The sequence below is a fragment of the Spartinivicinus poritis genome, assembly GCF_028858535.1.
GTDB lineage: Bacteria > Pseudomonadota > Gammaproteobacteria > Pseudomonadales > Zooshikellaceae > Spartinivicinus > Spartinivicinus poritis.
Genome location: NZ_JAPMOU010000002.1, coordinates 288,358 through 346,028, shown reverse-complemented (window position 1 = coordinate 346,028; position 57,671 = coordinate 288,358). Strand labels below are relative to the sequence as shown.

Annotated in this window: 43 protein-coding genes (1 of these 43 running past the window's edge); 28 read left to right on the top strand and 15 right to left on the bottom strand. The window is 41.8% G+C overall.

Annotated elements, in window-relative coordinates; all coding sequences use genetic code 11:
* The first annotated feature begins 227 nt into the window (after positions 1–227).
* The 7 genes from ORQ98_RS02965 (at position 228) to ORQ98_RS02935 (ending at position 6,223) form a co-directional block, all read left to right on the top strand.
* Entirely contained in the window at positions 228–563 is a 336-nt protein-coding gene (locus tag ORQ98_RS02965) for a hypothetical protein (RefSeq protein WP_274687290.1), read from the top strand.
* 100 nt (positions 564–663) lie between these two features.
* On the top strand, positions 664–1,191 hold the full coding sequence (locus ORQ98_RS02960) for a hypothetical protein (protein WP_274687289.1): 528 nt from the start codon (positions 664–666) through the stop codon (positions 1,189–1,191).
* 37 nt (positions 1,192–1,228) lie between these two features.
* Positions 1,229–2,059, top strand: coding sequence for a Sec-independent protein translocase family protein (locus ORQ98_RS02955; protein WP_274687288.1), 831 nt, complete (start codon positions 1,229–1,231; stop codon positions 2,057–2,059).
* Positions 2,060–2,412: 353 nt separating this feature from the next.
* A complete protein-coding gene (locus ORQ98_RS02950; RefSeq protein WP_274687287.1) occupies positions 2,413–2,805 on the top strand; it encodes an XkdQ/YqbQ family protein in 393 nt (130 codons plus the stop codon).
* 96 nt (positions 2,806–2,901) lie between these two features.
* Complete coding sequence (locus ORQ98_RS02945; protein WP_274687286.1) at positions 2,902–4,242, top strand: AAA family ATPase; 1,341 nt, start codon at positions 2,902–2,904, stop codon at positions 4,240–4,242.
* Between the two features lies 1 nt (position 4,243).
* Entirely contained in the window at positions 4,244–5,092 is an 849-nt protein-coding gene (locus tag ORQ98_RS02940) for a DUF4435 domain-containing protein (RefSeq protein WP_274687285.1), read from the top strand.
* A gap of 3 nt (positions 5,093–5,095) precedes the next feature.
* The gene (locus ORQ98_RS02935; protein WP_274687284.1) at positions 5,096–6,223 is read left to right on the top strand and encodes a hypothetical protein; all 1,128 of its coding nucleotides are present in this window, start codon (positions 5,096–5,098) and stop codon (positions 6,221–6,223) included.
* Positions 6,224–6,411: 188 nt separating this feature from the next.
* Here ORQ98_RS02935 and ORQ98_RS02930 read toward each other — a convergent pair whose 3' ends face one another.
* The 3 genes from ORQ98_RS02930 to ORQ98_RS02920 all read right to left on the bottom strand — a co-directional run bounded on the left by ORQ98_RS02930 (position 6,412) and on the right by ORQ98_RS02920 (position 8,517).
* Complete coding sequence (locus tag ORQ98_RS02930) at positions 6,412–6,768, bottom strand: hypothetical protein (protein ID WP_274687283.1); 357 nt, start codon at positions 6,766–6,768, stop codon at positions 6,412–6,414.
* 18 nt (positions 6,769–6,786) lie between these two features.
* Positions 6,787–7,104 (bottom strand): hypothetical protein, encoded by a 318-nt coding sequence (locus tag ORQ98_RS02925; RefSeq protein WP_274687282.1) that lies wholly within the window; start codon positions 7,102–7,104, stop codon positions 6,787–6,789.
* 492 nt (positions 7,105–7,596) lie between these two features.
* Positions 7,597–8,517 (bottom strand): alpha/beta fold hydrolase, encoded by a 921-nt coding sequence (locus tag ORQ98_RS02920; RefSeq protein ID WP_274687281.1) that lies wholly within the window; start codon positions 8,515–8,517, stop codon positions 7,597–7,599.
* 133 nt (positions 8,518–8,650) lie between these two features.
* On the opposite strand from ORQ98_RS02920, the gene ORQ98_RS02915 reads away from it, so the two are divergent.
* From ORQ98_RS02915 to ORQ98_RS02905, 3 genes are all read left to right on the top strand, one after another.
* On the top strand, positions 8,651–9,037 hold the full coding sequence (locus tag ORQ98_RS02915; protein WP_274687280.1) for a winged helix-turn-helix transcriptional regulator: 387 nt from the start codon (positions 8,651–8,653) through the stop codon (positions 9,035–9,037).
* Between the two features lie 797 nt (positions 9,038–9,834).
* The gene (locus ORQ98_RS02910; RefSeq protein WP_274687279.1) at positions 9,835–10,083 is read left to right on the top strand and encodes a hypothetical protein; all 249 of its coding nucleotides are present in this window, start codon (positions 9,835–9,837) and stop codon (positions 10,081–10,083) included.
* A gap of 23 nt (positions 10,084–10,106) precedes the next feature.
* Complete coding sequence (locus tag ORQ98_RS02905) at positions 10,107–10,460, top strand: hypothetical protein (protein ID WP_274687278.1); 354 nt, start codon at positions 10,107–10,109, stop codon at positions 10,458–10,460.
* A 62-nt stretch (positions 10,461–10,522) separates the two neighbouring features.
* On the opposite strand, the gene ORQ98_RS02900 is transcribed toward ORQ98_RS02905, so the two are convergent.
* Both ORQ98_RS02900 and ORQ98_RS02895 read right to left on the bottom strand, forming a co-directional pair.
* The gene (locus ORQ98_RS02900) at positions 10,523–11,302 is read right to left on the bottom strand and encodes a substrate-binding periplasmic protein (RefSeq protein ID WP_274687277.1); all 780 of its coding nucleotides are present in this window, start codon (positions 11,300–11,302) and stop codon (positions 10,523–10,525) included.
* 616 nt (positions 11,303–11,918) lie between these two features.
* Positions 11,919–13,658 (bottom strand): bifunctional alpha/beta hydrolase/class I SAM-dependent methyltransferase, encoded by a 1,740-nt coding sequence (locus ORQ98_RS02895; RefSeq protein WP_274687276.1) that lies wholly within the window; start codon positions 13,656–13,658, stop codon positions 11,919–11,921.
* Between the two features lie 177 nt (positions 13,659–13,835).
* Between ORQ98_RS02895 and ORQ98_RS02890 the strand changes: the two genes are divergently transcribed.
* Complete coding sequence (locus tag ORQ98_RS02890; protein ID WP_274687275.1) at positions 13,836–14,018, top strand: hypothetical protein; 183 nt, start codon at positions 13,836–13,838, stop codon at positions 14,016–14,018.
* Between the two features lie 45 nt (positions 14,019–14,063).
* Positions 14,064–14,402, top strand: a complete 339-nt coding sequence (locus ORQ98_RS02885) for a hypothetical protein (protein ID WP_274687274.1) — start codon at positions 14,064–14,066, stop codon at positions 14,400–14,402.
* Between the two features lie 403 nt (positions 14,403–14,805).
* On the opposite strand, the gene ORQ98_RS02880 is transcribed toward ORQ98_RS02885, so the two are convergent.
* The 4 genes from ORQ98_RS02880 to ORQ98_RS02865 form a co-directional block, all read right to left on the bottom strand.
* Positions 14,806–15,045, bottom strand: coding sequence for a helix-turn-helix domain-containing protein (locus tag ORQ98_RS02880; RefSeq protein ID WP_274687273.1), 240 nt, complete (start codon positions 15,043–15,045; stop codon positions 14,806–14,808).
* Positions 15,046–15,619: 574 nt separating this feature from the next.
* A complete protein-coding gene (locus ORQ98_RS02875) occupies positions 15,620–16,963 on the bottom strand; it encodes a sensor histidine kinase (RefSeq protein WP_274687272.1) in 1,344 nt (447 codons plus the stop codon).
* A complete protein-coding gene (locus ORQ98_RS02870; protein WP_274687271.1) occupies positions 16,960–17,625 on the bottom strand; it encodes a response regulator transcription factor in 666 nt (221 codons plus the stop codon). Before ORQ98_RS02870 ends, ORQ98_RS02875 begins: the two co-directional genes overlap by 4 nt.
* A gap of 73 nt (positions 17,626–17,698) precedes the next feature.
* A complete protein-coding gene (locus tag ORQ98_RS02865; protein ID WP_274687270.1) occupies positions 17,699–18,001 on the bottom strand; it encodes a PepSY domain-containing protein in 303 nt (100 codons plus the stop codon).
* A 289-nt stretch (positions 18,002–18,290) separates the two neighbouring features.
* Here ORQ98_RS02865 and ORQ98_RS02860 point away from each other — a divergent pair, with 289 nt between their 5' ends.
* On the top strand, positions 18,291–18,884 hold the full coding sequence (locus ORQ98_RS02860) for a YceI family protein (RefSeq protein WP_274687269.1): 594 nt from the start codon (positions 18,291–18,293) through the stop codon (positions 18,882–18,884).
* A gap of 97 nt (positions 18,885–18,981) precedes the next feature.
* Positions 18,982–19,893, top strand: coding sequence for an EamA family transporter (locus tag ORQ98_RS02855; protein WP_274687268.1), 912 nt, complete (start codon positions 18,982–18,984; stop codon positions 19,891–19,893).
* Positions 19,894–19,980: 87 nt separating this feature from the next.
* Here ORQ98_RS02855 and ORQ98_RS02850 read toward each other — a convergent pair whose 3' ends face one another.
* Positions 19,981–21,957, bottom strand: a complete 1,977-nt coding sequence (locus ORQ98_RS02850) for a transglycosylase SLT domain-containing protein (RefSeq protein ID WP_274687267.1) — start codon at positions 21,955–21,957, stop codon at positions 19,981–19,983.
* A 346-nt stretch (positions 21,958–22,303) separates the two neighbouring features.
* On the opposite strand from ORQ98_RS02850, the gene uup reads away from it, so the two are divergent.
* Positions 22,304–24,220: an ATP-binding cassette ATPase Uup gene (gene uup, locus ORQ98_RS02845; protein ID WP_274687266.1), complete on the top strand. Its 1,917-nt coding sequence runs from the start codon at positions 22,304–22,306 to the stop codon at positions 24,218–24,220.
* A gap of 2 nt (positions 24,221–24,222) precedes the next feature.
* Here uup and ORQ98_RS02840 read toward each other — a convergent pair whose 3' ends face one another.
* Positions 24,223–24,660, bottom strand: a complete 438-nt coding sequence (locus tag ORQ98_RS02840; protein WP_274687265.1) for a universal stress protein — start codon at positions 24,658–24,660, stop codon at positions 24,223–24,225.
* A gap of 155 nt (positions 24,661–24,815) precedes the next feature.
* On the opposite strand from ORQ98_RS02840, the gene ORQ98_RS02835 reads away from it, so the two are divergent.
* From ORQ98_RS02835 to ORQ98_RS02805, 7 genes are all read left to right on the top strand, one after another.
* Positions 24,816–25,301, top strand: coding sequence for a hypothetical protein (locus ORQ98_RS02835; RefSeq protein WP_274687264.1), 486 nt, complete (start codon positions 24,816–24,818; stop codon positions 25,299–25,301).
* A 420-nt stretch (positions 25,302–25,721) separates the two neighbouring features.
* Positions 25,722–27,872 carry a fatty acid oxidation complex subunit alpha FadB gene (fadB, locus tag ORQ98_RS02830; RefSeq protein ID WP_274687263.1) on the top strand — a complete coding sequence of 717 codons (2,151 nt, stop codon included), beginning with the start codon at positions 25,722–25,724 and terminating at the stop codon, positions 27,870–27,872.
* A gap of 105 nt (positions 27,873–27,977) precedes the next feature.
* Positions 27,978–29,153 carry an acetyl-CoA C-acyltransferase FadA gene (fadA, locus tag ORQ98_RS02825; RefSeq protein ID WP_274687262.1) on the top strand — a complete coding sequence of 392 codons (1,176 nt, stop codon included), beginning with the start codon at positions 27,978–27,980 and terminating at the stop codon, positions 29,151–29,153.
* Between the two features lie 158 nt (positions 29,154–29,311).
* Positions 29,312–29,533 carry a DUF1653 domain-containing protein gene (locus ORQ98_RS02820; RefSeq protein WP_274687261.1) on the top strand — a complete coding sequence of 74 codons (222 nt, stop codon included), beginning with the start codon at positions 29,312–29,314 and terminating at the stop codon, positions 29,531–29,533.
* Positions 29,534–29,698: 165 nt separating this feature from the next.
* Positions 29,699–32,362, top strand: a complete 2,664-nt coding sequence (gene topA / locus ORQ98_RS02815) for a type I DNA topoisomerase (protein ID WP_274687260.1) — start codon at positions 29,699–29,701, stop codon at positions 32,360–32,362.
* The gene (locus ORQ98_RS02810) at positions 32,359–32,883 is read left to right on the top strand and encodes a DUF6586 family protein (RefSeq protein ID WP_274687259.1); all 525 of its coding nucleotides are present in this window, start codon (positions 32,359–32,361) and stop codon (positions 32,881–32,883) included. Before topA ends, ORQ98_RS02810 begins: the two co-directional genes overlap by 4 nt.
* Before the next feature lie 85 nt (positions 32,884–32,968).
* Positions 32,969–33,478 carry a thioredoxin family protein gene (locus ORQ98_RS02805; RefSeq protein ID WP_274687258.1) on the top strand — a complete coding sequence of 170 codons (510 nt, stop codon included), beginning with the start codon at positions 32,969–32,971 and terminating at the stop codon, positions 33,476–33,478.
* A gap of 46 nt (positions 33,479–33,524) precedes the next feature.
* Here ORQ98_RS02805 and ORQ98_RS02800 read toward each other — a convergent pair whose 3' ends face one another.
* Positions 33,525–34,151: an SMI1/KNR4 family protein gene (locus ORQ98_RS02800; RefSeq protein WP_274687257.1), complete on the bottom strand. Its 627-nt coding sequence runs from the start codon at positions 34,149–34,151 to the stop codon at positions 33,525–33,527.
* A gap of 709 nt (positions 34,152–34,860) precedes the next feature.
* On the opposite strand from ORQ98_RS02800, the gene ORQ98_RS02795 reads away from it, so the two are divergent.
* From ORQ98_RS02795 to ORQ98_RS02775, 5 genes are all read left to right on the top strand, one after another.
* Positions 34,861–36,276, top strand: a complete 1,416-nt coding sequence (locus ORQ98_RS02795; protein ID WP_274687256.1) for a mannose-1-phosphate guanylyltransferase/mannose-6-phosphate isomerase — start codon at positions 34,861–34,863, stop codon at positions 36,274–36,276.
* A gap of 51 nt (positions 36,277–36,327) precedes the next feature.
* The gene (galU, locus tag ORQ98_RS02790; protein WP_274687255.1) at positions 36,328–37,164 is read left to right on the top strand and encodes a UTP--glucose-1-phosphate uridylyltransferase GalU; all 837 of its coding nucleotides are present in this window, start codon (positions 36,328–36,330) and stop codon (positions 37,162–37,164) included.
* Between the two features lie 188 nt (positions 37,165–37,352).
* On the top strand, positions 37,353–37,586 hold the full coding sequence (locus ORQ98_RS02785; protein ID WP_180570083.1) for a hypothetical protein: 234 nt from the start codon (positions 37,353–37,355) through the stop codon (positions 37,584–37,586).
* 652 nt (positions 37,587–38,238) lie between these two features.
* On the top strand, positions 38,239–49,020 hold the full coding sequence (locus ORQ98_RS02780) for a hypothetical protein (RefSeq protein ID WP_274687254.1): 10,782 nt from the start codon (positions 38,239–38,241) through the stop codon (positions 49,018–49,020).
* Between the two features lie 376 nt (positions 49,021–49,396).
* Positions 49,397–52,981, top strand: coding sequence for a pilus assembly protein (locus ORQ98_RS02775; RefSeq protein WP_274687297.1), 3,585 nt, complete (start codon positions 49,397–49,399; stop codon positions 52,979–52,981).
* 48 nt (positions 52,982–53,029) lie between these two features.
* On the opposite strand, the gene ORQ98_RS02770 is transcribed toward ORQ98_RS02775, so the two are convergent.
* The 3 genes from ORQ98_RS02770 to ORQ98_RS02760 all read right to left on the bottom strand — a co-directional run bounded on the left by ORQ98_RS02770 (position 53,030) and on the right by ORQ98_RS02760 (position 57,193).
* Positions 53,030–54,592: a TerD family protein gene (locus ORQ98_RS02770; RefSeq protein ID WP_274687253.1), complete on the bottom strand. Its 1,563-nt coding sequence runs from the start codon at positions 54,590–54,592 to the stop codon at positions 53,030–53,032.
* Between the two features lie 67 nt (positions 54,593–54,659).
* Positions 54,660–55,367, bottom strand: a complete 708-nt coding sequence (locus ORQ98_RS02765) for a copper resistance protein B (protein ID WP_274687252.1) — start codon at positions 55,365–55,367, stop codon at positions 54,660–54,662.
* A gap of 8 nt (positions 55,368–55,375) precedes the next feature.
* A complete protein-coding gene (locus tag ORQ98_RS02760) occupies positions 55,376–57,193 on the bottom strand; it encodes a copper resistance system multicopper oxidase (RefSeq protein ID WP_274687251.1) in 1,818 nt (605 codons plus the stop codon).
* 319 nt (positions 57,194–57,512) lie between these two features.
* On the opposite strand from ORQ98_RS02760, the gene ORQ98_RS02755 reads away from it, so the two are divergent.
* Positions 57,513–57,671 carry the start of a hypothetical protein gene (locus tag ORQ98_RS02755; protein WP_274687250.1) on the top strand. The gene runs 264 nt beyond the window's last position, so only the first 159 of its 423 coding nucleotides appear in the window; the start codon lies at positions 57,513–57,515; its stop codon lies off the right edge, out of view.

The following is a 57,671-nucleotide window of genomic DNA, read 5'->3' as shown; positions in this document are numbered from 1 at the left end:
GTACGTCAGGTTATAAAACAAGTGTTAGTTTAATTAGGTGAAGTATAAAGGAATTATACGTCAGCATGACGCGATATTTTACGTCACTCTGACGTATAACAGAAAGCTAAAAACAATTCAAACTATTAAAAAACCAGCTATTTGTGAAGAATAGTTAAAAATTAATCTTGGTATAAAAATATGGATTTGATCAATTAGTTTGAGTGTTATAGGCAAAAGGAGGTTGAGTGATATTCCCAGATGACATTGCTACCTGGCTCAAAATAATCGGGGCACTGAGCACTGCTACCGGATCAATCCTTCTGGCGTGGCGAGTTAAGGATATTCTTAAGTGGGTGGTGTTCAGTCTTGTAGCCCACGAAGAATCACTTACTCAAGTTCGCCGCATTTTGAACAACGAGCAACAAACGAAACCAATGGTTGAGGGCGTGACAAAACATCTATTGGCTATTGAAAGCAAACTGGGTTTCATATTGCTAATCTCAGGCTTTCTTTTTCTCGCTGCCGGAATGTTTGCAACAGCAGCGTCGTTTTTCTTTGGTGGTAGCGGTGCAAGTGTATAACAAGCACATCAAATTCGTTACCTTCAGTTGCTGGACGCTCGCATGCTCGCGCCGTTTATGTGAGCGTTAGCTTTATAAGCAAGTAATGGAGAATTTTCTCATGTTTAGAATGGTATCGTTGATTTTTATCGCATTTTCTGTTTCAGGATGTGCAGGGTTGGACATCGAGACATTGCCGACAAAGGTTGCGGGCAACGCTCATAAATTGAAAAACGTTCTAAAAGGTTACATCGTATACCACCCAATGGTTGTGGTTGAGATTGGAGAAAAGGAATTATGCATAGCAAAAAATGAGAAAGGCCAATGCATAAAGGTTAAGACAGTATGTGGGATTGGTGAACCGAAAACTCTGCCGGATTATTCCAAGCCTTATTTGATTACGCCAAAATCCGGATTCGGGAAAGCGGGTGTCGACATAAAGATTGAGGATGGTTGGAGATTAGGTGGGATAAAGGATGAATCAGATAATACAGCGTTACTGAGTGTTCTTGCTGCGGCAGGAGGAATTGAAACTGCGGTTGAGGGATCTGTATCGGATACCCCAGTCTCCGGTTGCAGCCAATCTGGACTATACCAAGTTATTCCTCAAGAAGGAGAGATTAAATTTGCCCCGATCTTTAAGTATTAAACAAAACACAGAGCTGGCAAACCTGGGGAGCACGAAAATGGTATGGCAAATTATTTTAGAAGAAATTGGCAAAGGCATTTTAAGTGGAGTTGGATCAAATATACTTGACAATGTATTAGGCGGTGGTCGTCGTCAACCAGATCTTGCCACAATACTAGCGGAGGCGTTACGAGAGTTTGCTGATGACATAAAGCAGTCAATTCAGGATGCTCTCGATAAGGCTGAATACAAGGAAGCAGTAAATTCTATGCGAATAGCCCAACGGGCTATTCGGCAATACAATCAATCTCCAGGTTCACGAAAGGATCTGTTGGATGAGATCACCTTCCAACTTACCACTTCGCTCACGAACATGGAGGCACTTGGTGTACGTGGTTTAAGTGGATACATGATTTGTGCAGGGATGGAGGTTGTTATGTTGCAAGAACGACAGAGTGCATTAGGTGGTAATGAACTTCATATTGCAGTATGCGATACCGTTCGATCAGCCGAGATCCATTGGTTGAATATGCATGATGCACTGTTGAGTTGGAACGAATCCCGATTCAGTCGAGTTTACTACAACCCGTTATTTGGTAGAGATGGCGAAACGGTTCTACATTATTGGGTGTGGTATACATTTGAGGGTCGACGATTCTCAAGTGTGGCGAGTCCAAACGATTTTGGTAATGCTCCGCTCGAATCTAAGAGAGTGGAACACATTAAAAGAGAGTGGAATTCCATCTATGCGGGAACAGAGCCTATACGCAATAGTCTTGAAAATCTCAAGGTTTGGGCAGAAAAAACCAAAATCGATTGTTCGCAAAAGCTACCTCAGTTGCAACCAATAGAAGCTGAAGAAGAGGAGACTTCTTCAGAGGCTCATTGAATTGCCGCTATACCACTACAATTGGAGTCGTCTCAGCATCAGCAAATGCTTATATGATTTGGAATACAAATTCTAAATTAGCTCAGTCGACATAGCCAAAAACTGAGTCTAACAAATCAAACGAGCAGGAGACTAGCAAAGCTGACGCCTCTGCTTGAAACGTTAGTTAGAAGGAAATTTTCAATGGAAAGAAAACAGAATGAGACAAAATTTCAGCTAATGGTCACGTTGTTATAAAAAGGGCATATGGCGATTGGTCTAGCGAGTATCTCAAGAATTGGAAGCCGTCTTTGAATGACTGGTAATCGAGCCGATACAGCAGTTTGCTTATACAACAGGGAAGAGCTCATCTATTGTCACCAATAACAATGTTTAAAATTAATAAATGGGATTTAAAAGCCCCTGACCGACAATATTATAAAAGTGTTGTGGCTAAGTATCACAGCTCTGAAGGTGGTAAAACAGAGCATGTAAAGGTTAGAAATGGTGAACCGATCTATACTATTAAAATGGTATATCAAACCAGCGAAGCGACCAAAGCTAGTGCTAAAGCCAAGCTAAGTGGGTTAAATGATATAGAAGCCAGTTTAAGCATAACGGTAGTGGGTAATGCTGAATTAATAGCTGAACAGCCTATAATTATTCAAGGTGTAAGGACAGGCGTAGATTGTTGGTGGGTGGTGAAACAGGCAAAACATTCTGTGAGTGCTTCAGTTTATAAGATGAGTGTTGATTTTATTAAGTGAAGTATAACAGAAAGCTAAAAACCAGCCATTTGCAGAGAATGGTTAAATATTAATCTAGGTATAACTATACCCCTCACTTAAGGATGAATAAATTTAGTGATTGTCAAAAAATTAGTTGCGAAGAAAGTGTTTGGGTACTTGGACTTTAATATAGCTTTCAATACAGATATTAGCTTTTTGGTTGGCGGAAATGGTTCTGGTAAAACCACTGCCCTAAAGCTTATGAATGCTTTAGTTAATCCGAACTTTAAGGATTTGCTTCAAATTCCGTTTGAAAGTGTATCTCTCGATCTATCGGAAAAAGATAGAATCATTCAAATCTTAGCATCCTCAAATGAAGATGGAATATCTGTAAGAGTCAGCACTATTGATGATGTACTGATATTGCCTTCGTTCTCCAATGAAGAGATGGACTACTATTCTCATAGCTTAGATAAAATTGATGAGATATCAGAAAAAATAAATAGGAAGTTTGCAGATCATCCAATAGTTAAAGAAATTTCTAAAGTGGATTCACCAATTTTTTTAGGGTTAGATCGCCGTAGAGATGATGCGTTGTCAGTTAGTGATGATTATTATTTCGAGCGTGACTTATGGTTAAGAGAAAAGAATAAGAGGTCTCTACGGGCAAGGAGGCTAATTAAAGGATCGATTGGTATTAGCCTAATGGAAACTGAAATGTTGGTTCAACACTCATATAAAAGAATGAGGGAGCTTGAAGATAAATATTCATCAAAACTAAGAGATAGTATTTTGTTATCTGCATTTCAGTATACCAGCTTTAATTCAGTGGATTTTAGCCTAGAAAAAGTAGATTGGAAGGAACGAACAGGAGTACTGGAGCGAAAAAAGGAAATTCGAGAGGCTCTGTCAAATATTGGTTTGAATGATTCCACTGTAAGCAAGGAAGTCGATACTTTCTTTCAAAAGCTAACCGACCTTTTTGAATCTGTTCAAAAGACAAAAGAAGGTGTTTCAGTTGAGTGGCTTTTAAACAAAGCACAAGTAGAACGTATGTCAAAGATTGTCGAAATTATCGATGAGCACAAGTCAAAAGTTGATAACTTTTTTAAGCCTATAAATGATTTTTTATCCGTTGTTAATTCATTTTATAAAGATTCGAACAAGAGCTTGGAGGTTGACATGGTAGGGCAACTAGTTGTCGCTAGGCCTGATAAAAGCAAGTGTACTATAGAAGGTCTATCATCAGGCGAAAGGCAATTGTTGGTCATATTCGCACACTCATTCTTTAATCGACGCTCCAAAAAAAAGAACGTATTTATTATTGATGAGCCAGAGCTTTCTCTCCATCTTGGATGGCAGGAAAAGTTTTCTGAAACGATTTTTTCTATAAATCCTAATTCTCAGTACATATTGGCAACACATTCACCCGAGATTGTTGGGTCTCTTAAGAATAAAGCAGTGAAGTGTAGATAATATGATTCCAGAAAGAAGTGACGTTGCGAAGTCGGCCAAAAGTGTTTTCTTTGAAGATGTTAACGACATCGATATTTATATAGAAGATACCGCAACGGGATATGCAAAATTATATTCAATTATTTTCACTAGAGTGTTTGAAGGGGTTTATAGAGTAGAAGAGGTTTTCCCAATTGGTGATAGGAAGTCCGTCATCAAACGACATGAGTGTCATTGCAGCACTGAGAGACCATCAATTTATATCGTTGATGGCGACTTATTTATTTTGGCTGGTGATGAAGTGGAAAACAAGCCAGGACTGTTTAGATTGCCACTATATTGTATCGAAAATCTACTGTGCGATCATGAAGCAATTCTTGATGTTCTTGATGAAGAGGAGCCTGTGATCACGCGTGAAAAGATAGCTGATCAGTTTGATTATGATGGATGGGTCGTTAATAATTGTGATCTGTTATTTCAGATATTTATCGAGTACTCAATTTCGTTTAAAATTGATCCCACTGTTCAGACTGTATCATATCCAGTGAAAGACTTTGTAGAGGCAAACACAGGGGATTTGTCAGGAGTCAAAATCTCAGAGAGAATAAATGCTCTCCGATTAAATTCAGTTTCCAAAGTTGGTGAAGAGCAATACTTATTTATTAAAAACGAAATGCTTTCTCAATTTGGAGGGGATCCACAAGAAAAATTATCTATCGTATCTGGGAAGGACTATTTGTTTCCTCTACTAAAAATGAGAGCTAAGTCTACAGTGAAGACACAAATTCCAGATATAAACTTTAAACAACGTATTGCAAAACGATGTGATATTGAGCCTTTATCTCAAGTGGGTGATTATGTCTTGTGTTAAAAATTGCAAGCACTCGGACAACACTACGCTACGCTCTATTCTGCCGATGTTGCAGGCGTTAGCTTTAATATAGAAGAAGGATACTTCATTGTGAATTGCACTAATATGAAACTTGCATTCTTTGGGTCAGTTTTGTATTTGATTGGTTGCGCGAGTATGCCCGACGCAAAAGTACAATATTACCTACCTAAAAGTAGTGCTGATATTACCGTAAATCAAACAGTTAGCTGCATTGATACATCTAATCCTGTAGTAGAGACAACTGTTGGATTTGAAGAAAAGTACTTCGCAAATTTAAATCAGACAAAAAGTATAAACTTTTCTGATCTTGATACATTTTACTCAACTGGATCGGCAGAAATAAGCTTTTCAAAAGATGGTAGACTAGAATCTTTCAACAGTACTTCTACCAGCGCTGTGAGCGATATTGTGACTACAACCATCTCTTTCTTGGATGCATTTGGTGTATTAGGAAACATTCAACCAGCTGATCAAGTACAGAGTGCCTGTGAGAAAATCAATCAAGTAGCTGGTCAAAATAATGGTAAGCAACTTCCTTTATCGATTACTCTTAAGTCTAATATCCAGTTTTTAGAGGAAAGAAAGTTTAAAAGCTCGCCCTTCAGGATAACCGGATATCCTCAGTCATTTTATGATAAAATTGTTCCGGCCGTTGGTACATTATCGTATGTGATAGATGTTTCAGTACCAACGCCCGCAAAGCCAGTTAATGCGCCAAATAAAGGCGATAGGGCTATCATCCTAGTTGAACCTTTAGTAATTCCAGTAAAAGTAATTTTAACCTCTTCCGTTAACCGAGAATCGACTGAATATTATGCCAAAATTTCAGTTCCTCAGTGGGGTACAGAATATAGTATTCCAGTGCCTAAACCTCCTATATTTGGAAGCAACACTCTAAATCTGAATCTACATCCATCTGGAAAAATTAAGACACTAAAATACGGAACAACAAATGGAGCAAAAGATTTGGGGACAACTATAAATTCAATAAGTGAAGTATTGGCCGAAACTGATGCCGAAAAAGCGGCGGCCTTAAAAGCTGAAGCGGATGTGCTTGCTCAACAGCAAAGATTGTTGAAGTGTAAAACTATTCCAGAAGAGTGCAAATAGGAAATTTACTGTAGAAAAAAATAAACTTTTATCTTATTAATTTTCTAATTCATTGATCTACCTCTACTTGCAGTTTTCCTTGCAAGTAGTTTTTCCCTTGTAGAAGGAGACTCCATGCCTAAACCCATCTTTGCTTGGATGGGCGGCAAGAGCCGTTTAGCCTTAGCACCTTGCAGAGGTAGTAGCAGCTATTTGTATGTACGTAACTCACTAAAACTACTATATTTAGTGTCATATTCTCCGATATCAAACATCATAGTCATGCCATAACGTACAATATATCCATTAGGCTCCCAATGAATGCCAGTCGCTTCGGGAGCTTCTATAATTGGACTTTCTGCAATAAATTCTCCTGTTTCATTGTCATATAATTTTGCAAATGCTGTATATTCTGCTACATCATAAATTACAGCTTTAAACTTACCATTTGGACTTACTTCTTCATGATAAGGTTCTGCTAACCCCTTCTCAGCCCACTTAGTAAAGATAGCTCCGCTGACTATCAATACAAAAAGCAAAGATAGCACTGTTATAACTTTCTTCATTTTTTCACAATAAAACTCTTATTCTAATACACACCATGTTGTATAGTCAGTAGGTATCAAGCCATTACACTTTCTAGACTTTAAGGTGTAAATATAAGGCTTATTTTGCTCATAGGTGAAGTAATAATACCTTTCGGAGTCTTCTCCATATACCCACCAATCTCCTGAGCCTGGATTAAATACTGTGGGGTTGAAATCTAAAATTGATGATTCTTTAGGTATCACATTGACTGGCTCTGTCAGTAAAAACCATGTATTGACGATCAATTTAGGTTGCAAGCATATCATCAAACCAATAAGTGTGATAACAATTAAAATCAATTTGATTGCTTTCATTCTGGTAATGGTAGCATAGACCTACTTTTAAGTTTTATTTTTATTAACCTATTGGAATGAAAGACCCTGAAGATGCTCAACTAACTAACGAAGAACAATTGGAAATGAAATAGTATGAAGAGTTTATATATGACAACTTAATAAAGATAAAATAAGGACTGCCTAAACTTCTTCATTAGTGTAACTGTCAACAAATCATTGATATGTAGTATCTATAACACTTGAAATGATAATAATATTTTGATTGTTAGCCCACAATAATAATTTTCTAATAAAATCATTTAATTGCTCCTCATTAACTTTTCCAGGCTTAAAGAGAAAAAAAGGTTCATCTATCATTAGTGTTTAGCTCCATGAATTATTAGCTTTGCCAAAACTGTAAAGGCTTCTTACCCTGTTGAGCAACCGAACGTTTACTGAATGAGTACAGCGCATAACAAAGCAAGGCACGAGACACTGCGTACCTGTTCTCGTAACAAAGGCGACCAGTTTTCACTCGGTTTTATGCATACAGCTACCTTCAATCCAATCAATTAGCAGGTCCACGTAGTCTTGCCCTGCATCTTCCGAAGGAAAGTGCGATGCATTTTCAAATATAACTAACTTGTTATTAGGAATGTATTTGGCTAAAAACTCTGCGTTTTCAACTAATACAAACGGATCTTGTTTGCCCCATGTAATCAAGGTGGGAACTTTAATTTCTTTCAGTCTCTGCTCAATCCACGGCAGTTCTTTTGAATAGGTGCCAAAGAAACTAATCGCACACTTGTGGGCCTGGTCATCGTAGGCAATGTCATAATATTCTTTTACCGCGCGTTTAGTCGGTTTGTAGTGATGATACCCTTCGTTGACTGCGGTTAAAAAGTTAGTTTTCATCACAGGCTTTCTATTCAGGCCTTTCGCTAACCACCGAACAAAACGTGATTTGATCACTGCCATCAAAATAGGCGACAGTTTTGGTGGATAGCTGCCTGGTCCATCAAAGATATTTAAACTCAGGAATCGTTGGGGATGATTAATCACGGCTGTCAGGGCAATGGGTACTCCAACGTCTGGTCCTACCAAGTGGGCTTGTTCGATATTGAAGTGGTCCATTACCTGAATAATCACTTCACTCAGGTTGCTTGGTGACATATCTGCTTCGTTTGCTCGCGATAAACCAAACCCTGGGATATCGAAGGCTAGTACGTCAAAGTTATCGCTAAAGGCTTCAATGGAGGATTCCCACATGCGAATGCTCTGAGGTAGGCCGTTCAACAGTAGCAGGGTAGGTGCGAGCGGCTTTTCTTTGTGGGTGTAGCGAATTTTATATTTCCCTACTGATATAAATTGTGGAGCAAACGGGTCTTCAGTGGTTTCGGGTTTATCAGAGGCATACTGAGTTAGTGCTTTTTTCAAAAGAGATTGTGTCATATGGTTGCCTATACAGTAATTGATTGTAGTGCTAGTTACTAATATATACTATGTTGTCATATGGAGTGTTAGGTTACAATAAGGCAGGATTCTGTAGCTAAGTTACCTTTTGATAACCTATGGGGAGTACACGATGGGTTTACAAAAAGACAATGAAAGACGCGTTTTTCTGAATAATGAGGAATGTCCCATCCGTAATGTGGTGGCTCAAATCGGTGATAAATGGTCCATTCTGATTCTGTTTGCGTTGGTTGACGGCCCAGATCGCTTCAACTCTCTAAAGTCACGTATTGAAGGGATCTCACAACGTATGCTGACACAAACACTCCGCGATTTAGAGCGCGATGGTTTTGTACTCCGTACAGTTTATCCCCAGGTTCCGGTGAAAGTGGAGTATGAGCTAACAGAGCTGGGAAAAGGCCTATCTGCTTCCGTATGGAAGTTAGTATCTTGGGCAGGTGATCATCATGCCGATATCCGCAAAGCACGACAACAATACGATGAAGAAAGTGAAAGATAGCAATGTATAACTTTTAATCGTTAAAATCTTAATGGCACAGCTTTTTGCTCTAAACCAGCCGCAAATATGGGCAATATGCATAATGATCTCCAGGCATACGGCAAGTGTGTTTGATGGGCTGGAAATTAACAATGTGAAATCAATTACACGATAGGATTTAAAAATAGGAATCAATCAAAAGAGTCAATTATTTGTAATCCTGCTTACTGCTTCTATGATAACCCCGGTCTTGCAAGTGTATTCCCTGGCTCAATGCTGAAACAGTTTACCAAACTCATAGTTGGCAAAACCGCAAAATTTAAATAAGCGTTCTGAGTGTCAATATATAAAACACTATCATTGCAATTGAGAGAGTTCGAAAAGTCAGGTGAACCCTTGACATAAATATGATGTTAATCAGTATGAAAAAATGTATTGTACCAAGCGTAATCAAAGTAAAAGTGAAAAACTCTGCTGATCTCCCAAGTGTAACACCGGAAGATAGAGCTATAACAGCAAAAATGGAGCAGATGATGGTAATAAAGAAAGCAAACTTATTGTCGTCTATCCTTGCTTTAGCTTCAGTTTTTTCTATTTCTCGGAAAAGCATATTAATACTCAACTTATATAAATGAAGAAAGATGACGCAATTAACGTTCCAAAAACAGGAGACTTTAATCAGTCTGGCTAACAACATGAGGGTTCTGGTTATGGTGAAGCTATATCAATGGAAAATAAGCATTAAATTAACCATCGACACAAGTGTGAGTTGTAGCTATACCTGATAGAACAATACCTAAAGCTGGGGAGTTGAATAAATGTCAAAAGATGTAAAAAATTTGATCAGTCAAATACTTGAAGTGATGAGTAATAGAACGTTACTTGATGCTGCTCTCGGTGCTGGGCTTGGATTGCTGGGAAGTTTCTTCTGTTCTGGCGTAGGTTTAAGTGGATTAGGGCTAATCGGACGATTTTTTTTAATGGTAATAGGTGGAGGCTTAGTTGGTATTACTGTTGGCTTAATTGCGGATTTTTATGAAAAAAATAATTCTAATTTTGGTGAGTAAGATGAAAAAGTGAGCTTGAGTATATGAGTACAAGCACAAAAGAGCTACCCCTTATAATTAAGGCACCTATTTACCTGGCAGGTATAGTATTTGGTATTTTTATTACCAAATCTATTTTAAATAATGACCCTAAGCCAGATGACCAGGTAAAATTAACTACCAATAGTGATGTGGTGACTAATATTCGTGTGAGTAAAGGGGAGTTAAAAAGCATGCTAGAAAAGTATTATATGAATTACGGTGAGTACCCAGTAAGTCTTGCACATATGGTTCCCAGTATTTACAGGCATTTGCCGATATCCATGTGTGGCAAAGCCTACTCTTATTTGAGGGCATCCACTGGCAACAGTTACTCTTTGGTTGCAGAAGGTTGTTGATGACATTGCTAATAGCTTGTTTCTATAGCCAAAGTGAATGGTATAGATGAATTAGGTTTAATTTATGGTAGCTCATAGTAACCTTCCAATAACAAGTCATAATACTTTTCATAAAAACCATTGTTTTTCAAAGCTTTTAACCCCTTATTGAAAACCTTAAGTAAATCTTGAGCATCTGGTCGTACCTTGGGGAATAATAAATGTCCTTCACTACTAAATAGTGGTTTAGGATTATAAGTCAATGTTTGCATGTGGGTCATCGATAACTCTTTTTGTAGAAGGCTATAGCCAGCAACAGTTGCCATGATGAACAAATCAGTTCTTTTTCTGAGCAACATCTTAAAATTTATCTTATCTGAGTTACTAACAACAATATTCAAGTTACCTTTTTTTTGTGCTTCCCAGATTTCTGGAGTATAAGTATAACCTCGAGTAATGCCAATTCTGTATTGTCCAAGATTTTCAAGGGTGTCCCACTCTTTAAACTTAGTTGTTTTTAAGTGAAAGAAAACAACATCTTCCGCATATAACGGGTTACTGTAATAAAATAGTTTTTCGCGCTCCTCTGAGTGATACCAAAACGCAGTAGCATGAAAATCGCCCTTTTGGCCTTGTTTATAATTCCTTGCCCAAGGGTAATAAGTATACTCAACCTTGAAGCCTTCGTGCTTAAAGGCTTCAGAAATAACATGGTGAACAAATCCTCCATGCTTAAAGTCAGCCGATGACCAAGGAGGGTACTCACCTGTAGTTATCTTTAGTAATTTATCTTCTTCTGCATATGAGAAGAAGCTGATAAGTAAAAGAAGAGCGGTAAAGAGTTTCATTGCAGTTACAATCAAAAAATCACTTAGTAATGAGTTTAGCAACTATCTATGCTTCTATAGTGAGTAGTTCGAATATGTAGCAATTGCTAAAAGAAGAAGTCTTCATTTCTCCTTGTTAAGTTGTCTCATAGTAACTTATTTATTTTATTTTTAACTACTTTAGCAATTTTTTATTCCCTAAAAATATAAAGATAGCGAGTTGGAAATGAATATTATTCTATATGAGTTTAGGTTGTCATCTACTCGTGTTATTACTTGTTGTTAATTAAGCTAATCGCATATTTATAGAATGTTCTACGATACTGGCGACAGTCTAATGGTTAAATTGATAAGCAAAAGGTAAGTAAAAATAACATTGCCAATAATATCGCGACATTTGTTTTATTATTTACCTTAATAAGTAGGTTAATAATTAATAAATAGGAGATTGATATGCCAGGCCCAACTTCTTCTGTAGGTCAAGTTTCTCAATCCTACTCTTGGTTGAGTTTAATTAGTTTCGGTTAATAAAGTACCCCATTTTCATGGGGTGTTTTTTATGTGATTATCACTGTGAGGAGCAGCTGGTTTTTAAATATTAGTCAGCTTAACAGAAACAGTTCCTTTTTTTCTACTGGTATAGAGCACTACGCTACTCAAGAACCCGCTTTGCAATAGATACAGAGAAAATGCCATCATCATCAATTCGCTGGGTTATTTTTGTAAAGCCTGCAGATTCAACTAGCTGGTCCATTTCTAGTTGAGTACGGCGGCGCATCACCCAGGCTTGTCCTTCTCGGTGGCTGGTTAATGCGCGGGCTATCATTTCCAACTGAGGGTGCCAAGGTTGGTTAGTGTAAATAAGGTAACCACCTTCGGGAAGAGCGCTGGCAAGTCCAGCCAATGACTGAGTAATTAATGCGTTATCAGCAAATAATTCATACAATCCAGAAACAATACCAATCGAAGGGGTGGGGGTAATTTGAGCTGTACTAGCCTGATCAAACGCATCACCTGTCGTAAAGGTAGTAATATCGGTAAGCCCTTTCTCTTTGATTAGTTGTTGGCCTTGCTCAACGTTAAGCTCACTGTAATCACGAAGTAGAATTGAGTCTGGTTTAATATTGCTGGTTTCAATCGCTTCTAAGACATAACGGCCATGGCCTGCAGCAATATCCAGAATATTAATTGGCATGTTGTTATTTTTAAGCCATTGTATGACTAGACGTAAGCATTCTTCTAAATGAACTTTACGCTGGCGAATGCCTTGCCAACCAATGCTGTTAAGGTAGTGTTGATCAATCCATTGCCCTAGTGATGAAGTGCCCATTGGCTGATTGCGATATACATAATCAAGGGTGCTTCCAGAGTCAAACCCTGTTTGATGGCCTAAGCGAATACCCTCAGACAAAATACCGGCCAACTGCAGTGACCAGCGATACAGCTGCCAATATAGCCCTTGCCAGGAGTTGATGGGGTAGGGGACAGCTAACTCATCTGCTTCAACTTTGGTATAGCTTTGTTGGTGGGCATTCAGCATTGATAATTGCTGTTGTGGTGAGGCAAACAGGCGAGTGATGAAGTCGCGAATTTTACTCGTTGCAAGCTCACGATGTAGTTCACCTAAAGTGTCGTGATAAAAGCCTGGCAACAGATGTTTTTCTTTAATAACTGAGCTTAGTCGAGCGAAAAAAGCATGCTGTGGTTGATGATGAACCACAAAATCTGCTCCAGAGATTAACAGTTGGGTAGGAACTGCTATTGCTGCTGCATCGGCTACCACTCGCTCAGCAGTATCATATAACCCTAATAATACATTGGCAGCAATGGGGCGAGTAATCAATGGATCAGTGTTATAGCTGGCAATGCGTTTTGGGTCATGGGTGAGAAATTTGGCTTTGACATAACTGTTAACGAAAAACAAACCTTTAAATTTATACCACAGTTTAATTGCAGTTCTGGCAAGCGGGATATAAAGCTTTATTTTAAAAGCGGGTGAAGCAAGCACCAGACAACGAATATTGGGGGCATAATCATGTACCCAGGTTGCAGCTACCACCGCACCAACACTTTGACCAATAATGGCAATGTTATTGATATTTATCTGGTATGTGGATGTAATATGCTCAATAAATGTTTGTAGGTCGCGTACCAGTGTGCCAAAGTCAGGACTGAAACCACGTTGCCCAGGTGATTGACCATGACCACGGGCATCCCAGGCAAAAAAATCAAACTCATTTAAGTCCAGTTCTTCTACCAGATGGGCCATCCTACCGGAGTGTTCATGGCCTCTATGTAACAAGACAATAGCTTGTTTTTCTGGTGCCTTTTTGGCAGGCCAATATCGATAAAATAACGCTACGCCATCGTGGGTGATAAAGTGTTTTTCCATAGGATTTATTCACATTAAACAGTGTTACTCAGGGTACAACAGTAAGCGTTTTTGTGCCACCTATTATGCCCTAAGAATTATAAATAACTAGTAGTCATAGTTCCTGTCAATTGTCGGGTCAATCCTATTTAATCAATTATGAGTATATACCTAAAACGATAAATTAGGGGGCAGATCATGGATGACGATTTTTTATGGGATTTTTCTGGTGATATTGATCTTTTTATTAAGTCTGAGCAGGAAGTAAACCGGTTATTAACTGATTTTGATGAGCTGATTGATTGTAATGGATTGGATGAGTTAATGGACTTTGAAGAAAACATTGAGGATGAGGAATATTATGAAGAGGATATACCTTAATAATAAAGCAGGTAAAACTAGCCAAAACTGTATGGAGAAATAACAATGAAATTATCTGAGTTACTCCAACTACTTGCTGTTAGTGTCACCCTGATAACCCTTATCTTGACGACGATTAGATTCAGTATTAATCGGCAGTTTCAACAATTAAAGCAGCAAGCTGATACGAATTTGAATAATGTTAGTAAAAAGCTAGATAACCTGGATAAGGATTTTAAACAAGTATTCCATCGGCAAGACCAGCATTTACATGAGGTTGAAAAAAGCTTCCTAGGTTATCAAAAACAGGTAGCAGAAACTTATTTACGTAAAGAAGAGAGTTTTTCTAAAATACAGTTATTAGAAGAAAAACTGGATAAATTAATTCAAGATCGACCTAACTAATCATATCAATGGTATACCCGTGTGTTTATAAGCTATATTATCTTGCAAATAGACAACAGGATTGTTTGAGAACTTAGGTTTTTGTCATCACTCTTGAGCACCACGGAGGGTGGAAAAAACAGTTAATACAGGGTGGTATGGATGCCACTCATTATAGCAATACAGGAGCAATTGACGAGGAGCGATTAACTGTCACCCCAATCATTTATAAATGTATAAACTCATGGGGCCTAGTCGCTTGAAGGTCGCACTTAACAAAAATTCGTTTTGGCTATAAAAGCGTTACCTATAAAATGATTAACAGACGTATTTTGTTGGGGTTTGTTGTTTTGGTTGCGGTATGTTTTTACTTACTTATCCGCGTTTGGTCGTTCCTCCCTCCCTTAAGACTATTACTGACTAGCTAGTGGTTAGTTTCTTGTTCAGGTCCTTCGTCAATTAATATAAACTTAAATTCTAAGACCATTGAAAGGTCGTATAGGGTTTTAAGTGATGGTTTATTGATTCCTCGCTCTATCCGGCTGACGTATTCAGGGCTGATATTAGCGGCTTCTGCTAGTGCTTCTTGGGTCATGCCACGTTGTTTTCTTATTTTTCTTAAATGAGCTGCCATTCCTTTGCAGTATGTTTCGAACGCTTCCATTGCTTTTCCTCCTAAAGTTAAAAAATAACTGGAGTGTTCCTTAGCTGTAAGGAAGTGTGACTACGATTTTACAAAAAACATACAATAATAAAAGTTAAACGCGATGAAATAATATTGTTATAAAATATAAGCTTCCCGTAATTTGTGCGTGCTTACTATTTGAATTTGGTGCTTTTATGCACTACTTGTGTTGCCTTGTATATGGTGATTAAATTTATTTTAATTGTTAGAAAGATTAAAATGTTAAACAAAAATTGCAGCAAGAAATCGTGGGTGTGGCCTGTCTAGTGTTTAAATTCAGCTCGGTTTAAAAATGACTAATTGGTCGTCTATTGTTAATAGTGTGTTTATAATGATTCATTTTTAACTATAAAAATAAGCTGTGATGTGTTCTTCATAAATGATATGGAAATTAAAAAAATGATAGGTCTGATAGTAGTTTGTACCATCTATGGAATGAAAATAAAATTGGTAAAAATGTGCGCCTCAGTGTAGAGGTTAAGTAAAACAGGTTATATAAAAGTAGACATTAAAAAACGCTCAATTAAAATGAAGTGAGGGTAAAGCTATCACTTCATTTTAATTTGTCAATATTAGTCGGCAGCTGAATTATAATTTCTAACCCGCCTAATTGACCTTGGCCAATAAATTCGATATTGCCTTGATAATGCTGAATAATGTTAGCAACAATATTCAGCCCTAAACCATGGCCATCTACCTGTTCATCTAAGCGTTTACCTCGTTGAGTCAGCAGGGTTTGATTTTCTTTGGCAACACCAGGGCCGTCATCAGCAATAGTGAGTTGTTGGTGGGCATCGGTGTGGGAGAAGCTAAGATTTACCCGCTGATTAGCCCATTTACAGGCATTATCCAGTAAATTACCCAGTAGTTCTAGGGCATCTTCCCGGTTCATGGCAATGCGCTCTGGCCAACGATGTGGTTGCCAATCAATAGTGACAGATTTGGCTTGGTAAATCGTATGTAAGGTTTGAATCAGATCCATTAAGTCTTTATGGGGCTCAAACTGCGCGCCGGGTAATATATCACCAGCCAATCGTGCTGAGGTTAATTTTTGTTCGCTATATTGGCGAATAGAGGTTAACTGGCGTAAGAGCTTTTTACTGAGCTCTGGCTGATTAGTGACTTCGCTGATAATGGTATGCTGCATCAGTGCTATAGGGGTTTTTAACGCATGGCTTAAATCACCTACTGCGTTACGGCTTCGCTTGAGTAATTCAGCCGTATTTTCAAGTAGCTGGTTAAGTGCAGCCACCAGGGGTTGAATTTCTTTGGGCATTTTGTGCGTACTGATAACGGTTAATTCCCCTGTTTGTAGAGCATGGAGTGACTTTTTTAACCGAGTGAGTGGTTTTAAACCTCGATGGAGTAACCATTGTTGGATGACTAACAACAGTAGTATAGCCACCAGTAATCCCCATAATAGTCCACCGGTCATCGTACGAAAACTGGTGTATAAACCACCGACATCTTCGGCCACAGTGACTGTGATAGGAATATCACCAATGCTAAACCCTTGGCTTAATACCATTAATTGTTGCTCATCAGGGCCTGGTAATTCACTGACCCGTTTTTCGCCTACTGCTAGGGAAGGTGGATTAAAATTAAAATCCCATAATGAGCGTGAACGAAATGTCTGCCTGGCGCTTTGAATAACATAATAATGGCCAGAATAGGTGCGGTAATGTAATTGGCTAATACCTTTATCATCCAGTATTAGTTGTTGGTTATGAGTGGACAGTAAGGAAAGTAAGGTTTTCGCATCATCGTCCAGCTTGCTACTAAAAAAGGATTTAAAGCTTTCACCCATCGCAGCATAGGTGATCAAACCAATCAGTAAACTTAAAAAACAAACCGAGCTGGCAAGCCCCATCCCTAGTGTACGACTGATTGACTTCATGTTGTAGAACCATGGAAGATATAACCTTGTCCACGCCGGGTTTCAATGGAGGCTTTACCAAGTTTCCGACGTAGGTGAGCGATGTAAACTTCCAGTACATTACTGTCTTTATCGGCATCATACTCATAAAGCTGCTCAGTAAGGCGCTGCTTACTTAACACTTTGCCTGGGTTGAGCATAAAATAACGTAACAAGCGAAATTCCATTGCCGTCAGCTTATAATGCTTGCCTTGATAGTCCAGCTGTTGTTTTTCTTCATCCAGGTTGATGTCGCCTAACTGTAAGGCCGCATTATTGTGGCCATGATAGCGACAGATAACGGCTCGTAAGCGGGCGATCAGCTCTTCGTGGTAAAATGGCTTACTCACATAGTCATCTGCACCGGCTTGAAGGCCTTCCACACGTTCATACCATTCTCCACGGGCTGTTAGAATGATAACAGGCACTGTATTTTGGCGGCTGCGCCACTCCTGTAAAATCGTTAAACCATTAATGTCAGGCAGGCCTAAATCTAAAACAACTGCGGCATAGTTTTCTTCTTGACCTTGATGTAATGCATCAACCCCATTGTCACAGGTGTCTACTGCAAAACCGGCTTGGCGAAGTTCATTAGTCGTGTTTTCCAATAATTCATGATTGTCATCTACAACGAGTAACCGCATTTAGTACTACATCCTATCAATAAGTGGCATTGAGGGTATTATCAAGTTTGCTCTGGTGATGCTATTGTGAGGGTTAGTTATCTCTTTCTACTTCGAGAATGGCACCTGTTTGGGCATTCACTTCAATTTCCCATACTTGGCCTTGTGGGTTTAGAATTTTCAGTTCATATTCATAAATACCGTCGTCTCTTTCCAGCTCAGCATTCAGTAATTCACCAGGGTAGCGCTGTCGAACCCGCCTTAACAATTGACTCATAGGCAGAATAATGCCCTGTTGCTGTAACTTTAACGCCTGAGAAGGAGAAATATCTTGACCAGCCACACTTGTTGCTGCACCCCAGCAGAGCAGTATGAGTAAAAGTAATCGCTGTTTCATTGCATTTCCTTGTCAGCTCAGAAGGCTTGCTAAATTGTAGCAACTGTACCTGAAATCAAGCTTAATAGGTATTACTCCCACTGATTTAACTAAACCTTGCTGGTAACCTCTCTTAGTGAATTTGGTAACTAAATGGATTTAATATCCTCAGTTTTTATTTAAATTATTAAACTATTCCCAACAGCGCTATAAAGGTTTCTAATGACAGTCATTAACCTTTTCCATTTAACCTGAATACGCTTAATCGCTAGGCTATGCCTACAAGTTAAAGACTGTTAAGGGAACTGTAATGCAAAAAATTATTTTAATTACGACGCTAGCCGCATCAACTGCACTGCCTGTTCAGGCTGCCTGGCAAGTGCAAAGTGAACACTCAAAAGTCAATTTTGTCACGGAAAAAATTTTTACTAATGGCAAGTCGGTCAAAGAAACCCAATTAATCAGTGGCGTATCTGGCCAGGTAAATGACCAAAAACAAGCCGAAATTAAAATTGATTTAGCTACAATTGATACTAAAATCCCAATCCGTAATGATCGAATTAAACAGTGGGTGCTTGATACCACAAATTACCGTTATGCCACAGTAAAGGCTGATTTGTCAGGTATTGATGAGCAAAAACTCACTGTTGGCGCAGCCAAACAAATGGAGGTTGATGGTCAGTTAACCATTCGCGAGACAACGCTACCAATCAAGTTATTTGTTAAGGTTACCAAAAACGCTGCCGCTGACTATTTGGTAGAGTCCTATCAAGATACTTCAATCAATATTAATCAGTACGGTGGAGAAGCTGGTGTGCAACAGATGACGAAGGTAATGGGGTTAAAGTCAATTACCTCTGTAGTGCCTGTTAAATGGGCATTAACACTCAAGCAAACCCACTGAACTAAGACTTAAGGCTAACAGCAACAAAGGCGACTTTTGTTAAATTAACTGTACAATGGCTGTTGTTTATTCATTAGCTGTAATTGAGCAGCCAGTTATGCGTGCGAAAGATGTTGTGTTGGGTTTGGTTATTGTATTGGTGTGGGGGTTTAATTTTGTAGTGATCGTGTGGGGGCTGGAAACAATGCCCCCGTTACTAATGGGTAGCCTTCGCTTCCTGTTAATTGCGGTGATTGGCTCGCTATTTGTCGCAAGGCCACAAATACCACTAAAGTGGCTGTTTGCCTATGGCATTTCCCTTGGATTTGGACAATTTGCCTTTTTATTTTCAGCGATGGCCAATGGTATGCCAGCGGGGCTTGCCTCATTAGTGCTACAGTCTCAGGCACTGTTTACCTTGTTGCTAGGTGGATTGCTGTTGGCAGAAGCGATCAAAACCTATCAGTTAGTAGCGATAATGATTGCTGGAGGTGGCCTGGCTTTGATTGGTTGGTCTGGCAATGGTGAAGCAATGACTGCTGTTGGCTTTGGCCTGACCTTGGCGGGTGCTGCTTGTTGGGCCCTGGGCAATATTGTAAATCGCTCAATATCTCAACAAGGTTATAAAGCTAGTGTGGGGTTAGTTGTATGGTCTGCGTGGATACCACCCGTGCCGTTTTTTATCTGCTCTTATCTAGTGGAAGGCCCAGTTGCCATTGTTGAAAGTGTTCAACAGATTTCCTGGTTAGCTGTTGGTGCATTATTGTATCTTGCTTTTGTGGCCAGTATTTTAGGATACAGTCTGTGGAGTCATCTCATTAGTCGTTATCCTGCTGGTCAAATAGCTCCACTAACGTTGGGGGTGCCTGCAGTAGGTTTGACTTCTGCAGCCTTATGTTTGGGTGAAACCGTTTCCTTAGTGCAATGGGCAGGTATTGCTTTAGTGGTGTTTGGTTTAGTAATCAATATGCGTGGCGAGCAGTGGTTAGAGAAGTTTTGGTCATGGAAGCGAGTAAATCATTCGCTTTGATTATAGATGAATAATGCTGTGCTCAAGTGAATTAAAAAAAGGAAGCAACTGCCTCCTTTTTTTATGGGTGGTTATGAATAAATGTTGCTAAGACTTGTTCCAAGCATATAAATAATTTTTTTCCTTGGGTGTCACCACAGTGGTTTTACTTTTCCCTAATTTATTACTGTATATTACCTGATAGGCCAGCACATTCTGCACATATTTACGGGTTTCATTAAAAGGAATTGATTCAATCCAAATATCATAGGGTAAATTATTGCTGCGTTTTAACCACTGTTTTACCCGGTGAGGGCCAGCGTTGTAGGCTGCAGTGGCTAAAATGCGGTTGCCATTAAAGGTTTTCATTAATTCAACTAAATAGGCAGTGCCCAGTTGGATATTTTTTCTGGGGTTTAATAACTCTTTAGTGCCTCGGTAGCGAAAACCATTTTTGCGTGCAACATGCCGGGCCGTTGCTGGCATTAATTGCATTAACCCCATGGCGCCGGCATGTGATCGGGCATCATACATAAATGCGCTTTCCTGGCGAGCAATGGCATAAACCCAACTGCTGGATAACTGATTCTTTGCGCTCATTGATAGAATAGGGCGCTTGAATGCCAGTGGAAAACGTAATTGCAAATCGTCCCAATATTTTGCACGAGCTGAGTTAAAGATAGATTGGTCATACCGCTTCCAGTTGTAAGCAATCTCAGCTGCTGCAATTAACTCTTCACTTGAGAGTATTTTGGATAGGTGATGCCACTCTCGTCTTGCAGACATGACATGATTCAGTTGATAAAACTCGGCCGCCCGTTTAATCCCACCCAGTGATTTTATTTTATTTTTAGTTTGGGCACTGACAGGGAAAGGTTGGTGATTGAGCCGATACGGTACTTGAACACGGTCAGCGGCCAAAAAGGCATAAAAATCACGCTCTTTTGCCAAATCAGCATATTGCTTAATGACTTGCTTTTTTGCTTTGTTGGTTTTAGCTAATGCTTCTTGAGCGCGGATATACCAGTAACGCCAGCGGGGCTCTTGCTGTTGCTCAGCGGGCAATAGTTTATAAGCCCGTTTAACGGAAGGCCAATCCTGGCTTTTTAAGGCAATGCGTAATCGCCACTCCACTAGCTCTTGGTCAGGGTGTTTAGAGGCCACTTGATCAACCCACTGAATTTCATCAGCGGAAAAATGCTTGAGTATATAAAGTGAGATATATTGATTGATGGCGCGGCTTTGAGAAGCTGAAAAGCTATGGCTTCGGCTATATTGTTTCCACAGATTAAGGGCTTCTTGAGGATTACGCCTGGCCATTTGCATTAAGCCTGTTTTAATAATATCACGCATAAACGGCGTATTTCGTTTATAGCGACTGGACTTAAACAACTTTTGTGGGTTGCGATAGGTGCTATAAAATATTTTGCCTGACGGCTTATTGGCTTTATTTAGAAAGCGGCTGAGGTATTTACCCAAGCCAGGGTTACGCTCTTCATAAGCCAGGCTCATTCGTTGCCAAACTAAATTTTGGCTAAGTTGGCCGGCATTACGCCAACGGGTAAATAATGGATCACAGGCTTTGGGCTGTGATTTTCCTGATAGCCAGAGTTGCTTGGCGCCTTGAAAAGCTTGTTTGGTTTGGCCTGTAGCCAACTGGGCTCGGTGATACCAGCACTGTAAATCAACTGTAGCCCTTTTAGGGTCGTAATTAGCCTTAAAGGTTTTCCATTGCTTGTTTTTTGCTAAATAACGTAACCAGTTTTGTTGTAGCCGTGCAGTAACAGGTAAGTCATTATAGGTTTTGATGAACGCATTAATGTCCTTGGAAGGTGAAACGGACAGTTTGCGCTGTAGCTCGTAATACTCCAGATAGGGGTACAGAGGGTAATGGGTCAGTTTATTTTGATACTGATTGAACTGCTTCCAATCATGTTTGTTTAGTGCTTTGAGGGCTTTTTGGTACAGCTGCCGTTCTTGGGTATACTGGTTGGGTACATTGGCTGACGCGGTAGGCCACCAGGTAGCCCCCAGTAAACTGATACATAAGGTTAGTGCTTTAGGGGCGATGGTTTGCATTTTCATTTAACCAATTACTCATTATTGTCTGAACTTCTGGGTCAATGTGTTGTTGCTTTAATCTGTCATTGCTTCGATATAAGTGATAATAGTTATTGATAAGTGTTGCTGCTGAACAGTTCCAAACATCGTTATTAATATAAGTGAAGCATAGACGTGTCTCATGTAAATATAGAGGACTACACTGGTAGTCAGATTACAATTACGCGTTTCACATAATCTGATTATTTATTAACAATTGTTCGCTTTTAATGTGGTTGTGTTTTATTTCCTATCGTTAGCATAGGTTTTCTCTTTGTACTTAACACATTATGATAGCCCGCTACTTTTTCTCAATTAATTTTGGTTGGTTATGCCATTAATTCGATTATCAGAAATTTCCCTGGCTTATGGGGCAATGCCTTTATTAGAGAATGCCAGCTTACAGCTGGATGCCGGTGAGCGGGTGTGTGTGATCGGCCGTAATGGGGCGGGTAAGTCCAGTTTACTCAAAATCGTAGCGGGTGAGACACCCCCTGATAGTGGTGAAGCCTGGTATCAACCTGGGGTTAATATTGGCTTTGTTGCGCAAGCACTGCCGGATGCGGATCAACTGACTGTGTTTGAAGTCGTTGCTGCAGGCTTGGCTGAGGTCGGTGATTTGCTGACAGAGTATCACCAGTTATCCATGCAAACCGGTGAGTCGCTGGACCTGAAGCGGCTGGAACAAGTACAGGAGGCCATTGAGGCTAAGCATGGCTGGCAATTACACCAGCGAGTAGAGCAGGTAATCAAGCGGCTGGATTTACCTGCCGATAAAAAAATGGCCGAATTATCAGGAGGCTGGCGACGCAGGGTCATTTTAGGACAAGCGCTGGTCAGTGAGCCGGATATTTTGTTATTGGATGAGCCGACTAACCACTTAGATATCCTCACCATTGAGTGGCTGGAGCAGCAACTGAAACAGTTTCGTGGGGCTGTGTTATTTATTACCCACGATCGTTCATTTTTACAAAGTCTGGCAACGCGCATCGTTGAGCTGGATCGTGGTCAGTTGACTTATTGGCAAGGTGACTATCAAAGCTTTCTTGACCATAAAGCCCACCTGCTAGAGGTGGAAGCCAGACAACAAGCTGAGTTTGATAAAAAACTGGCTCAGGAAGAAGCTTGGATACGGCAGGGTATTAAAGCCCGACGTACCCGCAATGAAGGCCGGGTACGGGCGTTGAAGGCATTGCGTGAAGAGCGGGCTCAGCGTCGCAATGTGCAGGGTAAAGCCAAGATTCAGGTAGACAGTGGTGAAACCTCTGGCAAGCTGGTGCTAGAAGCGAAGGATATTACCCATGGCTATACGGATAAACCATTGATCAAGGACTTTTCCCTTCGATTGCTTCGGGGCGACAAAATAGGTTTGATTGGTCCTAATGGGGTTGGTAAAAGCACTTTGTTAAAGCTGCTACTGGAACAAGAAGCCCCCCAGCAAGGCTTAATAAAAGTGGGTACCAAGCTTGAAGTCGCCTACTTTGACCAGTTGCGTGACCAGTTGGATTTGGAAAAGTCCGTTATCGATAATATTGCTGATGGCCGTGAAACCATCGAAATCGGTGGTCAACAGAAACATGTGATTGGTTATCTGGGAGATTTTCTATTTACGCCTGAGCGCTGTCGTACCCCAGTGAAGGCGTTGTCGGGTGGTGAGCGGAACCGTCTGCTACTGGCTCGACTATTTAGTAAACCTGCCAATGTACTGGTACTTGACGAACCAACCAATGACTTGGATGTGGAAACTCTGGAGCTACTTGAAGAACTGCTGATTAACTTTACTGGCACTTTGCTGCTGGTTAGCCATGACCGAACATTTATCGATAATGTTGTAACCAGCACCTTAGTGTTTGAGGGGAATGGCGTCGTGAGTGAGTATGTGGGTGGCTATCAAGATTGGCTGCGTCAAGGGGGCAACTTTAGTGCCCTGGTTGAAGCAGCGACTGAGCGCAAGTCAGCCTCGTCAGCCAGTAATATAACGACTTCTTCATCTAAGGAGACTCCAATCAAACCCACTTCCACGAAAAAGAAGCTTAGTTATAATTTGCAGCGTGAGCTGGATGCCTTGCCAACCGAGATTGATGTATTAGAAGCTGAGCAGCAAACGTTGACTGAGCAAACCAATCAACCTGACTTTTATCAGCAACCCCATGATCAAGTGCAGCCGGTACTTAGTCGGTTAACTGAGCTGGAACAGTTGTTAGAAGCCAAGCTGGAGCGCTGGGCTGAATTAGAAGCCATGCAATAACTTTATTTGTTGCCAACACGCACAGCCAGCACATCGCACTTGGCACCATGTAAAATGCCGGTGGAAGTAGAACCGAGAATCAGTGCTAGGCCGTGGCGGCCATGACTTCCCACCACAATGAGATCCACCCCATTTTCTTCAGCAAGGCGGTGGATTTCTTTTTCTGGGCGCCCATAGACAACTACCTGGTCCTGGTTGTCTAGATCAATTCTGGCAGCTAGCTCAGAAATTCGGTGGTGAGCCTGGTCCGTGATCTCTTGTTGTAAGGTGGTTAAATCTAGTGGGATATCACTGCCATAGGCCACACTTAACGGCTCTATTACATGGACCATGGTAAGTCTGGCTTGGTTATCGGCAGCAATGTCTTTGGCGCGTGCTAAGACAGTATTGGCTTCTTCAGTCAGGTCAACGGCTACCAAAATATGGTGATATGGGCTCATAGAGGTGACTCCGCTGATCAAGGGCGTTGTAAAACAGGACATAAGTCACTTGCTTGAAACACCCTCTATAATGTCGCTGCTCCTGGCGACGATTTGGTCAACAGTAGGTCTGCTGTGATCAACAGACTTTATAATCTTAATCCAAAATAAGGACGATGATGACCACTCTCATTATTGTTATAGTCATAGTTGCTAGTTTAGGCTCGGTTTTCTGGGTATTGCCTGCTCCCCATGAGCGCAAACGGATGCGGTTCCGTCAAGCAGCAATCAGTCAGGGCATGTCGGTGCAGTTTGTTAAACCTGAGATTCCGCCCGCTCTTACAAATAAAGTCGCTAGCCAAGCGTACTGTATTGGTTATCGATTAACTTTTCATGACAGTAAACCACTTACCTCAATACGCTTTTTTCGCAGTGAGTCTGAATCAACCCATTGGTGGCAGGACAACCGAGGCAGTCAGCAACCAGTTGCTGAAGAGCATCTGCTTGCTACCTTGAATGCCTTGCCTGACGATGTGAGAGCTGTAATGGTAGGTGGCCCTTGTATTACTGCTATATGGCAGGAACGGGGTGAAGAAACGGATATCGAACAAATTAAACGGCAGCTAGTATCTCTCACTGATCAGCTCATGGTGGTAGGCTAACAAACCATCACTTTACACTTATTGCAGGTGAAGACCACGTAAGTTTTATTGACAAAAGCAAAAAAATTCCCCATGTTTGTATCTTGAATCAAACAAACGTATGAATAATTTGTATCGCTAATGATGATAAAGTGGCTGGTTTATCCATAGCAGTCATTATTTGAAAGTGGTAATGGCTGGAATCTCCTTTGAAATAGCCAATAAATACTTGCTTGACGAAAAACGCTACATTTGTTGTCTATCTCTTGAAGTAGGCATAACCGGTCTACAATAAATGTGCTACAAGACAGGTGGGGTTTATACTGCTTAGCAGAATGCTCAAGGGGATAGCTCGAGCTGGCAGGTTAATGTACGGCAGCGAGTTGTAACCAACAATCAGTACCATTAGCGAAGCAAAATAAAAAACGTGGAGATCATTTGATGATTTACGAAGGTCAGGCCATAACGGTTAAACCGCTTGAAGAAGGTATCGCTGAGCTGCAATTTAACTTGCAGGGTGAGTCTGTAAACAAGTTCAATCGGGCCACTTTAGAAGAACTACGTGAGGCTGTTGACGCTATTCGGGGGAATGATCAAATTAAAGGCCTGATCGTTACCAGTGGCAAAGATGTATTTATTGTCGGTGCCGATATTGGTGAGTTTCTGGCTAATTTTACGTTACCTGAAGATGAGTTAATCGCTGCCAACTTACAAGTTAATCAAATTTTTAGTGATTTTGAAGATTTACCTATGCCAACGGTAGTCGCCATTAATGGTATAGCCCTCGGGGGTGGCTTTGAAATGTGTCTGGCTGCTGACTATCGCGTCATGGCAGAGACTGCAAAAGTTGGCTTACCTGAAGTCAAGCTAGGGATCTATCCTGGATTTGGCGGCACTGTACGGCTACCCCGAATTATTGGCGCAGATAATGCTATTGAGTGGATTTGTGCGGGTAAAGAACATAAAGCGGAAGCTGCCTTAAAAACCAAGGCAGTTGATGTGGTAGTGCCCCTGGATGAGCTGAAAGCAGCAGCAATTACCTTGGCAAAACGAGCAGCTGCAGGTGAACTTGATTATCAAACGCGACGTCAGCCAAAACTGGAAAAGCTAAAGCTAAATAATATCGAAAGTATGATGGTGTTTGAAACAGCTAAAGGCTATGTGGCCTCACAAGCGGGGCCACACTATCCAGCACCTGTTGAAGCAATTAAAACTATTCAAAAAGCCGCCACTAAAGGCCGGGATGATGCCCTTAAAATAGAAGCAAAAGGCTTTGTGAAAATGGCGAAAACACCAGTGGCTGAGAATTTGATTGGGCTGTTTCTTAAAGATCAATTACTGAAGAAAAAAGCCAAGCATTATGAAGAGATTGCTTTATCTGCCAATAAAGCGGCGGTATTAGGGGCGGGTATTATGGGAGGCGGTATTGCCTACCAGTCTGCCTATAAAAATGTACCTATTTTAATGAAAGATATTAACCAGGAGGGGATTGATCTTGGTTTAAATGAAGCGGCCAAGCTACTAATAAAACGGGTTGATAGAAAACGAATGGAACCTGCGGCGATGGCTGAGGTGCTTAATCGGATTATACCCACGCTGTCGTATGGTGATTTTAAGACAGTTGATGTCGTTGTTGAGGCAGTGGTTGAAAATATTGATGTGAAAAAGAAAGTGCTGGCTGAGGTGGAAGGGCAAATCAAACCTGAAGCTGTACTTACAACTAATACCTCAACTATCTCCATTAATAAACTGGCAGAAGCAGTAAAAAGGCCCGAAAAATTCTGCGGGATGCACTTTTTTAATCCCGTACATATGATGCCATTGGTTGAAGTGATTAAAGGTGAGCAGACCAGTGAAGAAACCGTTGCTACGGTAGTGGCGTATGCTAAGGCAATTGGCAAAACACCTATTGTTGTCAATGACTGCCCTGGCTTTTTAGTCAACCGGATTTTATTTCCCTACTTTGGTGCTTTTTCCATGTTATTGCGTGATGGGGCTGACTTTGCTCAAGTGGATAAAGTGATGGAGCGGTTTGGCTGGCCAATGGGGCCTGCCTATTTAATGGACGTCGTAGGCCTTGATACTGGTTTACATGCTGAAGGGGTGATGGCTGAAGGCTTCCCTGACCGAATGAAGCGGGAATTCAAAACGGCATTGGATGTATTGTATGAAGCCAAACGCTATGGACAGAAGACCAATGCTGGGTTTTATCAATATAAGCAGGACAAAAAAGGCAAGCCGAAAAAAGTGCTGGATGAAGCGGTATACGACATGATTAAACCCGTTTGCCAAGCCAGCCAAGCGTTTAGTGAGGAAGATATTATTGCTCGAATGATGATCCCGCTGTGCCTGGAAACCGTTCGCTGCTTGGAAGACGGTATTGTGGAAAGCCCGGCTGAAGCGGATATGGGGCTGGTGTATGGCATTGGCTTCCCACCATTCCGGGGTGGTGCGTTGAAATATATTGATGATATGGGTGTGGCAGAATTTGTGGCACTGACGGAAAAGTTTGCTGAGCTTGGGCCACTGTATAAGCCTACAGCCAAACTAATTGAAATGGCTAAGTCAGGTGCTCGTTTTTTTACTGAGTAAACCCTTTAAGCACTATTTTTAACAGTTACCAATGAGTGCACCGCAAGCAAAGTTGAGAATTATGGTCTTATGCGGAGCACTCAATATAGATGAGAACCCATCGTTATGAGTTTAAATCCTAGAGATGCCGTCATTATTGACTATGCCCGGACCCCAATGGGGCGTTCTAAAAATGGTATGTATCGCCATGTGCGGGCTGAAACCTTATCAGCCAAACTGATTACTGGGTTGCTAGCAAGAAACCCTGGTGTCGACCCAGCGGAGGTCGAAGATGTGGTTTGGGGGTGTGTTAACCAAACCCTGGAGCAGGGTTGGAATATTGCACGAATGGCTTCACTAATGACGCCGATTCCACATACTGCCAGTGCTCAAACCGTTAGCCGATTATGTGGTTCATCAATGTCTGCTTTACATACCGCTGCTCAAGCAATCATGACTAATAATGGTGATGTATTTGTCGTGGGTGGTGTTGAACATATGGGGCATGTGGGCATGATGCATGGGGTTGACCCTAACCCACAGTTAAGCCTATATGCTGCAAAAGCTTCAGGCATGATGGGACTGACCGCTGAAATGTTGGGCAAGTTACACGGCATTGGCCGTAAGCAACAGGATGAATTCGGTGCTCGCTCCCATCAGTTAGCTCATCAGGCGACAGTTGAAGGCCGATTTAGCGATGAGATTATTCCAATGGAAGGGCATGATGAAAGCGGTAATGTGAAGGTGTTTACTGAAGATGAAACCATTCGCCCCGATACTACGGCTGAAAAACTGGCTGAATTAAAGCCGGTCTTTGACCCTAAAAACGGCACTGTCACGGCGGGTACTTCTTCACAAATTACTGATGGTGCTTCTTGCATGATTGTTATGTCTGCTGAGCGAGCACAAGCATTAGGGTTAACACCAATAGCAAAAATCAGATCAATGGCCATTGCTGGAGTTGACCCTGCCATTATGGGCTATGGTCCTGTACCGGCGACCAAGAAAGCACTGAAAAAAGCCGGGTTAACCATTGATGACATTGATCAACTTGAACTTAACGAAGCATTCGCTGCTCAGGCACTACCTGTGTTAAAAGATTTAAAAATACTGGACAAAATGAATGAGAAAGTTAATCTCAATGGAGGTGCAATTGCATTGGGCCACCCGTTTGGTTGTTCCGGTGCCCGAATCTCTGGTACATTGTTAAATGTCATGAAACAGAAAGGTGGCACATTGGGTATAGCAACAATGTGTATCGGGCTGGGGCAAGGTATTACGACGATTTTTGAGCGTGTGTAACAGCATAGTTATTTTTAACAAACGATAACTGTTGACTATAATATTGCTGTTGACGAAAAAACGACTGTTAATCATAACGTATGTGTTTAAACAGTGGTACCTTGTTCTGCAAAGCCGGAGTTATACTCCGGCTTTTTTAATGGGGTAGATTAGAGGCTGTGAAAACAGAAGTAAAAGCTGGTCGTTATCGGCACTTTAAGGGCCAGTACTATGAGGTGATTGGGGTAGTAACTCATAGTGAAACAGAAGAAAAGATGGTGTTGTATAAAGCACTATATGGTAAACAAGGCCTATGGGTAAGACCATTGGCACTGTTTTTTTCGTCGGTGATGGTGGATGGCGAACAAATTCCCCGGTTTGAATATTTAGGCGATAAATAAGATAGCTGCTATGTTGAGATTATTGTTACTGGCAACACACTGCAATTGTCTTTAAGTCTAATTTACTTGCAGAAAGACAGAATACGTCTTATAAAGGCGCAAATTTTTGTAATTGAATTATCTTTTATGGATAAGTTTTGTACGTTTTGGATATAACAGGTCACCATGGGTAAATCACTAGTCATTGTTGAGTCACCAGCAAAAGCCAAAACGATTAACAAGTATTTGGGTAGTGACTTCATTGTTAAGTCATCTGTTGGGCATATTCGAGATCTTCCTACTAGCGGAAGCAAGAAGCCGGTTGATGCGAAAGCGCGAGCAAAAGCAGCGGCAGAAACCCGTAAGCTGTCACCTGAACAGAAGGCAGTTTATAAAAAGCGCAAGGCTCGTGAGCAACTGGTTGCGCGAATGGGGGTTGACCCAGAAAATAATTGGCAGGCTAATTATGAAATATTGCCTGGCAAGGAAAAAGTCGTTGATGAGCTGAAACGGTTAGCGAAAAATGCTGACAAAATCTTCCTAGCAACGGACCTTGACCGAGAGGGGGAGGCCATTGCCTGGCATTTGCGCGAAGCGATAGGTGGGGACAACGAGCGCTACCGACGGGTTGTGTTTAATGAAATCACCAAAAATGCTATCAAAGAGGCATTTGAGCACCCTGGCCAGCTTAATATGAGTCGGGTCCAGGCCCAGCAAGCTCGTCGCTTTTTGGATCGGGTAGTGGGCTATATGGTGTCACCTTTGCTGTGGAGCAAAATTGCCAGAGGCTTGTCAGCCGGTCGCGTACAATCAGTCGCTGTGCGACTGATTGTTGAACGTGAGAATGAAATTCGCCAGTTTGTTCCAGAAGAGTTTTGGGAAATTCATGCAGACTTAAATACACCGCGCCAAGAGGCGGTTCGCTTCCAAGTTACCAAGCAGGCAGGCAAAAGCTTTCGACCTACCAATAAAGCGCAGGCAGACCAGGCGCTGGCGGTATTAAGCCAGGCAACGTATCAGGTTGCTAACGTTGATACTAAGCCAACCAGTACCAAGCCTAATGCGCCTTTTATCACTTCTACCTTACAGCAGGCAGCGAGTACCCGGCTGGGGTTTAGTGTTAAGAAAACCATGACCATGGCTCAGCGGCTTTATGAAGCTGGCTATATCACATATATGCGTACAGATAGCACCAACTTAAGCGCAGATGCTGTTGCGGCTTGCCGAGACTTCATCGCTGATACCTATGGGAAAGCCTATTTGCCAGAAAAAGCTACCTCCTATAGCAGTAAAGAGGGTGCACAAGAGGCCCACGAAGCAATCAGACCATCTGATGTCAATGCTAAAGCGGGCTCAATTAAAGGGCTGGAGCGCGATGCTGAACGGTTATATGAGCTAATTTGGCGACAGTTTGTCGCTTGCCAGATGCCGCCTGCTGAGTACCTAAGTACCAGTGTGGTGGTGGCAGCGGCTGACTTTGAGTTGAGAACTCGTGGCCGAGTATTGAAGTTTGATGGCTTTACCAAAGTACTTCCCCCAGTTGGCAAGAAGGGTGAGGAAGCCACTTTACCCATCATCAATGTCAATGAGATTTTGGACTTACTTAAGCTGGACCCCAGCCAACACTATACCAAACCACCGGCTCGATTTACTGAAGCGGCATTAGTAAAAGAGCTCGAAAAGCGGGGGATTGGTAGACCCTCTACCTATGCATCCATTATTTCAACGATCCAAGACCGAGGCTATGTCAAGCTGGAAGGACGCCGTTTTTACGCCGAAAAAATGGGCGACATTGTGACTGAGCGGTTGGTGGAAAGTTTTCACGACCTCATGGATTATAGTTTTACTGCCAATATGGAAGGAGATCTGGACCATATTGCTGAGGGTGAGCTGGAATGGCATAAGCTACTGGATAAGTTTTATGCGGACTTCAGTAAAAAGCTAGCGCGAGCAGAGTCTGACTCCAGTACTGGAGGGATGAGAGCGAATGAGCCTACCATGACAGACATTGATTGCCCTACTTGTGAACGCAAAATGCAAGTGCGTACCGCCAGTACGGGGGTGTTTTTGGGTTGCTCAGGTTATGCTCTACCCCCTAAAGAGCGCTGTAAAACCACTATTAATCTAGTGCCAGGTGATGAAGTTATCCATGCTGATGATGATGAGGGAGAGGCTAAAGCACTTCGAGCTAAGCATCGCTGTGAAAAGTGTGGTACTGCCATGGACTCTTACTTGATAGATGAGAAGCGCAAACTACACATTTGTGGTAATAACCCAGATTGTTCTGGCTATGAAATAGAACTAGGGCAGTTTAAGTTGAAGGGTTATGAAGGGCCTGTGTTGGAGTGCGACAAGTGTAGTGCAGAGATGCAGCTAAAAACAGGGCGGTTTGGTAAGTATTTTGACTGCACTAATGATGCTTGTAGTAATACTCGTAAACTGCTGAAAAGTGGCGAACCGGCACCCCCTAAAATGGAACCTGTGCCTATGCCTGAGTTGCGTTGCCTAAAAGTCGATGATACTTACATTTTAAGAGATGGTGCTTCAGGGCTGTTTTTAGCGGCGAGTCAGTTTCCTAAGAACCGGGAAACCCGTGCACCACTGGTGAGTGAGTTGATTCCTCATCGAAATGAAATTGACCCCAAATACCATTTTTTGATGGATGCGCCGCAACAAGATCCTGAGGGTAATCCAACTATTGTGCGGTTTAGTCGCAAAACTAAAGAGCAGTATGTGATGACAGAGGTAGAGGGCAAAGCGACAGGGTGGCGTGCTTTTTATAAGGATGGAAAGTGGGAAGAGCAAGTGACTAAAAGCCGGGCTAAAACCAAAGTAGAGGCGGCAAGTTGAGAGGGAGTGAGCGGGTAGCTGAAAATGCTACCCCTGCAAAAGAAGCCTTACAAGCCCTGGTGAAACAAAAGCTTTATTTTGCCGCTGCTTTGTTGCGGCAATGTCAGCAACTGTCTGATCCGCTACCTGGCGATCAAGAAGGATTACTGCAAGCGGTTGCCTGGCATTTGGTAACCGCTGTTAATGCGTTTGGTCATGAGTTAGGGGCAGAGTATCAGCTATCCCTAGCTGTTCATCATTGGTCGTTTGCTGAATTAAGTGCAGAGCAGCGTCAGTCTGCACCAGGGTTAAATAGCTTACATCTGCTATTGCAGGAGGATGACAGCTGGCTAAGCCACTTATCTGAATACTACGATCGAGTAGAGGCCTTACAGCCAACAACCCTCAAGCAAGACCAGCTAGCAGGTGAACAGACGCTGATTATTACCAGTGAAGTGTCCACTTTTCAAATGTTATCAAACTGCTGTCAGGCGTTAGCTGAGTTTATTCAACATTGGCGAGAACAGTTAGTCGAGTATTGACAACGGGCACTTGTTATGTCGACAGGTGTTGTATGGTATCGCAATATTGCTTTAATGATTGTTATTGGAAATGGAGGCCCAGTTTATGATCCGCTCACTTATTTTATCCTTGTTTTTTATGAGCCTAGTCAACTCATTAATGGCTAAAGAATTACCCTATGACCCAAAGGCCAATGCTAAGCAGCAGTTAACCCAAGCCCAGCTAGCAGCCAAGCAGCAAGGTAAACTGCTGTTGATTGCGTTTGGGGCTAACTGGTGTCCTGATTGTGTTGCGCTGGATAAGGCAGTCAGTAGAGGACAGCTCGCTGAGTTGATTAAAACTCACTTTGTAACCGTTAAAGTGGATATTGGCCGTTGGGATAACAATATGGATATTGTGCAGGAATACGGTAATCCTGTTAAAAAAGGCATTCCTTCGATTGTTGTGACATCAGCAGATAATAAGGTGCTGTTTGCAACGAAAGGTGGCCAGCTGGCAACTGCACGAAGAATGGGAGCTGAAAACTTCTATAATTTTTTCAACTCTCTCAGCAAGCTGAAAACCCAAGCTACACTAGGGCAGGATACTCAGCCTGAAGCTGCTCAGGAATTATGAGCACCTAAAAAAATCAATTTTTAAGAGTGTATATTTAGTAATCGCTTTAAATGGAGTGATCATCATAGACAACCAGCATATGGTTATCTTCTTCCACATAAAACCGTCCCTTACTCAGGCCTTCGGCATACTGCTTGAGGTAATGGGTAAGGGAAGAGGCTAATAGTTCTCGCTGGGCAATTTCGTAGCAATGCTCAAAAACCTGTCCAACTGTTCCTTGGCTGGTTGGATTAAGGTCAACGAAAACGATGTTAAAACCAGGATCGCCCCCAATGGGAATCCATAGTGGGTCATAGCTAAGAGGTTTCACTTCTGGGCAATGGGCCTGATAAACCGCGGCCATTTTCTGAAAGTCTTTACTGCCATTAAGTGCTACGTCGTGCTCCAAATGGTACTGGCGTTGCTTTAATATTTCAGGCACAGAAAATAAGTCACCGTGGAAAGGTAAAATGCCACAAGTACATAGGTGGTGAAAAAAATTATCCGTTTTCTCTCCACTGACAGCTAACAGGAACGCCTGCAGATCATTGGGCAGGCTAGTACCTAGTTCAGCTTCCAGTTGCTCAATGTGTTTTAGTGAGGCACCAGCATTTAAAGCATCTAAAAAGACGGGTTGGTTTACTTTAAACCACTTAAGGATTTGCTGCCAATAACGTAATATAAGGTCCGCCATAATCTGCTACTACTGCTTTTGTTAATCCTAATTATTACGTTTTAGCTGGCAATTAGCTAGTTGTAGGGCTCTCCATTAGTTTTTATGGTTCACAAATTTATTGCAAACTTATAAATAACGGGTTTTACAAACTGCAACCTTGTTTTAAAAGTATTTAAAAATCAGCTAATTATTGATATCTCTGATATTAGCTGGGATTAAGATCATTATTGTATTTTATTGAATTACTTCGCGCGCATGCCGCATCCGGCTTACCATTATGAGTTGTGATTTTAGGTTTCTCATTCGATCATTCAGGCGAAATGCTAGGGCTTTTTGTGCAGATTTAAAGTTGGGAAAAACATCGAGATCATCAACTGGGTCAGTGGTCAAGACAATATCGTAACTGTCTTCACTATCACAGATGATTTTATAGTGATACATAACAGAACTCTGAAGTGCTAAGAAGGAAAGATTGTCATCAGACTAGGTTTAAATATAGGTCAGTCATGAGTCGATGCAAGTTCTAAATAAATAGTAGAAATGCCTTGAAAGCCGTGTGGATGAGAAGAGATACCCTACACTATAGAAGTCTAGAACTCGTTAGATTGCTTTTCGGGCGCTAATTTGTTTTGTCATAACGTTATAAGGTTATTATTGCTGTTTGTTATCAAGGTTTATAATGTCGTCATCCAGTTAAGCATAAACTCAATTGAATTAAGGACATTTCATGATAATTCCAGTGATTCTCTCTGGAGGAACCGGTTCTCGACTCTGGCCATTATCCCGCGAGCTTTACCCTAAGCAGTTGCTCAACCTAGTCAATCCAGATGCGAGTTTGCTACAAGAGACGGTTAATCGGTTGATTGGATTTAAGGAGGTAGAGGCACCTATAGTGGTGTGTAACGAAGAGCACCGCTTTATGGTAGCAGAGCAGCTCAGGCAAATAGCTCAACCAGCAGAAAGTATTATTTTGGAGCCTGTGGGTAGAAACACTGCACCTGCTATTGCCGTGGCTGCACTCAAAGCGATGAAGCTTAGTAGTGAGGCAATGTTACTAGTGCTGCCTGCCGATCATGCTATTCGAAAGTTAGAGGCCTTTTATAAGGCGATTCTCTACGGTCAACAACATGCGCAGCAGGATCGATTAGTCACTTTTGGGATTGTGCCAGACCACCCGGAAACGGGGTATGGCTACATTAAAGCGTCTGAATCACTTGGCTTTTCAGGTTACAAAATTGACTGCTTTGTAGAAAAACCTGACCAGGCAATGGCGGCTGGTTATGTGGCAGAAGGTGGTTATTTTTGGAATAGCGGAATGTTTATGTTTAAGGCAGCAACTTATTTGGCGGAGCTACAGGCTTATGCGGTGGATATTTTTAATGCTGCCAAACAAGCATTTGATGAAGCGAAAACGGACTTGGATTTTTTACGCTTGGATAAAGCCAGTTTTACTGCCTGCCCTGAAGACTCAATTGATTATGCGGTAATGGAAAAAACCGACAAAGGTGTAGTCATTCCTACTGATATTGGCTGGAATGATGTGGGCTCTTGGCGAGCATTGGCTGAGTTGCACGCTTCTGATGCACGGGGTAATAGCCAACTGGGTGATGTAATATTAAGAGACACAGAAAACTGCTATTTGCGCAGTGAAAAACGTCTGTTAGCGGCTGTTGGGGTAAAAAATCTGGTGGTGGTGGAAACGGATGATGCTGTGTTAGTTGCTCATAAAGATAAAGTTCAAGATGTCAAAAAAATTGTTGAGGAGTTAAAGAGTCACCAACGTTCTGAGTATATGCTGCATAAAAAAGTGTATCGCCCTTGGGGAAGTTATGAAGGCATTGATGAAGCAGAGCGCTTTCAAGTTAAGCGGATCACTGTTAAGCCTGGTGCAAGCTTATCACTACAGATGCACCATCATCGAGCCGAGCACTGGATAGTGGTTAAGGGTACAGCCAGGGTGACATGTGGAGAGAAGGAATATTTGGTAGCTGAGAATGAGTCCACTTATATACCACTGGGTGAGCAGCATCGATTGGAAAACCCTGGAAAAATTCCTTTGGAGTTAATTGAGGTACAGTCTGGTAGCTATTTGGGAGAAGATGATATAGTTAGGTTTGATGACGTTTATGGACGAACCCAATAGGGGGGTTGTCTTTGTGAGTAGTAATTGTCAAATAGTGAAATTAATAAACTAATGATCAAAAAGTGTCTTTTTCCTGCAGCGGGTTATGGAACCCGCTTTTTACCTGCAACTAAGTCAATGCCTAAAGAAATGATGCCGGTCGTGAATAAACCTCTGATTGAGTATGGGGTAGAAGAGGCACTGGCTGCAGGTTTAAGTGAAATTAGTATTGTTACCGGTCGAGGCAAGCGAGCACTTGCTGATCATTTTGATACCAATTATGAACTTGAGCATCAAATAAAAGATACTGACAAAGAGCCGATGCTAAACGATATTCGTCGTCTAATTGATGAATGTAGCTTTTCTTATACCCGGCAACGGGAAATGAAAGGATTGGGTCATGCTATTCTGACAGGTCAAACCTTAATTGGTGATGAGCCGTTTGCGGTTTTGTTGGCGGATGATTTATGCATTAACCAGGGTGATGGTGTTCTGTCTCAAATGGTACGTTTGTTCAAGCAATTTCGCTGTAGTATTGTAGCCATTCAGGAAGTACCTGCGGATGAAACAGGAAAATACGGCATTATTGCGGGAGATATGATTCGAGAAGATTTGTATAGAATTACCGATATGGTGGAAAAGCCTGCACCTGAAGACGCACCTTCCAATTTAGCCATTATCGGTCGTTACATCTTAACGCCAGATATCTTTGACATTATTCGTAGTACCACTCCTGGCAAAAATGGTGAAGTGCAAATTACTGATGCATTATTACAGCAAGCTCAAGATGGTTGTGTATTAGCCTATCGGTTTAAAGGCAAACGCTTTGATTGTGGTAGTGTTGATGGTTATATTGCTGCAACCAATTATTGTTATGATCAGTTTTACCAAAAGAATAATGGCAGTTAGTGACTATTTCCTACCACTGTAAGGTTTATAGATTAATTAGTGAAGAGCAGTTCATTTACTTTAATACGGTAGGGTTTTTCAGCAAGTATACGGTAACTGACAGATTATTCTGATAATGGCTTTGTCAAGTGCTCATGAGATGGTAGAATCAAGTACTTGTCCCTAACGATAATGGTGAGAGTCTGTAGATGCCTTCTTATTTAGAGATAGTTGAACTGCCAGATGGTAATATTGCACTACAGCGTTCTGATGCTGATGAAAAGCCATTAGTGACAATATCATTTTCTGAAGAGGCTAAAGCCTTTTTACAGGATAATTATATTGAGGTGGCCAAAGCGATGTTGAGTGCCGGTATCCATATGGTGGGTATCATGGCAGAAACAACAACAGAAGAAGATGAAAGCAACCGGGTCATCCATTAAGGCCTGGTTGTTATTTTATGAATATGCCGACGTTTGATAGTGTAACTTTGTTCGTTTAGTTTTCAAAACGTTGGTATTTGTTTTTGACATGTTGGTAGACTAGTTCCCTTATCCTTTCTTGTTTCCATTCACGCCGTATCATAATTATTACTAACAACACACAGTAAGTATGCTTTTGGTAATGTAGTAAGTTAGCTACTAATAAATTAGTTTTTTATTGTTTTATAACTCAGTGTGTTATTACTTATTAGAGTGGGTGGGTTGTGATATGATTCACAGTTATTTACCTATTGTTGAGTGTTGGTTTGTGTGAATAAAGGGCATAATTGGTTTAACAGTCAAATTAAATAACATATAAATGAGTAAATAATAAGCTGTGTTTTGGATCTCAAATACAATCTTAAAATGATATATTAATCAAAATAAATATGAGAAATTATCAAGAAAATTATAAAACAGTTTAGTGCTAAAAAATATAATAAAGAAAAATTTAATATAGTTAAAGTGAATGCTTTTTCATTCACCAAGGATATAACCCAAGGCGTAGGGTTTTAAACATTCGCTTTGGGCTTAAATGAGATAACAGTATAAAAAGGAAATAGTGCACAGGAAGGTGGCCGTTAAAAAATATAGTGACCATTAGGGGAAATATATGCGAATACCTTCTTCGAGTCATTCGTCTGTTGATTTGTCAAAAAATGTTGATAGTCAGGCAAGCAGTACTGACCTTCAGAAAAAAAGCAACGATTTATCTATTAATAACTCACCCGTTAATGTATCAGAAAACTCTCAATTAGAATCGAATAATTCAGCTTTAAAAAGACTGCCTGTTTACGGTAATACAGGCATATTAGATGCTTATAATCAGGAAGGGCATCGAACTCATTTTCGAGTGAATGATAAAGGCCATTTAGAGTATTGGCGCTCAGATGCTAAAAAGCATACTCCTTTTGGCTTAATTAAATTAAAAGCCAAGTTTAAACCAGTGCAACAAGTATTTGCTGATGGCAAATGGCCAGTAAAAGGTAAGGTTGATGCGTTAATCCCTGGGGTAAATGGAGGCGCTTTGGCACTCATTGAAGGCAAGTTACATCTGCTGTCTACCGATGGTTTTGCCAAACCTTGGGATAAAGCCAATGTGTATGGTGACATTACTAATGCATTTGTTCGTAATGACGCTGTTATTTTTGTGCTTAAAAACGGCACTGTGGGACGTGGAACCCCTGGCTCTGATAACCAGATCAGTCGTGTTGCATCCCCCAACCTGGAGCAACCATTACAAGCAGGCGATCAATTATTTGTTGATAATAACGGTATCTGGTGGAAGTTTCAGGCTGGTGAGCTGGCACGTCATAATCCCACCTCCCAGCAATGGCAAACAGTTTCTCCTCAAACAGAAAGTATTAATCGCTACGATAATGTTGTCATTTCTGAATCTGGTCAGGTATTTGGCTTTTTCCAGGAAAATAATCAGCCAGTACAAGAAGATGTGATTACTGGCAAGCGTTTGGACTCTGCAGTTAGCACTCAAGCCGTTGATGGCACGCTTCGGGATGCATTTACCTTTCATGCTACCGCCGACAATGGACAACAAATAACCCTAGGTGCTGGTCTGGATAAAAATGGTCAACTGACGGGGTATATTGAAGCGCCAGGTAATGGCCAGGATAAACCTGCGCAGCGACTGGCGGTTTTATTTCCAGATGGTAACCCTATAACGGGTATCCAGCACTTACGAGCAGGGATGGATGGCACTCTTTACTTTGTACGTGAAGGCAACGTATACAGTACATCTGTTGCTAAAGGCCAATGGACCCAACCGCAAGCGGTGTATAAAAGTACCAGCAATACCCAAGCATTAGATGTAGCTGTGGCGCATGATGGAAAAACAGCCATCTTATTGTCTGATGGGACTTTAATTGGGGCTGGTTTACCTGGGCCTTTGGCGGGTAATTATCCTGAAGGTCAATTATCACAACTTGCTTACGACAGCTCAGGTAATTTGTGGGCGATTACAGATCAAGGGGGTCTATTAAAGTTTGATCAGGGGGGTAAAGTAGTTCTCTCTTCAAAGGCTGCAGCTGAAGCTTCTGACACTGAAATGCCAGTATTTAAGCAATTAGCTACGGCCGCCAAAGATGGATTAATACGACTGGTTGATAGCAATGGTAAAGGTTATTTTATTGGGTCAACGGTCCAAAGCAGTGAACTGGCGAATGCTTTAGCGACTTCACAAAGACCTAATTTACCTGGTAAAGGGCAAGTGGTTCGCGTCCCTGGTGGCAAATGGACAGAAACCTTTTTAGGTTTATTACCCGGTGGACATACTGTTTCAGGAAAAACAGATAAATTTGCCACGGTTTTATTTAAAGAAAAACTTAACCGAAAAATACTAAGCAGTATTCGTGAATACATGGCAGCTCATATCAAGACACCAGTGCAAAAAGGTGCAAAAGGGCTATGGCGCAAAATTCAACATGCGATTCAAACCGATGGGCCGATGTTTAAGGAAGGTAGTTCAGGTAGTGTTTATCAGGACATAAAACGCATTGCTGCTAATAATGCTAATTTTCAAGGAAATAAAGTCACCTTAAATAATACCGATCCAAGCTTTAAAACTGTTGTTGATGAAAATGCAAAAATTGTCGCCGAAATTAAACAGTTGATTAATTATGACGAGCTAACGCGTCCTGAAAATGGCTCATTTTTAAATAAAGCAAAGGGAGAAGTGCAGCGGGTCAGAAAAGCGGACGGCTTTGATGCCAATAACCTGATTTTTCAGTTAGCTGAGTCACCAGTGTTAGATCAACCAACCCGCGAGTTTATGCATGAATTATTGGACTTAGGGGTATTTGTTGATCGATCTGCGCCTGGGGCTGTGTTGCAAGCGAAATTATTGCAAAATGCGGATATTTTACGTCAATTACACCAAGGGGAAACCGTCGATATTGCTGCTATTCGCAATAGTGCTATCAGTAAAGCCTATGCGCAAGGTTTTCGTAGCTTGCCCGAAATGTATAACCTAGAAAAAGCAGTCAAAGGGTTAAGTGGTGATTTACAAAACCCTGATAGTGAATTATCAAAAGCCTGGCGAGAAGTGACGGGGGTCGCTAAATCAGCAGGTCAAGACGCGTTAGTGGTAGCGATTAAAAATAAAATAGCGGCGTTGCCAGTGGGTGAAAGCTTAACATTATCACGCAGCCGGGGAGTAGAAGTCAGTTTAACCGGAAAGCGGGCGATTAGCCGAAGCATAAACCCAGCGTCTGTAACCCTTTATGCGGGGCCAAAAGGCCATTGGAAAATAGCGCCCAGCTTAACCATTAACAAAAAAGCAGACGGCAGTTTAGGCATCTCTATTTCGTATAGCCGTGATGCGGGCGCGGGTGTGGGTGCTGAGTTTATTGCGGGCACAGGTGTTGCGGGTGGAGTATCTGTATCGGCGGTATTAGGTGCAGGTATTGTGGGCAATCAGGTTCGCTCTGCTACCTTCGGTACGACCGTTGGAAATCAAGCTGACTTTATTACCAAACTCACGAGTGGCGATTTATCGTTAACGGATGTTCGTGCAATGTCTACCAGTGCAGGTACTGTTGCGAGAAAAAGCGTTGTGGGGGTGTCTGCCAGTGCTTATGTGAATGCGGGGATTAATGCACCTGCATTAGCGGTTTTAGATGACTCGCCTGGCCAAACCCAGTTTAATTTTTCAGCTAAGCCTGTGAGAGCTGAAGGTGCCGTTAATGGGAATTGGGCTTCAGGGGCTACCACCGGTGGGAATGGGGTAGAGGGGGCACATCATAGTAGTAGTCGTAGTGCTACCGTTGGCTATGGCATTATGCCTTTTTATTCAGGCGTGGTATTTGGTCAGGAAGATGCTGACAAAGTCAGGCCATTAGAACCTTATTATAAGAAAATACGTACCCTCACTGTATTATCCGATAGCTTGGCAATTAATTTGTCATTTGAGGCAGATACTGCATTAGGCAATGCTGCTCAGCGAGTGAAAGGGGTGACGGTTTCAGAATCACTGAACCCTGGGGCATTGGCGGGTGGCAAGTTACAAGAAGCGAAAACCCGTTTAACCAGCTTAATTAATCGTAACCCTCAGGACAGTGAATTAAAAGCGTCTGTTGAAGCGGTTTTGGAGGCAGCCAAACAAGGCAGTAGTCTTTCTATGAGTTATGAACTGACGGCAGAAGGTGTACGTCAGTTTAACCAGGAAGGTAATGGTCAGCAGTGGCTAAAACGGCTACATCATGATTCGTTAACCAACCCAGGTGCGCATGGGGATTTAATTCGACTTAAATCAGTGAGTTTAAGTAAGTCGGCAAGTCATGGCACTTCGGGCGGTGCGGTGATTCTAGCAGGAGCCGTATCATCAGGTACCATCAATGAAAGTGTGTCACTGGGGACGGTGTCGTTTAAATACGACACGAGTAATAATCAGCCTTCATTAGATAAGCGTGCTGGTGCTTTATTTGTTGACTCTGTCAGTGGGGTCACGCCAGGCGTGAATCCTGGTGGAAAAATCCCTGGCCATGTTGAGGCATTTGCTAACCAAATCAGTCAGTCAGGTGGTTGGAACTATGCTGGTGCGGATGTTGCTCCCTTAGCGATTGCTAAGGCATTGGGGGTGACCTTTGATCTTGAGCATACACGAAATGTTGTAGATACGCTGCACGGTGGTCGTAACCTGCGTGGCAAGTTGATTCATTCCAGGCCTACCAATACAACAGATAGTGACCATTACTTGGTGCGAGGTCGAAATGGTCGAGTTTATTCAATGCCCACAGATGGTGACTGTTTATTTCATGCCATTAACTTTCTGCAAAACCCAGGTGATTACCAGATTAGTGCAGATAAACCCTTAATTGGCCAGATTCAGTTGGTTGCAAAACCTGAAGCAACTGAGCGTATTCAATTGATGCGTAATCAAGTGGCGGATTGGGTCAGGGCGAACCCTAGTGCATTAAGTGACCTGATTCAATCTGATATAGTCGCTTCATTAAGTGACTTAAGAGGTAGTGGCAGTTCGCCAACTGCTCAGCAATACGACAGGTTTAGTCAGACTTTAGAGGCGGCTGATCAAACAATTAAAGCTGATGATGGCGCTGCTAATAATCAAAAAGTGAGGGATATTGAAAATGCTCGATTAATTCAATATACCTTTGACCAATCAAAAAGGATGCTTTCCGTGGGAAAGCAGCATGGCTTAAGTGTTGAGCTTTCCCCAGCGGTTAATAAAAAGCAAAACACTTTGCTGGCTGATGTATTATCTATGGCCAATGCTTTACATCAAGAGGGAGATGTTAAAGCATTGTTAGCCAGCAAAAGCCAAAGTCGATTTGTCAGTGAACTAATTAAACAAAATAAGAACAGTGCTGGTGAAACAGCGGCATATCAACGTTACAGCAAAGCGCAATCAGACATTGCTCAGGCCGCGAAGACTAATAAAGACTATCGTATCAATCTGGGTGAGTTTGGTTTAGCTGTTATTGCAGAAAAAGCCACAGCAGGTGGTGATCAGTCTTTGGTTTTTCGTTCTGGTCGGCATCGGTATTTATTAGCACATAATAAAGGGAAACTATCCTTTTACGATCCAGCAGTAGGTTGGGTCAGTGGTTTTAAAAATAAAGCAGATGTAGTGGGCTTTTTGACCCAGTACTTTTCTGACTCGGCACAGTTGGGTTTGGGGATTAACCCCAATCAGTTTCAAGTACAGTCTATTCAAGACAGTTTTTACCAAGATGCCGGCATTACTCAGGCAACCCAGCAATTACAGCAGTCACTTCCCGTTGAGCTAGAAAGACTTTCTAATCAAGATCTCCAGCAAGGGCTACTCAAAGTAAATGGTCAGCAAGTGAGCCGTACCCAGCTTTGGTTATTAGGTGCCCAAATTAATGGTCAACCTATCGCTGCTGATCGTTTAGTTAATGGTGGTGTAGCCAATATTAAATTTAACAGTGAGACACTACAGCAGTTTCTAAGCACTGCACCACAAGCAGATTTTGCTGAAGGGACGAAGATACTCAAAACATTGGCTCAGCTGCAGGATCGATCGGTTGCTGCATTAATTGATGGGGATCTATCAAGTCGGCTACAAACAGTCGTTGATAAAATTGATAGCACACCTTCTACATTAACCGATAGTCAAGTTCAAACACTTCAAAATAAGCTAAATGGCAATACGACGCGGGTGAGTGTAAAAGGGATTGCGTCTCAGGTACCAGGTGTTGGGTTGCAGGCGTGGGGAATTTATTCTGGCATTAAGGCCGCAGATGCAGCATTTGAAAAAGGTGATATTCAAGAAGGAGTCATTCAAACCGGTAGTGTATTAGCCAATATTGCCTCTATTCCTGCCGAAATAGCCTTAAATCGCAGCTTACCTAAATTAAGTCAGCGGTTAATTGCCCGTTCAGTTAGCAGTAGCAGCCGATTGGCAACTTCATCCGCTAGCCGCTTAGGGCAAGCTTTAGGCCGGAGTGGTGGAGCATTGGCCGCTTTAATTACATTGCCATTTGATATTTATACGGCAGCTAAAGCCTTTACTGATGCTCAAGCAGAAGGGTTAACCGATAAGCAGCGACAGGATTTGTATGTGCAGGGCGGCTTTGCGGTAGCGGGAGCCGTTACGGCTTTAAGTTTAGGGGTTGCTGCTATTTTTACAGGCAGTGCTGCGCTTGGTCCCATTGGCTTGGGTATCAGTGTTGGCTTGATTGTTGGGGCGCAAATTTATTCAGCTGTACGACAGGTGGAAGATGCTTGGGAATATGTGCCAGAGCTAGATGACTGGCGTCATCGCTTGCGCCAGGGCTGGCTGGCTTTTTGGGGCCAGGATATGGATGAGTGGGTGACTGATGCTTATAAAGCCAATAAGACCAAACATGATGTGATTGAACAAACTCGCCAGCGTTCAGCTGAATTATTGCAAGGTAATTTAGGTAGTGCCGTAGACACCATTGTTTATGGTGATGTTGATGTCGCGATTGAAGAAGTGAAGGTATATCACTACGAAGGCGGCTATGAAACGGTTCGAGAGCCAAAAGTGAATGGCGCTGATGATGTTATTTTTGCACAAAATGGTTTGCAAGGCATCAAAAATGCGGTTTCTGCTAATATTGATCCTGAAAAAGCCGTTTTGTTTAATATTGGTGGTGGCAGTGATACAGTTTTTGGCGTAACGAATAAAAAAAATGAGTTTATTTTTGGTAAAGGAGCGAAAAACCTTAAAGGTGGAAATTTGAATGATAACTTTATGTTTTCAGTCGATTTCTCCGATATGGAAAATTTTTATAATAACTTGGATAATTATAAGGATAGAATTTTTTTCGAAATTGATGGACAAGGGGGTGACAATACCTTAACCATTAATGCACAAACCTACCGAAACTATGTTTATTACGATCAACCCTATTCAGGTTTTATTATTGATCTGGAACAGGGTAAAGTATGGTTGAAAAATGCTGATAAAACCGGCGATGAAGCCAAAGGCCCGCAAATTGGTGAATTGAAAAATATTCAACATACTCTGGGCTCTGGATCTGATGGGGATGCTACCAGCTCAGGTTCTGATTATATTATTGGTACAAACGACAGTAATCGTATTTTAGCCAACAAAGGTGACCAGGTATTTGCCAAGGGCGGTAATGATGTAATTACCTTATCTGACTCTGCCAAGGTTGATGGCGGAGATGGTCAGGATATCTACCTGGTAAAACGGGATGTCCGCAATGTTCACATCACTGAAAATGGTCAGGATGCTTCTGTCGTACGGCTTGAGTTTGCGTTGGACGAGATTGCTGATTGGCAGTTGGTTAATAAAAATATTGTTATTCGACTAAAAGAGGCTGGCACAGTGACAGTCCATGATATTTATACCGAATACAATAATCAGTGGCAGCTAAAAAATAATCAAATCAGCTTCCAATCCCATGATGGTTTTATGTTGACACCTAACTTGCCGGCACAGCATAAAGCATTAGCTGTTGATCAAGCAGAGCCTATTCAGCTACATACCCGTTACTTGAAAGCAGGGGATAGAACCTATTTCAATCAGCAAACTGGGGTGACGATAGACCTTAATGACAATCGGATTGATGGCAATAATCAAGGGGGTGTCTATCAGCAGGATGAGTTTGAAAAGCTTGATAAAACTCAGCTAATCGTTTTACAAGGAGATGATGATCATCATAATGCACCGGCAGGTTCTCGATACTTTATTGAGCGCGGTGCTGGGGAAACGGTTATTAAACCACAGGCTCAAGATCGCAAGAACCCCGTAACTAATAAAGTATTCCTAGACTATGATGCTGCTGAAATAACGGCTATTGAAACTCGTTATCGTAATGAAACCTACAGTGCAGGCTATCGCCGCAAAGACTACAGTTTGGTTGTTTCATTGAATGATGGGCGTCAAGTTATCTTGGAAAATATTATTGATACGACGCTTCATGTGTATGATGCGCTTGCTAGAGGAGGGGAAACACTTCGGGACTTTGTCTTGGTTACACGTGATGGTATCGAGTATTCATTAAAGGAGTATGGTGGATCGAAAACACTAGCAACCGAAAGTCATTACCATGGTAAAAATAATAATGGTACTTTCTTAGTTGATACACGTAAAACACTCAACCAAAAAGACTATAAATTATCAGACTGGCAGTGGGGTGAGGGTAAAAAGTTAGACACCCGTTATCAATTATCCGCGGAAGGAACCGCTTATGCTGATACCTTGATTGGTAATGAACAAGCTAATGTTCTACGAGGCTATGGTGGTGATGACTTGATGCAAGGCAATGATGGTCATGACACCTATGTGATTGGTGCCTTCGAGGGAACTGTGACGATTAATAACCAGGCAACGGATAATAAAATCGATAACCTGGTAATCGGGGCTGGCTTTAACGATATTACCAGCAACCGTGATGGTATGAATTTAGTATTAAATGCACGGTTGCCTAGACCTACTGAAGCGGGAGGCGTGGATTATATTAATCGACAAATAGTCATTGAAAACTATTTTGTCAGTGATGCTTTCCGTCATCTGAGTATTGCTTCTAATGAAGGATTACAACAAGAACTGGTAGTTGATGAGCTAGGTAATATTAGTCGTATTATTGGAGCTAAAGCATTAACACCACAGCAACAACAGTTGTTGGAAACAGATGCCATTGATGAAAACTTGTTAAATCGTCAAGTATCTGAGGCTAGCGTAGCTGAAAAAACAGATTATAGTAGCCATCAACATGGACTGAATATTTTATTAGACGGCAAGGGTTTTGTATCAGATCGCTTTAAGGGCACTGAATTTGATGATGTAGTGAGTTTGACCAGTGTAGGCAAATTTGGTGAGCTGATTTTGGAGTATAACCCGTTTAAAGTGATACCTAATATTGATTTAGGCGCGGGCAATAACACCCTTGATCTAAGCCAGCTGGCAGCTAGCCATATTGATGCTCAATTGATGTATGGCTCTAGTATTTATGTTTACAATGACAGTGAGGATCAGCCACAGGAAATTCGAATTAACAATATCGCCAATATTATAGGTACAACCGGGAATGATAAGTTAAAGGGTTATAATGGTGATAATAAGTTGTTAGGTGGTGCTGGTGATGATGTTATTGAAGGGAAGGAAGGCATAAATACCCTAGTCGGTGGTAAAGGTAACGATCAGATATATAGTGGCTCTGATCAAGATAGGATTATTTACCAGAAAGGGGATGGCCGCGACACTATCAATGGGAATACTGTAAATGATGTGTTGTTGCTAAAAGATATCAGCTTATATGACCTGCATTTTTCTTTAACGGATAAAAATACCTTATTAATTTCTTTTAAAGGTCAACCTAATGATCAAATTGAAATTGTCTACTGGCAAGCGAGTTATCATTTTAATTTGGTGACCCAAGATGGAATCATCGATAAAGCAGGTATTGACCAATTAATACCTGCTTTGGCCGCCATTAATCGTAATGACTGGGTAAATGGCGCGACTGGTTTAAATCATTCTCAACAAACCCAGCTAGCGAATAGTTGGACGGTTACTACAGCAGAATTAAAGGGTGACGATAATCAAGTATCAGTCCTTATTGGACGTCAAGGGCATGACCAGTTAACGGCTGGATTGGCAGGTAGCATTGTCCGAGGGGGAGACGGCAATGATACGTTAATAGATAATATGGGTAATGATTTGTTAAGTGGTGAAAACGGTGATGACACTATTCAATTTATTGCTGCTGGTAAAGATATTGCCAGTGGTGGTGAGGGTAATGATACTTATCAAGTAACTACCAGTAGTCGAGGAATTAAAACTATTGATAACCAAGCCAATAGTGGTGATGATATTTTAGTACTGGATCAGGTTGATTCCCTTGAAAATCTACAGTTAGCTCGTCAAGGACAGGACTTACATTTATTGGTAACAAGCAAGGAAGGGCAGCTGGAATTAACCAATACAACAGAAGTTGTGGTTAAGAATTTTTATTTGTCTGATGCTTATCAACATTTGTCGTTGATTTTAGGGGATGGTAATGAGGTATTAGCGGCTGATTTGGTAGGTATGGCTAACCTGGCACCGCCCAGAAGCCAATTGACTTCCATTCATTTGACAGCAGCCAATGATGGCAGTATTAAAATAGACTATCGGCATCATCAAGGCCCTGTATCAGTGATTTTAGATAATCAATTGTCAGGCCAAACCGATTTCTATGGCAGTGATTATAGTGATACTGTTAAGGTAAAACGGCTTGGTGACATTAGCACCATTGATTTAGGTAAGGGGGCTAACACAATCGATTTAAGCCAGCAAACGGCTCCTGTCTCGGTTGATTTAAATGGGCAAGCAGGTAGGACTGCAGCAACCCTGCGTACTGAAGAGTCAGGTAAACAAGCCAATATCACCCTTAAAGGTATACAACATGTAGTCGGTAGTGCGACGGCAGCAAATGCCTTAGTTGGCAATAGCCAGCGCAATATTTTAATTGGTGGTCAGCAAGCGGATCAGCTGTTTGCTGTAGCGGGTGAAAATACCTTGGAGGCGGGTAAGGGTAATGACCTCATTGTGAGTGGTCGTGGCAAAGATACCATTATTTTTAACCAGGGGGATGGGCAGGATACCCTTTCAGGTTATACTACGAGTGATGTGTTAGTATTGAAAAATATCAGCCTTTATGATGTTCATTTTAGTTTGCATGATAATAATCAACTGAAGATCAGTTTCAAAGGTTCCACTCAGGATAAGGTGATGGTAAATCAATGGAATGATAACCAGGCATTTAATGTGGTGACTGATGATGGTGTGATTGATAAATCGGGAATTGAACAATTGATTCAAGCCTTGTCAGGCTTTACAGAAACGCAATGGTCTCAAGGAGGAGACGTATTAAGTAGTAGTAAAGCGCAAATAACCAACAGTTGGATTATTACTCAGTCTTAGTAAACGCTCATTTATTTGACAACGTTAAATAAAGCAGCTACGGCGTGACAAGCTGTAGCTGCTTTATTACATGTCAGGGAGTTGATCAAGCGATAAATAATCTATATAGCATATTTATTTACCTATATTTGATATTGAAGACGAAATGGTAATATGCCTGGTGATATTAGTGTTTTCTATCTTCTCTATTAATTTATCTGGATAAATAAACTGAATAATATCGATGCAGTTGTTTGTTAATAGCAATTTTTATTTTCAATAACCCTCCTTTACAGCCATACTGTTATTTATTGCACGGACTTGTTAGTTAAAAAGCACTGCCCTTAAATAGGTAAGCCGGTTTGCTTATCCTTTAAGGAGGTAGTGCGTGTTTCTGATGGAGGGGATGATGTTCCATAAGAAACCTTGTCAATATCAGTATGTAAAGCAGCCAACGCTTTTGTTGGTTGCCACTATTACTGTTTTTCCCTGGAGTGGTTATAGCGGTCCTTTAAACTTAGCGCAAGATGCACTAGAAATTGCACCGGGTGCTGAACCTAACATCGTCATTTTGTTTGATGATTCCGGTAGTATGGACTGGGAAGCAACGATGGCATCAGGGGTGTTAGTGGCAAACCAACCTGATGGTAAAAATATTGGATCAGCAGGTGGTATTACCCATCAGTCTGGTTGTAGTACTCCCTATTACTATGGAGTACAGTTTAAATCGAATACTTACAACCGCTATTGGGGCTGGGACAGATGTGCTGTTGCATCGACTAATACTTGGCGGTTTAGAAATAGTCAATTTAATAAACTGTATTATGACCCAACCAAAACCTATAAGCCCTGGCCAGGGGTGGATAAAAATGGCAAGGTTTTTGGTGATATTGATGTTAAAAATGCGCCTGATAATCCTTACAGCCCCGCTGAGTTTATTGATTTAACCCGGGGAGATGAGATTTTAAGGAGCCGGTGGGGCTCGCGAGATAATAATAAAGAAGGGTTTGCGTATTATATCTGGAATGATGATGGAGACGGTATTTTTGAAAACGGCGAACAGAAAAAAGTCCGGGTAAGAAATCTCAGTAAAAAAGAACAAACGAATTTTGCTAACTGGTTTGTTTATTATCGTTCACGGGATTTAGTTGCTAAAGGGGCATTGGGGTTCGTTATTGAAGGTTTATCGAATGCTCGGGTAGGTTTTACCTCTATTAATACGACTGCCAATAACTTTCCTGTCGCCTCATTAAATGCGTCTGTGTTATCGGGTAATAAAAAGAAATTGTTGGATAAAATCTATGGTACGCCAATTCCAGCAAATGGAACCCCGTTGAGGCGTAATTTAAGGGATGTCGGACGGTATTTTGAATGTGTATCAGGTAATCGCTTTAATGCAAGTGGGTCAAGTTGCCCAATTCAACCTGCACCTATCGGCACTTGTCAGCAAAACTATGCCATGTTGATGACCGACGGTTACTATAATGGTGGCTCGCCAGGGGTAGGGAATCAGGACAGAGACAGCACTAATAATATCTTTGATGGCGGTGCTTTTGCTGATAACCAGCATAATACCCTGGCTGATGTGGCCATGTATTATTACAAGCGCGATCTTTCCCGATTGCCCAATAGTGTTCCCATCACCAAATACGATAAACAGCGCTCGTTGACCTTACTCAGCGATGAAGATAGCCTGCACCAGCACATGGCGACATTTACCATTGGCTTTGGTTTGAAAGGAACAGTGGCAACATACCCAACTGATCCCAAAGTAGCATTTAACTGGCCAAACCCATTTGCCAGTGACTTTGCCAAGGTCGATGACTTGTTACATGCAGCTTATAATGGCCGTGGGGAATATTTAAGTGCGGAAGATCCTGAGCGCTTGGTAGATGGATTACAGGAAATTTTTCGACGTATTAAATCAGATTCGGGCGCAGCCAGTGCAGTGGCATTTAATACCCAAAGTATTAAAGCCAATGCGTTTGCTTTTAGGGCGCTGTTTAACCCTAAACAAAACAATGGTGATGTAGTTGCGCATCCTGTTGATGCTAAAACCGGTGAGGTTGATACCGCAACAGTTATCTGGTCAGCGACCAAAAAGCTCGATGAAAAACTAGCTGGTAATAATGTTAATAATCGCAATATCATTACTTATCGTATCAATAATGACGGCACTAAAGTTGGAGTGCCCTTTAATTATGATAATAATCTGAGCCAAGCCCAGCGGACAAACTTAGATAATCCAGTACCTTTTGCTTTACCCACTAACTATGGGGATCGTGATGGCAAGATCGGCGATGAGCGACTGTCATACTTGAGAGGAGACCAAACCCACGAAGGTACTAATTATGACAGAGGGCAATTTCGCGAGCGGCTATCCAGTTTAGGACGGCTTGGAGATATCATTCATTCAACACCTACTTATGTGGGCCCCCCGATTTTTTCTGGACGAGACAGCAGCCCTTATCCAACGTCTTCACCTTATTCAAGTTTCGCTAAGGCTAATAAAAGCAGACGGCTAATGTTGTATGTAGGTGCCAATGATGGAATGCTGCATGGTTTTAATGCGAGTACTGGTGAAGAGGTGTTTGCATATGTACCTAATGTATTATTTTCAGAATTATATAAACTCACTTCCCCAGATTATGTACATCAAATGTATGTCGATGAAAAAGCCAGTGTTAACGATGCCTTTTATGGCGGGGCCTGGCATACCATTTTAATTGGTTCACTCGGGGCTGGGGGCAGAGGATATTTCGCTTTAGATGTTACTAAACCGGAGGAGTTTGATACAGAAGCCGGTGCTGCAACGAAAGTATTATGGGAATTTACCGCAAGTGACGACAACGACTTAGGCTTTACTTATAGCCGTCCTATTATCACCATGACTAATGCTACGTCAGGGGGTGAGCATTTATGGTTGGCTATTTTTGGTAATGGTTACAATAGTACCAGTACCAATGGTAATGGGGTTTTGTTTCTTAATAAACTCACAGGACATGGCGCGGATGGTAATTGGGATTTAGATACGGATTATTACAAAATAGACACAGGCAAAGGCAAAGCAGCCAGTGCTGATGGCCTTACCCCGAATGGTATTGGTTTACCCCGGGCGGTAGATCTTGATGGTAACGGTACCGTTGATTATGTATATGCGGGAGATTTACAAGGAAATCTGTGGCGTTTTGACCTAACTGGAGGCAGCGTTACTTCGTGGGATGGGACCATTATCTTTACTGCCAAGGATAATCAGGGCAAACCACAGCCTATTGTTAATCAACCTATTGTGGTGCGCAATACTGGTAAAGGTGGCGTAGTCGTTGTGATAGGGACTGGCACCTGGATTACTCGCGACGATATTGGCTCAACTGATATTCAAAGTATGTATGGTATTTGGGATGACTTGTCTAATGATGACTATCCTGTGAGTAAAAATGACCTGGTTGAGCAAAAATTTATCAATACTACTGAGAAAATCAGTGGTTTTACTACGCGCATTTTAAGTGACCTACCAGTTGAGTATTCAAAAGATAATGATGTAAGAGGCTGGCAACTGCACTTTCATGCAGCATCGGCAACCACCAGTGGTGTTGAATTTCCGGGTGAGCGCGCAGTAAGAAAATTATTTTTAATTGGCAATAGCCTATTAACTACCACCGTTATTCCTAATCCGGCATTGGCCTGTGCCACCTTACCAGGAGGCTTTCTTATCGGGCTTGATCCTTTAACAGGTGGACGGTCTAAAACAACCCCCTTATTTGATTTAAATAATGATGGGGCTTTTGATGAGCAAGATAAACTGTCTAATGGCACGCCAGTTTCGGGTATACGGCTAGCGGGTATTCCTACTGATCCTGCTTTTATTGGTAACCGTATTGTGATTCAAGAACATACAGGTAATGTTACTAGTTTTGGCACTAACCTAGAAGGCTTGAATACTGGCCGATTATCTTGGCGACAGTTGCTGCAGGGGCAGTGACGGTAATTGACAAAAAGGACAAGTATTAGTTTTCTTTGTCAGTTGTATTTACCAGTGGTTAGCTTCATTTTGTATGTCGTCACTACGCATTTTGTCAAACACGTAAATTTCCTTACCATGCTCATCTATTTCAACCTGGCCAGCACCCTTGGCACACAGGTATTGCAAAATGACCGTGACTTCTTCAATCGTCATTGTATGGCTGGAGGCCAATTCAAACGCTGTTACCCGGTAGTTGCGCTCCTTAATCATATTAAGGATTATCCGTTCATTATGCTCTTGCTGGGCGGCTTTGGTTTTGGTGTGTGTTTTCCAACTGAATAATGCACCGCCCGCTATCATACCACCACCCAACAGTAACATGGGGATACTGGCATAGCCCAGCAATGAGATAACGCCGCCCATGGAAGCAACGCCATATCCCAAATAGGGATGCTTGGGGAGAGGAGGTGGAGTACTGTCGTCGACTGCCGCTGGAGTAGGCGTTTGGGCTGAGGGAGTGGCTGATCGATTACGAGTGGGTTGTTGGGCAACAGCAGTGGTACTTCTTTGTTTAGGCGCGGCAAAGCCGTATTTTTCACCGATTTTCTTAATCCCTTCGGCATAACCCTGGCCCATACCCCGTACCCGCCATTCACCCTGGTGACGATAAATTTCAAATAAAATGGCACTGTTATAATTTTTAGCTGCAGTTTCAAGGATAAACTTACACACTGGCTGGCCAGTGACAGCACTGACTAAACGGGTTTCTACATAATCGACACTGGAAAAACGCTTGGTTTCTGGGCTGCGGGTAACCAGTAATTCTAGCTTGGCAATGTCATTTGGTATTTGCTCTAGATGAATTTCCCCTTTGGTTTTACTCAGCATGACCCCTTCACCACGCAGGGTAGGATTCGCTGTATAAATAAAATCTTTAATATTTTTAACCTGACTTTCAGCATTGACAGCAACGACGTTTAACTCAATATCATCTAACCCAGGAACACTACGCGCCTGCCATAGCAAGCTTTTACAATGAGCAAAATGCTCAGAAAGGGATAAATTTTCACCCGGTGAAAGCTCAGCCCCATCGGCAAGGGAAATCCCATCATCAGCCTGGAGTGGTTGGGGAAGATTAAACTGATATTGCTCGGCCACTGCCGCTAAGTCACCTGGTGACTCAAAACCAATATAGCGAAGTTTCCACTGACCTTTATGGCGATAAACTTCCAATAGGGTTAATGATTTGGTTTCTGGTGAACAGGCTGGGATATTAATCCGAGCTGCCTGGCCACTGTTCACTCTGACCTGGATATTGTTGACCTGAGAAAAGTTATGGCGACTATTCACGGGTAGAGCTAACACAATATAAAACCGATCGTAGGGGGTGGTGAGTACGGGTAAGGTTAACTCATAAATTTTACCTTGCGAGTGTCGAGTAACCAGATCGGTGATACGGGTGTTGTCTTCCCATAAAAAGTGGGCAATTGTCGTCAACTGCTTATTTTCGTTTACGGCTAAGCCATAAGCTTCTAAGCCCAGGTCGGCAGCTAAACTTCGCCAACCAATATCAATCCTTAATGGCTTTTTGGAATCTAACGAAATATTCTGGCCCCTGATTAACTCCATAGCGCTTTTCATTACCTACTAAATCAACACACTCAGAGTTTACTTGGCTAGTGGAGGTGTCGCAAACCTAAAACCACAGCCGTATACCTACAACCAAATTCACATCATCGGTTTCTTCGCCTTCCTCTCTGGCAAAGTCTGCTGTTTTGCTGTATTTTTTCCACCAATTAATACCAATATAAGGGGCAAACTCTCGCCTGATTTCATAACGTAATCGCAGGCTGAATTCTGCTTCCGATAAACCAGAGCCTACTCCAACGGCTTCATCATTTTTACTAAATGCACTTATCTCAATTTCTGGCGTAAGCACTAAGCGCTGGGTAAATAGCATTTCATATTCAGCTTCCAGTCGCAGTTCGATTTGGCCATGCTCACCTAAAAATAAAAAAGGCTCCGTTTCAAAATAGTAGGGTGCTAACCCTTGAAAACCAAGCGCGAGCCAATGACGCTCGGGGCCTGATTCTAAATCACCACGCCAGCCTGCTTGAAAATCCCAGAATGGCGCCACTGCTCGGCTGTATAATAATTGCAGTTCAGATTCTTCAGTGTTGCCATTGGTATATTCACCTTCCGATTTTAACCAGAGTTTATGCAAATCTTTACCTACCCAGGCTTGAGCATCCCAAGCGATCGGGTTATCACCTTCAGCTTCACGCCGCTCCAGTTGGTTTACCATGAATTTGGTTAATAATGGGTCGTCTTCAGCGGCTGCCAACGCCTGTTCACTGATAAATAAGCTTATACTTAATAAGCTGTATTTTATTGTTGTATTCATAACGCCCCCTAGCTCACTCTCACTTCTCGCATCATACCGGGCATGTGGTAAAGCAAATGACAATGATAAGCCCAGCGGCCTTTAGCATCGGCTGTTACTAAATAACTGATTTTTGAGCCGGGCTGTACGAGCACCGTATGTTTACGAGGGATGTGCTTAGCATCGCCTGTTTCTAGCTCACTCCACATGCCGTGTAAGTGAATAGGGTGGGTCATCATGGTGTCATTAACTAAGGTAATACGCAGCCGTTCGCCATATGTCAACCGCAAAGGTTCTGCATCGGCAAACTTAATCCCATTGACTGACCACATATAACGGTTCATATTGCCAGTTAAGTGCAGTTCGACTTCTCGGCCTGGTTCACCGTGATCATAAGTAGAATACAAGTTATGTATGTCTGCATAGGTGAGCACTTTACGTCCATACAAGCGCTGATGATCTCTTAATCCAATACCAGGATCATTAAGTCCACTTTGTGGCATTTCTGCACGCATATCTACATGGGGGCCAAATTCAGTAGGTGCGTGTTTAATTTCATTATTACTGCCAAATCCCGCCTTACCTAGTTGTTGTTGATGACCTTGATGCTGGCTGTGATCCATACCCCTGGTGTTGTGTTTCATCATTTGATGTTGACTATGATCCATGCTATCAGAGCCATGATCCATACCATGCATACTCCCATGTGCCATACCCATCTCTTGATGGCCTAGCAAAGGGGCTGGGTCCATCGCTGGAATAATCGCTTGTAAGGCTGGGCTGGGGGTGAGCATGCCGCTGGCATAACCGGTTCTATCAATGCTTTGGGCAAATAAGGTATAAGCATTATTTATACTGGGCTCGACAATCACATCATAGGTTTCAGCCACGCCAATCCGAAATTCATCCACCGTGATGGGCTCAATATTTTGTCCATCAGCAGCGACAATTTTCATTTTTAAGCCAGGAATACGTACATCAAAAATGGTCATGGCTGCGCCATTAATAAAGCGCAGCCGTACTTTTTCGCCTTTTTTAAATAAGGCATACCAGTTATCTTCGGGGGTGAACCCATTCATTAAAAAGGTATAGGTATAACCGGTGACGTCGGAAAGATCGGTTTCACTCATGCGCATTTGGTTCCACATGGCGCGCTCATTCCAGGTTTGGCTAATACCTTTAGTTTTAATGTCTTGCCATAAGTCACCGACGGTACGCTCACGAAAATTATAGTAATGACTCATTTTTTTTAATTTGGCGTAAATAGTTTCAGGAGCCTCATCTGACCAGTCTGAAAGCATCACCACATAATCACGGTCAGCATTCACTGGGTCAGGCTCTTTTGGCTCAATCACAATAGCACCATACATCCCCGTTTGCTCTTGAAAACCGGAGTGACTGTGATACCAGTAAGTACCACTTTGGTTAACGGTAAATTGATAAGTAAAGGTTTCGCCGGGTTTTATCCCAGCAAAACTTAAGCCTGGCACCCCATCCATATCGGTAGGCAAAATAATTCCATGCCAATGAATGGAACTATCATGAGCCAGCTGGTTAGTCACATTTAACGTAATTCGATCACCTTCTCGCCATCGTAAAATAGGCGCTGGAATGGTGCCATTAATCGTGGTTGCCTGACGTTCTCTACCGGTAAAATTCATTGGTTGATAACCAATGTTCAAGGAAAACTGTTTGCCTGAGAGTACTTGTGGTACCCGTCGTTTAACCGTATTTGATGCGGTCAATAGGGGCGATGCACCTAAACCACAAAGTAAACTACCCGCCGTGATACCAGTAACGAACTGTCGTCGGGACATAAGAGGGGATGTTGGATGATAAGTTGTCATTAGATATTTCCCTCATCTATTTCATTCTTTCGGTATTTATTATTTTGAGCTTTTTTATTGTAATTGTTCACATACAAAAGTAGTGCAATTTCTTTAATTCGAGATAGCCTACCTTATTTGCTTAGCATTTATATAGGGTTATTATAAAACAGCATTAAACGTGACTATTTTTCCACTACACTGATAATTATGTTAATTAATTTATAGGGCGACTTGACCTTCTAGTGGGTGGAAGCTTTACGATGTGAAGCTATTTCGAAAACATAACTATAGGCAAACCCATTTTTAGGCATAAATGCTTTAGTAGAGCAGTGCAATAATGATGTTAAATAAACTACGACAACAGCGAAGTCATATAGCCCTAACTTTATTGGCTATGTGGGTTATGTTGCATCTTGTCGGTTGTTTAACTGTATGGGTTTCTACTGCTGACACTGATGTTATGGCTAGTATGGATAGCTCAGCAATCCAGCATCAT

Bases quoted from the DNA above. Each gene is read 5' to 3' on its own strand.
- ORQ98_RS02960 (WP_274687289.1), top strand. From the start codon at position 664: ATGTTTAGAATGGTATCGTTGATTTTTATCGCATTTTCTGTTTCAGGA.
- ORQ98_RS02955 (WP_274687288.1), top strand. From the start codon at position 1,229: ATGGTATGGCAAATTATTTTAGAAGAAATTGGCAAAGGCATTTTAAGT.
- ORQ98_RS02940 (WP_274687285.1), top strand. From the start codon at position 4,244: ATGATTCCAGAAAGAAGTGACGTTGCGAAGTCGGCCAAAAGTGTTTTC.
- ORQ98_RS02930 (WP_274687283.1), bottom strand. From the start codon at position 6,768: ATGAAGAAAGTTATAACAGTGCTATCTTTGCTTTTTGTATTGATAGTC.
- ORQ98_RS02925 (WP_274687282.1), bottom strand. From the start codon at position 7,104: ATGAAAGCAATCAAATTGATTTTAATTGTTATCACACTTATTGGTTTG.
- ORQ98_RS02920 (WP_274687281.1), bottom strand. From the start codon at position 8,517: ATGACACAATCTCTTTTGAAAAAAGCACTAACTCAGTATGCCTCTGAT.
- ORQ98_RS02915 (WP_274687280.1), top strand. From the start codon at position 8,651: ATGGGTTTACAAAAAGACAATGAAAGACGCGTTTTTCTGAATAATGAG.
- ORQ98_RS02910 (WP_274687279.1), top strand. From the start codon at position 9,835: ATGTCAAAAGATGTAAAAAATTTGATCAGTCAAATACTTGAAGTGATG.
- ORQ98_RS02905 (WP_274687278.1), top strand. From the start codon at position 10,107: ATGAGTACAAGCACAAAAGAGCTACCCCTTATAATTAAGGCACCTATT.
- ORQ98_RS02895 (WP_274687276.1), bottom strand. From the start codon at position 13,658: ATGGAAAAACACTTTATCACCCACGATGGCGTAGCGTTATTTTATCGA.
- ORQ98_RS02890 (WP_274687275.1), top strand. From the start codon at position 13,836: ATGGATGACGATTTTTTATGGGATTTTTCTGGTGATATTGATCTTTTT.
- ORQ98_RS02885 (WP_274687274.1), top strand. From the start codon at position 14,064: ATGAAATTATCTGAGTTACTCCAACTACTTGCTGTTAGTGTCACCCTG.
- ORQ98_RS02880 (WP_274687273.1), bottom strand. From the start codon at position 15,045: ATGGAAGCGTTCGAAACATACTGCAAAGGAATGGCAGCTCATTTAAGA.
- ORQ98_RS02875 (WP_274687272.1), bottom strand. From the start codon at position 16,963: ATGAAGTCAATCAGTCGTACACTAGGGATGGGGCTTGCCAGCTCGGTT.
- ORQ98_RS02870 (WP_274687271.1), bottom strand. From the start codon at position 17,625: ATGCGGTTACTCGTTGTAGATGACAATCATGAATTATTGGAAAACACG.
- ORQ98_RS02865 (WP_274687270.1), bottom strand. From the start codon at position 18,001: ATGAAACAGCGATTACTTTTACTCATACTGCTCTGCTGGGGTGCAGCA.
- ORQ98_RS02860 (WP_274687269.1), top strand. From the start codon at position 18,291: ATGCAAAAAATTATTTTAATTACGACGCTAGCCGCATCAACTGCACTG.
- ORQ98_RS02855 (WP_274687268.1), top strand. From the start codon at position 18,982: ATGCGTGCGAAAGATGTTGTGTTGGGTTTGGTTATTGTATTGGTGTGG.
- ORQ98_RS02850 (WP_274687267.1), bottom strand. From the start codon at position 21,957: ATGAAAATGCAAACCATCGCCCCTAAAGCACTAACCTTATGTATCAGT.
- uup (WP_274687266.1), top strand. From the start codon at position 22,304: ATGCCATTAATTCGATTATCAGAAATTTCCCTGGCTTATGGGGCAATG.
- ORQ98_RS02840 (WP_274687265.1), bottom strand. From the start codon at position 24,660: ATGAGCCCATATCACCATATTTTGGTAGCCGTTGACCTGACTGAAGAA.
- ORQ98_RS02835 (WP_274687264.1), top strand. From the start codon at position 24,816: ATGATGACCACTCTCATTATTGTTATAGTCATAGTTGCTAGTTTAGGC.
- fadB (WP_274687263.1), top strand. From the start codon at position 25,722: ATGATTTACGAAGGTCAGGCCATAACGGTTAAACCGCTTGAAGAAGGT.
- fadA (WP_274687262.1), top strand. From the start codon at position 27,978: ATGAGTTTAAATCCTAGAGATGCCGTCATTATTGACTATGCCCGGACC.
- topA (WP_274687260.1), top strand. From the start codon at position 29,699: ATGGGTAAATCACTAGTCATTGTTGAGTCACCAGCAAAAGCCAAAACG.
- ORQ98_RS02805 (WP_274687258.1), top strand. From the start codon at position 32,969: ATGATCCGCTCACTTATTTTATCCTTGTTTTTTATGAGCCTAGTCAAC.
- ORQ98_RS02800 (WP_274687257.1), bottom strand. From the start codon at position 34,151: ATGGCGGACCTTATATTACGTTATTGGCAGCAAATCCTTAAGTGGTTT.
- ORQ98_RS02795 (WP_274687256.1), top strand. From the start codon at position 34,861: ATGATAATTCCAGTGATTCTCTCTGGAGGAACCGGTTCTCGACTCTGG.
- galU (WP_274687255.1), top strand. From the start codon at position 36,328: ATGATCAAAAAGTGTCTTTTTCCTGCAGCGGGTTATGGAACCCGCTTT.
- ORQ98_RS02785 (WP_180570083.1), top strand. From the start codon at position 37,353: ATGCCTTCTTATTTAGAGATAGTTGAACTGCCAGATGGTAATATTGCA.
- ORQ98_RS02780 (WP_274687254.1), top strand. From the start codon at position 38,239: ATGCGAATACCTTCTTCGAGTCATTCGTCTGTTGATTTGTCAAAAAAT.
- ORQ98_RS02775 (WP_274687297.1), top strand. From the start codon at position 49,397: ATGGAGGGGATGATGTTCCATAAGAAACCTTGTCAATATCAGTATGTA.
- ORQ98_RS02770 (WP_274687253.1), bottom strand. From the start codon at position 54,592: ATGGAGTTAATCAGGGGCCAGAATATTTCGTTAGATTCCAAAAAGCCA.
- ORQ98_RS02765 (WP_274687252.1), bottom strand. From the start codon at position 55,367: ATGAATACAACAATAAAATACAGCTTATTAAGTATAAGCTTATTTATC.
- ORQ98_RS02760 (WP_274687251.1), bottom strand. From the start codon at position 57,193: ATGACAACTTATCATCCAACATCCCCTCTTATGTCCCGACGACAGTTC.